The sequence below is a fragment of the Nocardiopsis ansamitocini genome (genome assembly GCF_030268225.1).
Lineage (GTDB): Bacteria > Actinomycetota > Actinomycetes > Streptosporangiales > Streptosporangiaceae > Nocardiopsis_D > Nocardiopsis_D ansamitocini.
Window position 1 is genome coordinate 158991 of record NZ_BSQG01000003.1, and the last position, 57671, is coordinate 216661.

Genomic DNA, 57671 nt, shown 5'->3' on the forward strand with positions numbered 1-57671 from the left:
GTCGCGCCGTCGGGGGCCGCGTGGTCGCTGAGGTCCGCGGTGGGTTCGTCGTCCAGGTCGGTGGTTGCGGGGCCGGTGCCCAGGTTGACGGTCGCGCCGTCGGGGGCCGCGTGGTCGCTGAGGTCCGCGGTGGGTTCGTCGTCCAGGTCGGTGGTTGCGGGGCCGGTGCCCAGGTTGACGGTCGCGCCGTCGGGGGCCGCGTGGTCGCTGAGGTCCGCAGTGGGTTCGTCGTCCAGGTCGGTGGTTGCGGGGCCGGTGCCCAGGTTGACGGTCGCGCCGTCGGGGGACTCCTCGGCCGGAACACGGCCGAGGAGCCCGCTCAGGTCGGTTGTGGCCTCGATGTCGGATTCGCCCTGGCGGTCCCCCGGTGCGGGGGAGCCGGGTTCGCCGCTGAGTTCGGCCAGCGAGCGGACGTGCTGCGTCCAGTCACCGCCGTCCCACCAGCGGAGCTGATCCTTCGCTCCCTCGGGGTCCGCATACCAGCCTGGTTCGATCGATCCACCCATGCGCGACAGACTAAACGGTTTTCGGTCCCAAAAGGACCTCGGGGCAGGATCGCCTCGACCGTGACGTCCGATCAGGACGGGCTGGTCGTCGCATGTGGACGCGTGCCGTTGTGGCTGCGCCAGACCGGTTGGGGCGAGGTGCTCGGGGCCTGTTCCGGGCGGGGCCGGGGGATCGCCGCACCGCGCATCCGCTCGATGTCGATGGCCCCCGGCCCGTCCGCCTTTGAGCCGGGAACCTGCGACTGGCCGAAATGCCCTCCCTGGGCCCACAGCCGCACGCTTCTCGGACGAGGGAGCGAAGCGGGCCGGGGGATCGGGGACCCGGCCGGCCAGTGGCGCGGGACGCCCCAGGAGTCGAGCCATTCGAGAATACGATCCAGGCCGATGAGCGGGCCGTTCGTGAAGGGGAAGGCAGAATGTCCCAGGACCAGCACCCGCACGCAGACGCGTCCTTCCTGGGCCCAGTCGGTTGCGGTGCCCTGAGGGCGCCTGGTCGCCGCGGCCGTCGCGGGAAGCAGTTGCACGATCTCACCGTTGACGGGATTCCAGACCAGGTGAGCGGCTCGCTCGTCGTCGCCCAACTCTCGGGCGATTGCTCTCGCGGACAGTTCTTTCGGGTCCGATTCGGTTGTGTGCCAGACGGCTCTCGGCGCGCCGCCGTGCAGGCGGCCTCCAGTGATCGTGCCGTCCGCCCGTTCGACACCAGGCATCCACGCGTTGGCCACAGCGGCCACCTCTCAGCGAGTTCCCAAGTTCCTGTTCCGCACCGCACCCTTTTGCGTACGCGAATAAGTCGGGTAAGTCCATAGGCGGCACTCGATGGGCAAGTATGATCTATCTGTCCGGTATGGCTGATTGCCTCTTCGCCCAGTACCCGCGGCCGGATCCGGCCATTCGTCGTCCCCCGGCGCGCAATGGGGTCAGGGCGTCTCCTCGCCTCCGATCCGCAGGGCGAAGGACTGGAGGAAGATGTCCCCGATTTCGGTGGGGTCGTTCGTGAAGTAGGCCGCGCCGTTGGTCGCCGCGGCGATCTTCTGGAGGGGTTTCGGGTCCAGGCCCGGCCCGAAGGAGATCGAGACGACGGCTACCGGACGGTCCTCCATGAACTCCGCTTCCAGGGTGCTCAGCAGCTCGTTCAGGGAGATGCTGTTGTCGTCGTCGTTGTTTCCGTCGCTCAGCACCAGGATCGTGTTCACCCGGTCGGGCTTGTAGGTACGCGACATCTCCCGGTGCGCGGCCAGGATCGAGTCGTAGAGTCCGGTGTCCCCATCGGGTTCGGGGGTGATCCGGTCCAACGCCTTGGCAAGGGCTTCCTTCTGGGTCTGCTCGCCGACTTCGGCCGAGAGCGGCCTGATCGGAACGGTTTCCCGGTAGTCCAGGTCGTTGTTGATCCGGACCGAGAACTCCCATACCCCGATTTCGGAATCCGGTTGGAACAGGCTGAGCCCTTGGGCCGCGGCCTTGGTGGTCACCTCCATACGGTTCAGCCCGGTGCCCGGGACGGGTTCGGCCATCGAACCGGACACGTCGACCAGCGTCAGCAGCCGGGTGCTGAGTTTGAGCTGGTTCCATGACGAGGTCAGCGACCCCAGGGCCGTGTCGCTGGGAGCGGGCAGGCTGTCGGGGGCCTCGGCTTGGAAGCCGGCATCGGGGTGGAGAGTCCCGGAGTCGGCGCCACCGTCGGGCGAGCGGAACCCTTCGGCGCGGATCGCCGCGTGTGCTTCGTCCGTCACGAGCGATTCGCGGAAGAGTTCGATGGCGCGCAGGGTGAGCGCGTCGCCGGAGCGGACCACATAGGGGTAGTCGAGGACGTAGGTCCCGCTCTCGGGGTAGTTGACCCGGACCGGGGCGTCGGCGTGTTCGACGTTGTAGCGCCAGGCCGCCTGTTCGCTCAGGACCAGCACCGGATCGGGGCCCTCTTCCTCGCTGTCGCTGAGCGTGTTGAAGGCGCTCTCCTCGTCGATGGAGACGGTCTGCTGGAGATTTTGCAGCGCGGCGATGAGTTTGGGCTTGCTGGCCTCGTCACTGCCGATCGCGTCGCTGATCAACGCGAGTGTGGCCAATCCGGACGCGCTGCGCCCGGGGTCCACCAGGCGCACCCGATAGGCGGGGGTCTTCCCGGAGCCGGGGGCTGCCGTCGGAACCAGGGTCTGCCACGAGAAGGCTTCTCCCGCCTCCTCCGCGTCGGCCGCGGCCTCGGCCGGCATCGTCAGCACCAGGGGCGAACGGGCGACCGATGTCCCGGTGTCGGTCAAGGTGGTGCTGCCTGCGTCGCGCTTGGCGATCCTGGGCCACAGGTTGGAGTCGGGGATCCACACATCGGAGTCGGTGTCGCCAATGGTCGGCCCGGCACCGGTGATCCCGTAGGCGACGTTGGCCGAGTCGATGCCGCGCACGTCGACGCGCACACAACGGCCGTCCACGACGCGCTTCTCCCCGTTGAAGGTCCCGGCGAGTTCGGTGAGGACAGGGGCGATCTCGGGGGAGGCCGCGACACCGACCGGTAGCTCCTGACCGCGGCACCCGTCCTGACCGCCGAAGACGAACCAGCCGGTCACCCCGAGGCCGAGGAGGATCGCGACGGCACCCGCGAGTGCGACGAACGCGCGACCCCTGCCGCGATTGCGTCGCTTCCTGCTCGAACGAGGGCGGGGATCGTAGGCGTCGTCGTCGCCGTTTTCGCGGTGGCGTCCCAAGATGTCCTCACTGGGGGAAGTTAGGTATCCATTGGTGTGGGATGGAACGGTACCCACGCCCGCATCCGCGTGGAAGGGCCGAAAGGCGGGTTCGGATCCCTTGGGGGGAAGACCCGGACGGGGCGCGGACGTGGGACGGGTGACGTGCCGATGGGGTCGGGGAGGAGGGTGAGCGCGGCGGGGAGAGCCCGACCCCCCCTCTTCTCGTGATTCGATTGTGATCTGCGGGTGGGGTCCGCCGCCGTCCTCCGGTCGGGCCGCGTCGTTTCGCGGACGTCGTCCTGGCTGCGACGGAGCGGGGGAGTGCGTCGGACGGCTCGGGTGTCGTCCCCGTCCGGCCGGCTTGATCTCAAGGTGCCGCTGTCGGGCAACGCCGCTAGAATGTCGCCGCTCGCGCCAGTTGTTTCTGGAACGCGCGTGCCGGATGTGTGGTCGTTGTCGACGTGCCGCGGGGGCGGCCGGACGACCCGTCGCACCGGGGCGTGCCGGGGGTCGCGGGATCGGAGAACGGACGGGGATCCCCGTCGACGTTCTCCGCGATCATCTGACTTCGTAGAGCGGCGGCCATGTCCAAGCTGAACCCCCGTCGAGGCTTCCTCGGCACGATCGGCACCGTGGTGCTCGGATCACTCTGCCTCGGAGGCGCGGTTGCCTACACCGCTGTTGTGGGGACCTCTCTGGTGGGTCTCCCCGAGACCATGCCCGAAGCACAGGAGCTGCACACCATCAGTGGTCTCACCGACCTTCCTCCCGCCCCGGTGGCCTTCCTCAGCGTAGAGGTGGTCGACGGTGAGGACAGCTACGAGCGGACGCTCAGCTGTTTCGGTGATCCCCTCAGCGACCCCGCCTCCTGCGGAGAGCTCGCCCAGGCCGCGGAACAGGAAGACCCGGCGGGGCCCTTCGAGGAGGTCTCCAGCGGTTCCATCTGCACCGACGTTGTTTACGGTGCCGAGCATGCCACCATCACCGGGACCTGGGAAGGCGTGGAGATCGCCACGGAGGTGACCCGTGAGGGCTCCTGCCACGAGGCCCGCTGGCAGCGGCTCACCGCGCTGACCGACCGCCCCGAGTAGCGCGGCGCTCCGCCGGAGTCGGCGAGAATGGGGCGGTGAACGTCATCGAGGTCCCAGACGCAGCCGACGAACGGCTTGCCGACTACGTCCGACTGCGCGACGTCAACCTTCGTAAGAGCCTGGAGTCCGAGCACGGCCTCTTCATGGCCGAGGGGGAGAAGGTCGTGCGTCGCGCCCTGCGCGCCGGATACCGCCCGCGCTCGTTCCTGCTGACTCCCCGTCGCCGTGCCGCTCTGGCCGACCTGGTCGAACAGATGACGGCTCCGGTCTACGTCGTCGCCGAGGAGGTCGCCGAGGCGCTGGTCGGTTTCGACCTTCACCGCGGCGCTCTCGCTTCCTTCGAGCGCAAACCCCTCCCGGGGATGGACCAGGTACTCGACGGTGCCCGTCGTGTGGTGGTGTTGGAGGACATCGTCGACCACACCAATGTCGGGGCGATCTTTCGCAGCGCTGCCGGACTGGGGATCGATGCCATCGTGCTCGCGCCCCGTTGCGCCGATCCCCTCTACCGGCGTTCGGTGAAGGTCTCCATGGGAGCCGTCTTCACCCTGCCCTACACGAGGCTGCACGATTGGTACGGCGGTCTTGCGGATCTGCGCGAACGCGGGTTCCAGCTGTTGGCGATGACGCCCGCCCCCGGCTCCGTCCTGCTCGCCGATGCACTGGCCGCCGCCGACGGCGACCGGCACGCCCTGCTGCTGGGAACCGAGGGCGACGGGCTTTCCTCCCGCTGGATGGAACAGGCCGACGTCCGTGTGCGCATTCCGATGGTCCAGCGTGACGTCGACTCCCTCAACGTCACCGCGGCCGCGGCCATCGCCTGTTACGAGATGGTGCGGGGGCACTCGGTGGATCGTGCGGACGCGGGGACGGTCTAGACAGAGGAACCGTGCGGTGCGCCGGAGGGGACGACGAACGTCCATGCGCCGGGCAGCACATGCCAACTGCGTGCGGTGACGTTCTCGAAGAGCTCACCGTCGTTGCTGGCCGTCACCGATTCGCAGACGAGTGTGACGCTGCGGGCCTGGCGCCGGTAGACGTCGATCTCCATGGGGTGGGTGCCCCGGTGGAGCCGCACCGCGTGTGCGGCCCGTCGCCAGAACCCGCGCGAGCGCGAGACCACCAGGTTGATCGTTCCGTTGTCGGCCCGCGCGTCGGGATCGAGCGTCCCCGAACCGCCGCCGATGAACCGGCCGTTGGCCAGCCCCGCCATGAGGACCTTGTGGCGCGGGCCGATCACCAACTCGTCGTCGGCTTCCACCATCATGCGGTAGCCCTGCGCCGCCCACCCCGCGATCAGCCCGCCCACCGGGAAACTGACCGGGCCGAGGACCTTTTTCCACTTCGCTGCTTCTTTGGTGGAGTCCGCGCCTATCCCCACGTGCACCGCGTTGACGGTCACCTCTCCGGTGTCGTCCACGAACAGGTCCAGGGGGGTCGGCGTCCCGGCGAGGAACGCCCGGGCCGCGCCCACCGGGTCGAGCGGGATTCCCAAGCCGCGCGCGAAATCGTTGCCGGTCCCCAGAGGCAACAGTCCAACGGTGCGTTCGCCCAGCTCGCCGCGGCGGTAGAGGGCGTTGGCCAGGGCGTGCAGACTGCCGTCGCCGCCCGCTACCAGAAGTGTCTCGTGCCCGCCGTCCAGCACCTCTTCGAGCTCCTTGGCGTCGCTCGAGTAGGCGACCTCCACCGCTTCTGCTCCGGCGATCGTGAGCTCGCCCACCGCGATGCGCAGTTGGGTGTCCTCGTTCGTTCCTGCCTTGGAGTTGCTGATTACGAGCATGAGGTCGTTCCTCGGGGTGCGAAAGTGAGCCGGCGGAGGCCGGTTGAGGGGAGACGGACACGCTTCGCGTGGGACGGCGTTCCCCTGGACTTCCTCATACTCCCCCGGAGCGGGCGGATCACACGCCCGAGCAGGAACGGACGCGTTCCCTGCTGGTAGTTTCGGTCCGATCGTGGTCCAAGCGTGGGTGAGTCGGAGAACGAGGTGGGTGCGGCGTGACCGGACGGGTGCTGGTTCCGTGGACGCAGAACCGGGACAACGCTCCCGACGGACTGCGGGTCGAGGTCTACGACGGAAGCGCCGAACCTCCCGTGGATCTCGACGACGTCGTCTTCTACGTGTTGCCCTACGGGGCCGAGCCGGTGGACCTGATGCGGCGGATGCCCCGGTTGCGTGCCGCGCAACTGCTCACCGCCGGCTACGAGCACGCGGTGAACGCGTTGCCCGAGGGGGCCTCCCTGTACAACGGTCGCGGCCTGCACGACGCCAGCACGGCCGAGCACGCACTCGGCCTGATCCTGGCGGCCCAGCGGGAGCTTCCGCTGTGGGCGGCCGAGCAGTCCCGGCACTCCTGGGACCCGCACTACACCCGCTCGCTCGCCGATTCCCGGGTGCTGATCGTTGGGTACGGCAGCATCGGGGAGGCGATCGAGGCCAGGCTGCTGCCCTTCGAGACCGATGTGGTCCGCCTTGCCCGCCGGCCCCGCCCCGACGCCGACGTGTACGGCATCGACGCGTTGCACGGGCTGTTGCCCGAGGCCGATGTCGTGGTGATCGTCGCGCCGCACACACCGGCCACCGAAGGACTCGTCGGAGCGGCCGAGCTCGCGTTGCTGCGCGATGACGCACTCGTGGTCAACGTCGGCCGCGGTCCGGTCCTGGACACCGCCGCGCTGCTGGCCGAGAACGGTCGGATCCGCGCCGCGCTGGACGTCACCGACCCCGAGCCGCTTCCCCCGGGCCACCCCCTGTGGGATGCCCCGGGCGTCTACCTCACCCCGCACGTGGCCGGCGGCTCCGCGACCTTCTATCCCCGGGCGAGGCGTTTCGTGGACGAGCAGTTGCGCCGGTGGTCCGTCGGCGAGCCACTGCTCAACCGGGTGGCCCTCGACCACGGGTGACGTCGCGTCGTCGAGGGGCGCTCTCCTCACCCGCGGTCCTGACCGTCGGGACGGGGGATCTGTGCTCAGGGGTGCAGCCGGGCCCGTTGCTTCTCGCTCTCCCGGACGAGCCAGGGCTCCGTCAGTCGCGCGTCCGCGCAAGGGCTGTTGCGCCGTAGCCCGTCGAGGTAACGGCGGTCCGCCGCCACCCGCTCGTGGAACGCCGTGGCGTCTCCCACCGATCCGTGGCCGCACACCACGTGGCGCACCGGCAGTGCGGCCAGCCGGTCCAGGCCGGCCGAGTAGTCGCCGAGCGGGTCGGCCCCGGTCAGGTCCAGCAAGGGGATCTCGATGTCGGAGCACATGTCCCCGCAGATCAGCACCCCCGTATCGGGGAGAAACAGTGCGGCGTGTCCGGCGGAGTGCCCGTCATGAGCCACGACGACCGCCTCCGTGCCCGGCCAGGGAAGGCGGTCGGCCCCTTCGGGCAGTGGGGTGAGCGCGCCCACCAGCCGCAGGTCATGGCCCGGCGCGTCCGCCGCCAGTTCGGCGAGCAGTTCCGCGCGGTTGGTGTGTGCGGCTTCCACGGCCCGCGCGGTCGCGTACCGTGGGACCTCTCCCAGGTCGGAGTGCCAGAGCACGTGGTCCCAGTGCGCGTGTGTGGAGAAGCCCGCGGTTACCGTCAGCCCGTGTCCGCGCACCGCAACGCCCAGTGCCACTATCTCGGCCACCGCGACCCCGGGGTCCACCACCAGGCACTCGTTCCCGGAGACGATCACTGTCGAATTCGTCCGGCACCACGGGGAGGTGCCCACCAGCACACCGGGTGCGATCTCGCTCAGCATGACGCCATCCTGGCATCCGCGCGTGTGGCGGCCTGCGATCCGACCGGGCGATTGTCACCGGCGCACAGCAGACTGGGGGCATGCGCATCGCGGTGGTCCCCGACTTCGAGGGTGGGGGCCGGTTGCAGGAGATCAGCTCCGACGGAGGCTCCGTCGGTCCGGTCCGAGAGGTCGCCGACCTCGTCGGTACCGTCGCCGACTACGAGCGCGCGTCCGGTCCAGCGCCCCGCTGGGTGTGGGCGGCGACCGACGAGGTCTATCCGCCGCTGGTCGAACGGGCGTCGCGGGTGGGGCGCTGCCACGACATCGGCCTCGTCGAGACACTGCTGTTGGGCTACCACGGCAGATTCGGCGAGGCCAGGTCGCTGGGCGCTGCCTGGGCCCGATTGCGCGGTCTGGAGGTTCCCCCCGATCCTCCCACCCGTTCGGGCACGGGGGCCGAACCCCCGCTGGCTCTTTTCTCGGTGGACCGGTCCACCCTGCCCTCCGGCACCGATCAGCTCGATGCGCTGGTCCAGGTGCACGCTGACCAGCAGCGCCGGATCGGTCGGCTGCCCGAGCCGGAGAAGTTCGCCCTCCTGGCCGCGGTGGAGTCCGCTGGTGCGCTCGCCGCTGTGGAGATGGCGCACGACGGTGTCCCGTGGCGCGCCGAGGTCCACGACGAGGTCCTCACCGCTCAGCTCGGCCCGCGTCCCGTAAGGGGAGTCCGCCCCCGGGTGCTCGCCGAACTCGCCCGTGCCGTCGGGGAGGCGTTCGGCCGCGAGGTGAACCCGGACTCGCCCGCCCAACTGCTCAAGGCGTTCGCTGCGATCGGCCACCCGGTGGCCTCGACCCGTTCCTGGGAGATCGGCCGGATCGATCATCCGGTCGTGCCGCTGTTGCTGCGCTACAAGGAACTGGCCAGGTTGTACTCGGCGAACGGCTGGACCTGGCTGGACGCCTGGGTGCGCCAGGGCCGCTTCCGCCCCGACTACGTGGCCGGCGGCGTGGTCTCCGGTCGATGGGCCACCCGCGGCGGAGGCGCGCTTCAGATCCCCAAGATCGTGCGCCGCGCGGTGTGCGCCGATCCGGGGTGGACACTCGTCACCGCCGACGCCGGGCAGCTGGAGCCCCGAATCCTCGCCGCGGTCTCCGGCGACCGCGCCCTGGCGGCCGCGGCCGGGAGCGAGGATCTCTATGCCCGGCTCGGTGCGGTCTTCGGCGCGCGCACCGTCGGCGACGAAGCGGGCCGTCAACGGGCCAAGATCGGCATGCTTTCCGCGATGTACGGCCAGACCGGCGGGGACGCCGCACCGTTGTTGCGCACGATGCGGCAGGCGTTTCCCCGGGCGCTGGACTACGTGGACGCAGCGGCACGGCAGGGGGAGCAGGGGCGGTTGGTCCGCTCCTGGTTGGGACGAACCTGCCCGCCGCCCTCACCCGCCTGGCGGCGCGCGGTCGCCGGGGACGGCGGGGAGGATGACGCGGCGACCCGGCGGAGCGTCCGGGATCGTGGCCGCTTCACCCGCAACTTCGTCGTCCAGGCGACCGCAGCGGAGTGGGCGCTGGTCTTCCTGGCCGGGGTCCGGCGTCGTCTCGCGGCAGCGGCCCGCAACGACGGTGAGGCGCAACTGGTGTTCTTCCAACACGACGAGTTGGTCCTGCACGCCCCGGTGTCGATGGCGGGTGAGTGCGTGGAGTTGCTCAAGGAAGCGGAGGCCGAGACCCGGTCGTTGCTCTTCGGGAAGACAGAGGTAAGATTTCCGCTGGATATCGCTGTGGTCGAGTGTTATGCCGATGCTTGAACGTGGGCTTTCAAGGGCAACTCGTCGATTCTTGTTTGCTTAGCACGCTTGAAACAAACGGACTTAAGCCCCATTGTTGTACACGACAAAACAGGCCACTGAAAGGTGAGACCGTGGCGGTTCGGCAGCGGCTGACGGTTTGCACGGGAACGACAGTGGCCTTCGTGGTGGCCTTCAGTGCTTTCGGTGCACCTGCCTGGGCCGACCCCCGGCCCAACGTGGCGGACCGGCCCCCGGTCAGCGTCTCCGTCCCTTCCGGTGGGGGAGTCGACCGCGACCAGACCCCCGCTCCGCGTTCCTCGCCCCCGGTCGCCGACGAGGACGCGCTCACGCGCGACATCCGCGTCGAGGACTTCGCGGAGGCGCGTTCGCGCGAATACTTCGTTGCCGCTCCCGATTCCCTGGACGACGCGATCGTCGCGAAAGTGCGCGCGCTGAAAGCAGTGGACGCGGTCGAGGTCGTCGACGCGGCCCGGGTCGAGGTCGACGGCAAGGCGACCTCGGTCCTGGGCGTCGACCCCTCCACGTTCCGCAACTACGCCCCCGAGCCGTCCGCCAAGTCCGATGAGATCTGGCAGGGCATCGCCGAGGGGCGGATCGCGCTGTCCGACGAGGTCGGAAAGCAGCGCAAGCTCGAACTGGGCAGCACCGTCACCATTGCCGGCGGCAAGGGGCGGGTGGACAAGGAGGTGTGGACGCACGCCACCTCCGGGGTTGCCGGTATCGACGCGCTGATCTCCAGGGATTCCGCTGAAGAGCTCGGCTTCCCCACCGGGAACGGACTGGTCGTCTCCGCGCCCGATGCCGACCTGTGGGACCTCAGGGACGAGCTGGAGAAGGTCCTCGGCGAGGACGCCGGGCTTCAACTGCTTGCCGAGGAGCCGGAGCCGCGTCCCTCTGACGCCGCCGGCAGCGCGGTGGGCGACGCGATCGTCGAGGACATGATCTCCGCCGCGCGGACCCAACTCGGTGTTCCCTATGTCTGGGGAGGGATGACCCCCGAGGGCGGGTTCGACTGTTCCGGCCTGGTGCAGTGGGCGTTCGGCCAAGCGGGGGTCGCGGTGCCGCGCGTCACCCACGACCAGTGGTGGGCCGGCGAGCACGTCGACTACGCCGATGCCAAGCGTGGGGACCTGATCTTCTGGCGCAGCGACCCCAGTGCCCCCGACTACATCTCGCACGTGGCGATTCTGCTGGGCGACGGCACGATGATCGAGGCGCCGCGCACCGGTGACGTCGTGAAGGTCACCGACGTCCGGCTGCGCAACCTCGCCGGTGTGGTCCGGGTCCACGTCGGCGACTAGCGCCGGGGCCGACCGGCCGCAACAGAGACGGGGCCGCACCGCGCCGGTGCGACCCCGTACTGTCTCCTGGCGTTGAGACCAGCCGGGAGGGGAGGGCTGGCTCGGCAGGAGGGGAAGGCAGGGAGTGGCTCGCTGAGGGAGGGGGTGTTCAGCGGGACGATCCCTGCGTAAGGCTCATTCGATTATCGGTCGATGCCTTCGTATATGGAACAGCTGTTTCCCATGCGCAAACATAAGCCGCGAGTGGTCTTTTTGGCAAGGCCGAGTCGGCATCACCACTATGGATCTTAAAATAGCCGAAAAAGCGGCAGCTCATGGCAAATCAAGCATGATCTCGCGGGCTGCGGCCCGGACCCGGAGCCCCAGTTCTGCGCGTTCCTCGGGGGTGAGCGCAGGTGCTTCCAGGTAAACCACCGACACGGCGGCCGGACCCGCCGTCGAGGTAATCGGAGCCGCTACCGACGACATGCCGGGTAGGACCTCGCTGCGGGAGTAGGCCCACCCCTGTTCGCGCGCGCGGGCCACCTCGGGGCGCTCGCCCTGGCGCGGCGGCCAGGCGGACAGCAACGCCATACCGGGGGCGCCCTGTTCCAGGGGGTGGCGCATACCCGGTGCGTAGGCGATGTGGGCAACGGACTGGCGGGGTTCCACCGACAGCAGTGTGATCGCCTCGCCACCACTGGGGACGACCAGGAAAGCCGTCTTGCCGGTTTCGTTGGCCAGGAGCGACATCGCCGGCAGTGCCGCCGACTGCAGACCGGGGGAGACGCCACGGGCCAGGACGGGGAGTCCGAGCCCCAGTTCGTAGGAGCCTTCGCCGGTCCTGCCGACGAGGCGGTGGTCCTCCAACGTGCGCAGGATCCGATAGATGATGGATCGGTGCACCTTGAGTTCGCCGGCCAGGCCGGCGATGGTCATCGGAGCCCCGGCCTCGTGCAGAATCTCCAGGACCCGGATTCCCCGGTCGAGCGTTTGGGACCGGGTTCCGGGGAAGTCCGGCCGCGGACCACGGTCGCCCCCTGGGGCGGGTTCCGTCATGCGCGTTCTCCTCAGCACTCTGGTCCGGTCCCCGTGGGGCGAACCTTGCTCGGTTAACGAGTCGTGCGATCAATAGTCGCACAGCGCAAGAACCTCGGAAGGTTTCATGGTGTCCTGAATCACATTTTCTGCTGTTGTCGGGCAGCCTATCGACCCACCGCGTACCCCTGCGAACCCCGCGGATTCGCCGCCGCGGAGAGCGCACCGGTATCGGGGTCGCGGCGCACGGCACTGAGCCGGCCCAGTGACCAGGGGCCCGACTCGACTACTCGGTGGCCGCGGCGGCGCAGCTCGGCGATCTCCTGGGTCCCCATCCTCGACTCCGCCACCATCTCGCCCGGCACGGTCTCGCGCGGGTGGAAGGAACTGGGGAAGGCGTTGGTGTGGAACATGGGAGCGTCGATCGCCTCCTGCAGGTCCATGCCCCCGTGCGCCAGACGCAGGAAGAACGTCAGTGACCATTGATCCTGCTGGTCGCCGCCCGGGGTTCCCAGTGCGAGCACACCCTCTCCCTCCCGGGTGACCAGGGTGGGCGTCAGCGTACTGCGCGGTCGTTTTCCCGGTGCCACCACGCTGGGCGAACGGGGGTCCAGCCAGAACATCTGCGCCCGGGTCCCCAGGGGAAAGCCCAGTTCCTCGATCACAGGGGAACTGGCCAGCCATCCGCCGCTCGGGGTGGCCGAGACGAGGTTGCCGTTTCGGTCGACCACGTCGACGTGGCAGGTGTCGCCGCGGTGCTCGCCGGTCGCCCCGAGCGTCGGCTCGCCGCCGGCGCGGTCGATCGCCGCGGTACTGCCGCTCAGGTAGCGCTCGGGCAGGTACGGCACCCGCCCATCGGGGGACCCCGGGCGCAGTTCCAGCGATGCGGTCTCGCCCACCAGGGTGGCCCGTTGCTCGGCGTACTCGGTGCTCAGCAGCGTTGCGAGCGGTACGTCGGTGAAAGCGGGGTCGCCGTACCACGCCTCCCGGTCGGCGAAGGCCAGCTTGGCGGCCTCGGTGACAAGGTGGGCGAACTCGGGCGAGAGTACGTCCGCCTTGCCGGTTTCCAGCGCCTCGGCCAGTGTGAGTTGTTGAAGGAACACCGGCCCCTGCCCCCACGGTCCGGTCTTGTGCACCGTCAGCCCGTTGTGCTGCACGCGGGTGGTCTCTTCGTAGCCGGCCCGCCATTGGGCCAGGTCGGCTCCGGTGAGCAGGGCGCGGCGCGGTATCCCCGAAGCGTCGGGTACGGGGGCGGAGAGAAAACCGGTGATCGCCTCTGCCACGAAGCCCTCGCGCCAGATCCGGCGGGCCGCGTCGATCTGCCCTTCCCGGGTCCGCGCCGCCGACCGCGCCTCGCTCGCGATCCTGCGATAGGTCGCGGCCAGTACGGGGTTGGTCTGCCAGGTCCCGGGGGCGGGGGCCCGGCCGTCCCGCAGGTACAGCCGGGCCGATCCGGGCCACCAGCGGGTGAACACCTCCGACAGCTCGTTGATCTTCGCCGAGATCTGCGCGAGAACGGGGAAGCCGTGTGCGGCGTAGCCGATCGCCGGTTCCAGGACGTCTTCCAGCCGCATCGTGCCGTAGTCGCGCAACAGGAGCATCCATGCGTCGAACGCGCCGGGCACGCACGCGGCCAGTACACCGCTGCCGGGGATGCGATCCAGCCCGTCGAAGGCGGCCGGGACGGCCGCTGCCGGAGCCGGTCCCTGGCCGCACAGCACCTGGGGAGACTCCCCGGCCTTGTGGAAGAGGACGGGCACTTCACCGCCCGGGCCGTTCAGGTGCGGTTCGACCACCTGCAGGGTGAAGCCGGCGGCCACTGCCGCGTCGAAGGCGTTTCCGCCCCGCTCCAATGCGGCCATTCCCACCGAACTCGCCAGCCAGTGTGTGCTGGCGACCATGCCGAACCTGCCGCGCAGCTCCGGTCGGGTGGTGAATCCGGGCATGGACGCCTCCAGGGGGTGCGGGGACGGGCGTTTCTCGTGGGCGAGCGGCCAGGTTACGCAACCGTGCCGCGGGCGCGGCAACCCCGCCGACACCCCCTTGTCGGTGTTCCATGTCACATCTATGATCGTTCTAAATAAGAATGATGTGTTCGATATCCGATCTAAGGGTGGCCGCACATGGGTAAGCCGTTCGCGAGTTCAGCCGATCTGGAAGACAAGCAGCAGACCCTGGAGGTCCTCGCCGAAGGCGTGTACACGCTCACCGCAGAGGGGGACCCCAACGTCGGAGCCGTCGAGGGGGAGGACTTCCTGGTCTGCTTCGAGGCACTGGCCACTCCTGCCGCAGCCCGGGACTGGCTGGCCAAACTGCGCGAGCACACCGACAAACCCATCCGCTACCTGGTGCTCTCCCACTACCACGCGGTCCGCGTCCTGGGGGCCAGTGCCTTCGACGCCGACGTCGTCATCGCCCACGACAACACCCGCCTGCTCATCGACGAGCGCGGCAAACAGGACTGGGACAGCGAGTACGGGCGCATGCCGCGGCTGTTCAAGGACCCCTCCTCCATTCCCGGCACGACCCACCCCGACGTCACCTTCGACGACCGCCTCACCATCGATCTGGGCGGCGATCGCGGCGACCTGGTCCTGCAGTACTGCGGCCGGGGCCACACCGAGGGGGACGTCGTCGCTTGGCTTCCCCGCCACCGCATCCTCTTCGCCGGTGATCTCGTCGAGGCCGAGGCCGCGCTCTACACCGGTGACGCCTTCCACCACGACTGGGCCGGGGCCACCCTCGACCGGGTCGCCGCCTTCGAGGCCGAGGCACTGATCGGGGGCCGCGGCCCGGTCGTCAGGGGGCGTGCGGCCGTGGACGCGGCCATCGCCCAGACCCGCGGTTTCCTGGACACCATGCGCGAGCAGGTCGGTGGCGTGCATCGGCGCGGGGGCACCCTCAAGGAGGCGTTCACCGCCGCTCACGCCGCGCTCGCTCCGCGTTTCGGCGGATGGCCCATCTTCGAGCACTGCCTTCCCTTCGACGTGGCCCGCTTGTGGGAGGAGTACGAGGGGCAGGAGCGGCCCACGATCTGGACCGCCGAACGCGACCGGGAGGTGTGGGAGCAGTTGCAGGGATGACGGTGACCGCCCGCTGTCCAGCGACCGAACGGGAGGAACCATGACCCCCGCCGTGCCCGCCCCCGCTTCTCACCGGTCCCGTCGTCCGCCCGTCCTCATCAGCGGTGCCGGCCCGGTCGGACTGGCCACTGCCTTGACCCTCGCCCGGTTCGGTGTGCCCAGCACCGTCTTCGAGGCCCGCGCCGAACCCGACGCCGAGCACGCCGTCCGCAGCGGTTCCAAGGCGATCTGCTTCCAACGCGACGTCCTCGACGTCCTCGCCCGCCTGGGGGTGGCAGAACCACTGCTCGCCGAGGGCACCACGTGGACGACCGCGCGCACCTACTACCGCGGGCGCGAGGTCCGCACGGTCGCCTTCCCCGGCGCGCCGGCGCGCGCCGGCCTTCCGGCCCCGCTGCCGCCGTGGATCAACATCTCCCAGGCCAGGGTCGAACAGGAACTGCTGCGCGCGGCAGCGGTGCAGCCACTGGTCACGGTCCACTACGACCACCGCGTCACCGCGGTCGACCAGGACACCCGCGGAGTGACCGTGCGCACCACCGGTGGCGGCGGCGCCCGGCTCGCCCACGGCACCCACCTGGTGGGAGCGGACGGGGCGGGCGGCGACGTGCGCAAGCTCCTGGGGGTCGGCTTTCCCGGTGGCTCCTTCGACGACCGATTCCTCATCTGCGATATCCGCGCCGGGCTGCCGTTTCCCAACGAACGCCGGTTCTATTTCGACCCCGAGTGGAACCCAGGACGCCAGGTCCTCGTGCACCAGTGCCCCGACTCGACATGGCGTATCGACTGGCAGGTGCCCGCGGACTACGATCTCGATGCCGAGCGCGACAGCGGAGCCCTCGACCAGCGGATCCGCACGATCGTGGGGGACCGGCCCTACGATCTCGTATGGTCCTCGGTCTACCGGTTCCACGAGCGCTGCGCCGAACGTATGCGTTCGGGACGGGTGCTGCTCGTCGGGGACGCCGCCCACCTCTACGCGCCGTTCGGGGCACGCGGCCTCAACTCCGGCATCCACGACGCCGAGAACGCCGGATGGAAGATCGCCGCAGCCCGTGGAGCACGCCCCGGCCCGGCCGATGCCCTGTTGGAGAGCTACCACATCGAGCGCTGGGCCGCCGCCCAGGAGAATCTGCGGGTCACCGGCGCCACCATGCGTTTCCTCGTACCGCAGGACGAGCAGCAGGCCCGGTTGCGGCGAACGACACTGGAACTGGCCGTGACCGATCCCGCTGCGCGCGATCGCATCGACTCCGGGCGACTGGCCGAGCCCTACTGGTACCCCCGATCGCCGCTGATCACCCCGCCTGCGGTGCCGTCCGCTCCGATGGCGACCGGCGGTCAGCACCCGCCCGTTCCAGGAGTGATATGCCCCGACGGTCCCTACTTCCCGTCGGGAGAGACCGAGCCGGTTCGGATGCGCAGCGTGCTCGGGCCGGGCCTCACCGTCATCGTGGCCCGTGCGGACCAAGCCCGCGCACTCGCCGACGTGGGAGTCGGACTGCCCGTTGCGGTGCGCATCTTCGTTCTGGACGACATCGACCCCACCGGCACCCTCGCCGCGGCGTTGCGCTGCGACGGCAGTACCGCCCACCTGGTCCGTCCCGACGCGCACCTGTGCGCGGTGCTGCCGGCCGGTGACGGCGCCGCGGTCCGTGCGGCTCTGCGGCGAGTGTGCGGGGACCCGCCCGAGGGCCCGCCGCGGCCCGGAACCGGAGAGCGTTCGGCAGGGCAGGCCCCTGCCCCCGTGGAGCACTGAGGTGCCGTTCGACGGCACTGACGAAAGGAGCGTCCGATGCCCTACTACCGCGCGGTCGGGGAGATCCCCCGCAAACGCCACATCGTCTTCCGCAAACCCGACGGTGGTGTCTACGCCGAAGAGCTGATGGGAGAAGAAGGCTTCTCCTCGGACTCCTCACTGCTCTATCATCGCCATCTCCCCACCGCCATCGTCGGCGCCGAACCGGTTGCCGAGGCCGGGGACGGGGCGGCACAGCCCAACCTGCCGCTGTCCCCGCGGCACTTTCGTACCGGGGACCTGCCTGCGGGAGGGGACCTGGTGACAGGGAGGCGCCTGCTCGCGGCCAACGCCGACGTGCGCATCTGTCTGGCCACCACCGGTCAACCGAGCGAGCTGTACCGTAACTCGATGGGCGACGAGACCGTGTACGTCCAGTCGGGGGCGGCCCGGTTCGAGTCGACCTATGGTGTGATCGATGCGGTCGAGGGCGACTACGTCGTCATCCCCACCGGAACCATTCACCGCTGGGTCCCCCGCGAAACGGTCACCGCGCTGGTCATCGAGGCGGCAGGGCACGTCCGGCCGCCCAAGCGCTACCTCTCCGCCAACGGTCAGCTCCTGGAGCACGCGCCTTACTGCGAGCGGGATCTACGCGGCCCGGTGGAACCGTTGGTGGTGGAGGGTGACGAGGCGGTGGCCCCCACCCCGGTACTGGTCCGGACCCGCGGCGGCCTCACCCGGCTGACGTTCGCCCACCATCCCTTCGACGTGGTCGGCTGGGACGGCTACCTCTATCCCTACGCCTTCAACATCAACGACTTCGAGCCCGTGGTGAAGAAGACGCACGCGCCGCCGACGGTCCACCAGACCTTCGAGGGGCCGGGGTTCGTGGTGTGCTCGTTCTGCCCACGCCCACTCGACTTCCACCCCGATGCGGTCCCCATCCCCTACAACCACCACAACGTGGACTCCGACGAGTTCATGTACTACGTCGGCGGGGACTACGCGGCCCGCAAGGGCTCGGGAATCGACGTCGGATCGGTGTCCCTGCACCCCGCCGGGTTCACCCACGGCCCGCAGCCGGGTGCGGTCGAAGCCGCGCTGGGCGCCGCCCGGACGACGGAGATGGCCGTGATGATCGATACCTTCCGGCCACTCGACCTCGGTCCGGCGGCGCTTGAGTGCGAGGACCCCGGTTACGCCTGGAGCTGGGCCCGCTGATGGCAGGAACCGCCGTCCTGTTGCGCGGCCTCGTCGACGACGCGGGCCTGTTCCCCCCCCACCGCACTGCCTATGGGGCAGGCGTTGGCACGCCACCGGGCGGACCGCATCGTGGCCGACCCCATGCTCACCGGGCGTTTTCTGTGCCCGGTGAGCCGGTGGGACGAGTTGTGCGCGGGACTCGGGCCCGGGGAACAGGTGGACGTCGGGCTGATCCTGGACACCGAGCAGGCGCTGCTCGGCGGGGTCGCCGTCGCCGATTCCCGGGTTCGGGTCACGCACTACGAGGTCAGGGCCCCCGGAGCCGGCATCGGCAAGGCGCTCCGTCCCCTCGTGCGTACCGGTGCCGACGGGCGGGGCACGCCAGGAGAGGGCCGGGTGCGGCTCCCGGTCTATTTCGAGTTCGACCGGGGACCGGAGGGCCGCGGCAACCTCGCGGGGCTGGCCGGCGCCGCCGGTCTGCGGGCCAAGGTCCGGTGCGGCGGAGCACGCGCCGACCTGTTCCCCGGCGCTACGGAGCTCGCCGCGTTCATCGGCGCGTGCGCCGAACACGGGGTGCCGTTCAAAGCCACCGCGGGGTTGCACCACGCTGTACGCCACACCGATCCCTCGACCGGGTTCGTGCACCACGGCTACCTCAACCTGCTGTCGGCCACTGCCGCGGTGCTGGTCGGGGAAGGCGAGGAGGGGGCCCGCCGGGAACTGCTCCGCGATGACCCCGCTGCTCTCGCCGAGCGGGTCCTGGCACTGGACGAGGACACTGCCGTCGAGGTCCGGGAACTGTTCATCGGGTACGGCTCGTGCAGTACGCGCGATCCGGTGACCGATGCCCGCGAACTCGGCCTCCTCGATCCGCCCCGGTGACCGGAAGCCGGCGGTCGCCGGTCCGCCGTCCAGCCGGCATGCCCGACCCAGCAGACTGGGCTGACCCGCGGTCGGCGAGCGCGGGCTCCCGGCGGCCCGCGGAGCGGCCGGCCGCAACGACTACCAAGGAGAATCGTGACGAACAGTTGGGTTCCCGGAGCCGACGCGTCGGGTTTCGGCGCCGACAACCTGCCCTACGGGGTGTTCTCCCGTGCGGGTGCCCCGCCCCGGGTGGGGGTGCGTATCGGTGACTACGTCCTCGACCTCGCCGGGGCGCTGGGCGATTCCGAGTTCTTCGCCGCATCCCTCAATCCGTTCATGGCCCGTGGTTCCACGGTGTGGCTGGCCACCCGGGCCAAGGTCGCGGGGATGCTCACCGCCGAACAGGGCCGGGCCGTGGCCGAACCGAATCTCGTTCCCCTCGGCGAAACCGTGCTGCGTCCGCCGTTCGAGGTCGCCGACTACGTCGACTTCTACTGTTCACTGGAGCACGCCTCCAACGTCGGGGCGATCTTTCGCCCCGGTGACGAGCCGCTGAAACCCAACTGGCGTCACCTTCCGGTCGCCTACCACGGCCGATCCGGCACCGTGGTCGCCTCCGGAACCGACATCGTCCGGCCTTCCGGCCAACGGCTGCCTCCCGGCGCAAAGGAACCGGTGTTCGGGCCCAGCACCCGCCTCGACATCGAGGCCGAACTCGGGTTCGTGGTGGGCACCAGGACCGCTTTGGGGCGGTCGGTCTCGGTCTCCGACTTCGCCGAGCACGTGTTCGGCGTCGTCCTCGTCAACGACTGGAGTGCCCGCGACATCCAGGCGTGGGAGTACGCCCCGCTGGGACCGTTCCTGGGCAAGTCCTTCGCCACGTCGGTCTCGCAGTGGGTGGTTCCCCTGGACGCTTTGGGGGCGGCCCGTTGCGCGGGTCGGGAACAGGATCCCGCGCCTCTGCCGCACTTGCGTCGGCTCGCGGACTGGGGGCTCGACATCACCATGGAGGTGCGGCTCAACGGGCAGGTGGTGTCGCGCCCGCCTTTCGGCGCGATGTACTGGACGGCCGATCAGATGCTGGCCCACCTCACCAGCAACGGCGCCGCGCTGCGCACCGGCGACCTCTACGCCTCGGGAACGGTCTCCGGTCCCCGGAAGGACCAGCGGGGTTCCCTCCTGGAGCTCACCTGGGGCGGCAGCGAGCCGATCACCCTGGGCGACGGGAGTACGCGCACCTTCCTGGAGGACGGTGACACCGTCACCGTCACCGCTCGCGCTGCGGGTATGGCCGGGGCGACCATCAGTCTGGGGGAGGTTACCGGGACCGTCCGGGCCGCACTCTGAACCCGCCCCGAGAACGAGGGCCCCGCCGGCTGTCGCGACGGGGCCCTGCTGATTTCTCGGGTCACCCGGTCACAGCCACGGCAGGAGGTCCCACAGTCCCCGGCCCTGCTGCGGTTCCGCGGCCGGTTTGCCGCTCGCCTCCGGCTTGTTCGCTTCCGGCTTGTCCTGCGGTGCGTTCGCCTCGGGCCTGCTGGCCTTGGTCGATGGGGAGGGGCTCGCCGCGGGCTCCTTCGTGTCCTCCCCGCTCAGGTTCAGCACCATCTCGTCGATCTGCCACTTCTGTACGTCGAAGGCCGCGGCGCACTCGGTCACCGCCGCGGTGCGCGCCGACTCGTCGGTCCGCAGCCACGTCTGTGTGTCCCACCCGGGGATGGTCGCCCCGCTGGAGGTCACCACGCTGGAGACACCACCCGGGTCGTCCGTCTCGTCCTCGGTGGTCTCCTCGGACGGGCTCACCCCACTGATCAGGCAGCTGGAGATCTCGGCGATCATCGCTTCCGAGAGTTCTTTCTCCCCGTCCTTCTGAGGCTGCGTGGAGGGTCCTCGCGACGGCTGGGCGCCCGGCCCGCTCGGAGCGGGAGCGGCCGGGGACGGCTTGGCCACCGGTGCCCCCGTATTGCCCGGCGGGACGACCGGAGGCTCCAAGGGCGGTTTGGCGACGGGTGCGGCCGGTGCCGCAGGAGCCTCGGCCGGGGGTTTCGGCGCAGTGGCCTCGACGGGTTCGGCCGGCGTGGCCGGCTCGGCAGGTTCCGCCGGCACAGCAGGCTCGGCGGGCTTCTGCTGGACGGGCTGCTGGGCACCCGGCGGTTGCGCGGGTTCGGCCGGCTTCTCGGACTGCCCGTCGCCCGGCCCCGCGGACGGCCGTGCCGAGGGCACCGCGGAGGGAAGAGTGGAAGGAGCCGCCGAAGGAGTCGGCTGGCCGAATTCGAACGGGAGCGTGAACGGAGGGATGAGGCCCGGGAAGATGTCGACGGGAGTGGCGGTGCTGCCGCTTTCCCGCGCGGTCACGCCCTCGGCCATCGCGGTCAGCTCGGCGCGCTTCCACCGCTCGGGCTGGAGGAAGAGTGTGACCGCGACCCCCTCGCGGTCCAGCCAGAATGCGTCCCCGGTGGCCTCTGAGACGTAGGCGTCCCGGCCGTTGACGGCGGTTTTCTCCAGGTGTTGGGGTGCCAGGTGCGAGTAGCGCGCGTCGCGCACCTTGTCGAGTTCGGTGAGCTTGTCGTCTCGGACCACGGTCACTTTGCCGTAGACGACGCCCGGCCCCTGGACCCAGGAGACGTGCGAGGTCCGGTTGCCCCGGCGGTCGGTCGAGCTCTCGGCACTGATGCCGTACCGGTCCAGTCCCGGGGGCAGGTAGTTCACGTCGAACCCGTCGAGCGAGTAGGACGATGCTTTCTGTTGGACGACTGGCCAGGGCAAGTGCGGCGGCTGGTCGCCGGCCGCCGCAGTATTGCCTGCGGCGCCGAACGCGGCCAGGGAAACAGTGGCCGCGCCCGCCAGCGCGGTCCACCTCTGGGGCTTGCGCATCTTCGACCTCTCCTGGGACTACTCTGGGTATTCAAGATGGGACCCTCTGTGGTTTTAGGTGCCACCTGACCCAAAAATCTCACACGAAGTGACCAATTGATGACAGTAGGTCGCCCGTGTCGCTTAAAGGAAGTGCGCGGATTGAGTTGGGTGGAGGTGTGGTTCTTCGTGTTTTCGACATCGGATGCTCTCCTCGTGGGGAAGTATTCGTAACCAACAGTCACGATCGTTGAGCCTGACGTGACGCCGGTCGTGACTATCGAGGAGCGCAATGTTCACGCGTTTGTGTGTGGCCGCCGCTGTTTTCGCTATCACCCTTGCTGGAACCGCCCCCGCTGAAGCAGCCGCACTCCGTCTCGGCGGGGAGGTGGTGGCCGTTGCCCACCGGGGGGCGTCCGCCTACGCCCCCGAGAACACCATCGCCGCCATCGACGAGGCCCGGGCCCGCGGAGCCCGAACGGTCGAGCTGGATGTCCAGCAGACCAAGGACGGTGCACTCGTGCTCGTCCACGACACGACGCTTGTGCGCACCACCGATGTCAAGAAGGTCTTTCCCGGCCGGTCCTCCTACCGGGTCTCCGACTTCACCCTCGCCCAGATCCGCCGCCTCGACGCCGGGGCCTGGTTCGATCCCGCCTACGCGGGTGAGCGCGTCCCCACCCTCAAACAGGGCCTGGAGCGGCTGCGTCGTCACCGGTTGAGCCTGCTCCTGGAACTCAAGTCCCCCGCCAGTTATCCGGGGATGACCGAGCAGGTCGCCAAGCTGCTGCGCAGTGAGCAGTGGTGGACGGGGCCCGGGGCCACGGCCCGCGGACGCCTCGTGGTGCAGAGCTTCGACCACGAGGCCACGTATCTTTCGCACACCCTGCTGCCGGGGGTCGCGCACGGTGTCCTGGGGAAGGTGCCTCGGGAGCAGATCGCGGACTACGCGACCTGGGTCGACCAGATCAACCCCAACCACACCTCCATCGACGCCGCGTACGTGCGGGCCGTGCACGACGAGGGGGTGGAGGTATTCGTCTACACCGTCAACGAGCCGGCGCAGATGCGGTCCGCGATCGCGAAAGGGGTCGACGGGATCATCAGCGACCGGCCCGACGTGCTGCTCAAAGTGATCGGGGAGAGCGGCTGACCGGGGCCGCTCCGAGCGGCCCCGGTCGTGGGAGGGCTAGTCCCGGCCGGGAATCCCGGGGCGCCGCTGCCAGGGCAGCGGGCCCTCCAAGGGCCGGTACTCCACGCCGATGGCGTCCAGTCGGTCCAGGTGCCCCTGCAAGCGGGGCAGGAACTCCGCGAAATCGCGTTTCTGCGCCGACCACACCGTCTCGGCGAACGCCGACAGTCGTGGGAAGACCATGAAGTCCACCGTGCGCGGGGAGTCCATGTGCTCGGTCCACACGTTCACCTGGGCGCCCAGGACGTGTTCCGCTTCGGTCGGGGAGAGCTCCACCGGGACCGGCTCGACGGCGTAGACATCGGCCAGCGTCAAGACGGTCCCCACCGGGATCGGCTCGTCGGGCGAGTCGGACTGGCGGTAGTCGAGGTAGGAGGTCCGGGTCGGGCACATCACCACGTCGTGTCCGGCCCGCGCGGCGGCGATACCGCCTTCGGTGCCCCGCCAGGAGAGCACCGTCGCCCCCGGGGCCAACCCGCCCTCAAGGATCTCGTCCCAGCCCAGCAGGCGTCGGCCCCGGCCGGTCAGGTATTCGTCGAAGTGCCGGATGAACCAGCTCTGCAACCCGTCCTCGTCCGAGAGTCCTTCCGCCGAGATCCGCTCCTGCGCCGACTCGCTGGCTTGCCACTGCCCCTTGGGGCACTCGTCGCCGCCCACACAGACGTAGCGGCTGGGGAACAGCTCCAGCAACTCGTCGAAGACGTTGCGGTAGAACTCCAGCGTCGTGTCGGAGACGTTCAGGACGTTCTCGATGACCCCCCACTCGCGTCCGACTTCGAGGCGTTCGCCTTCGCCGAGCTCGGGATAGGCGGCGATGGCGGCCTGGGAGTGGCCTGGGACGTCCACCTCCGGGACCACTGTGATGTGCCGGGCGGCGGCATAGGCGACGATCTCGCGGATGTCGTCCTGGGTGTAGAACCCGCCGTGCGGCCTTTTGTCGAACGCCTTGGGCCCGGCCGCCCCGACCTGGCTCTCCCGCCGCCAGGAGGCGACCTCGGTCAGTTTCGGGTAGCGCTTGATCTCCACGCGCCAGCCCTGGTCATCGGTCAGGTGCAGGTGCAACACGTTGAGCTTGTGCAGGGCGAACAGGTCGATGAGGCGCAGCACTTCCCGTTTGGGCAGGAAGTGCCGGGCCACGTCGATCATGCATCCGCGCCACCGGAAGCGCGGCTGGTCGGTGACGTGTACGGCGGGCAACGTCCAGCCGGTGTCCGTCGGGGAGCGCCGGTAGGCGGCCGGAGGAAGCAGCTGGCGCAGCGTCTGCGCGCCGTAGAACACTCCGGCCGCGTCGTTGCCGACCACCAGCGCGCGTTCGGCGTCCACGCTCAGCCGGTACCCCTCGGCGGCGAGCCCGGAGCGGGCGTCCACCCGCAACTCGATCCGGGGGCCCTCGGTTCCGGGGGCGAGGCCCAGCCCGGTCGCGGCCCCGAGTTCGGTGCGCAGCCAGGCCGCGGCGCCCGCCGAGGCGTCGTCGGCGGCGATGCGGGTGTCAGGGGTGAGGGCCAGCCCGGGCTCGTCGGTCACGACGAGTTCGGCGGGGCGCGGCACCAGTGAGTGCACAGGCACGGAAGGGGCTCCTAGCGGTCCAGGCCACGGTCGCGACAATGCTGTCACGGCCGACGATAAAAGGACACCTTCTTTACAGTTCGATCGTGGGGTCGCTCGACCTGCTGTGCCGGTGGTCCGGGCGCAACGGTCGCGATTCGGTCCGGTTGCCTATTGCTTTAGGGGAGTGACACAGGGTTGTGTGATGTAGATCTCAGTCACGCCTCTCGTGGCTCGCGAAGCTGGTGGACAGCGCGATTCGGGACTGACTTACCTCTTGGGGGCATTCTTCGGCACTGTTCTCCGCCCGTTGCAGGAGGTACTTTTCTGAAGTGTTGACCGTTGCTTGACCTGGCTCGATGGAGGTGGCTAGTGCCTGATCCCCGCGTGGTTATCACTGACACCGGTTCCTTCGACCCAGAGCCCGCGCTCAAGCTTCTCGGTGACGCCGGTTTTCAGACCCGGGTGCTGGGCACTCGCGACCCGAAGCGCATCGCCGCAGAGGCTTCGGACGCCATCGCGCTCATCGTGAACGAAACCCGGGTGGACGCCGAACTTCTGGACGCCCTGCCAGGGCTCCGCCTGGTCATGGCCATGCGCCCGGGCTCTTCCCGGATCGACATGGTCGAGGCGGAACGCCGTGGCCTGTGGGTGTCGGAGCTGCCCCGCCGAGAGAACGTCGAACAGGCTGCCAACCGCGCGCTCGCGCTGGCCCTGGTCCAGTTGCGGCGCATCGCCCACCACCGCGAGACCTCGTTCGCCCCGCCCCCGCGCGCCCGTGACCTCACCCTGGGCCTGGTTGGGATGGGACAGGTGGCCACCAGACTCGCCGACTGTGCAGCGCCCCTGTTCAAGCAGGTCATCGGCACGGGATCACGGCTGAGGCAATGGCCGCGTGGCGTGGGTCGCACCGGCTTCCGCGAGCTTCTGCGCACGGCCGACGTCATCTCGCTGCACGTCCCCCTCACCCCCGGGACCAAGAGCCTGATCGGTGCCCCGGCCCTGGCCGCGATGCGTCCGGGGACGGTGCTCATCAACCTCTCCAGCCCCGGACTGGTGGACCGCCGGGCGTTGCTCACGGCCTTGGACACCCACCACCTGGCCGGGTACTCCGCCGGCTACGCCCTTGAGGACGACCGCACCCACTTCACCACGCGCTGTGCGCTGCGCAACCACCCGGCGGTGCGCTTCGCCCCCGACAACGCCGACCAGTGCCAGGATCGCCTCGCAGTGCTGGCCCGCAATATCGTGACCTGGCGCGATCGCGGTTTCCCGGTGGCCACGGTGGCCAGGACCGGACCGTTCTTCCCGGACGCGGCGCGGTCGGACTAGCCTTCGGCCGGTCTGTCCAACGGAGCGGTCCGTCTGCGTTGCGCCCGGTCGATCCGCCGACGAAGTCGCCGCGCCAGGTGCAGTGCCCGGTCGCGATCCTCTCGGGCGTTCCACCATCGGGTGTACGCCTCGATGCGCGCCTGCCTGATGGTCTCAAGCTGCGCCTCTAGTTGCCGTACCTGCTGTTCGAGTTCGATGCGGTCGCGCTCGTAGCCGACCAGCACCTGACCACAGGCCTCCACCTGGTGTTCGACACGATCGGCCTCGGCGGCCAACCCGTCCAACACGAATGGCCTCCGGGGTCGATTTTCTCCGACGAACCACATGTCCCTCTGTTTATCCCGAATGGCGCCGGAGTCAGCAAAACGGAGGGCAAAAAGCATGGAAAGCGACTTAAAGTCGACGGTGCGGGCAGAATTAGGACCGATCTACCCGCACCAGTATTTTCTCGGCTCAGGCGGCTATTGCATTGCGTCGCCGCGTTTGGGCGGGACGCTGGATCGCTCGGCTCGACAGCGCCGGCGCCGGGTCGGGCCGCACCTGGTCGTAGATCTCCTCGAACCGGTCGAGCGAGCGCCGGTGGTCGTGGGTCTGGGCGATCTCCCGGCTGGCAGCGCCCATCGAAGCGGTGCGCTCGGGAGACTCCAGTACGGCCAGCAGCCGCTGGGTCAGGGTCGCCACGTCGCCCGGCGGGTACAGGTAGCCGTTGCGTCCGGAGCGCACCAGGTGGGGGAGCGCCAGCGCGTCGGCGGCCACCACCGGCAGCCCGGTGGACATCGCCTCCAACGTCGCGATGCTCTGCAGCTCCGCGACGCTGCCGATCGCGAACAGGTCGGCGGCGACGTAGACCAGCGGCAGCTCCTCGTCGGAGACGAACCCCAGGAATCGCACGCGCTCGGCCACTCCCAGGTCATCGGCGAGCTGCTGGAGCTCGGCGCGACGCTGCCCGGTCCCCACCAGCGCCAATTGGACATCACGGTGGTTGAGCAGCCGGGGAAGAGAACGGATCAGGTCGTCGATCCGCTTCTCCTCGTCCAGGCGCCCCACGAACACCATGGTCTCGCGGTTGGGGAGGCCCAGGTGCAGACGCGCCGCCGCGCGCTCCCGCGGGCGCGGCTGGAAACGCTCCAGGTCGATACCGCAGGACACCGACTCGATGGGGCGGTCGAACCCCTTTCCCGAGAGGAGCTGTGCCGCCCGGTCGGTGGGGGTGGTGACGTAGTCGGCCTCATAGGCCACCTGGATCATGTCGCGCCACGCCAGCGAGCCGGTGACGGTGTGCAGGGGCGCCGGGATGTGGGCGTGCGCGAACAGGTTGTCGGGCATGAAGTGGTTGGTCAGCACGACGGGCGTGCCCGATCGGCGCCCGCAGCGAATGGCCGCCCGGCTGATGGTGAAGTGGCTCTGGGCGTGGACCACGTGGGGGGCGAGCCGGTCGATCAGCCGGGCCACGTGCCCGGTCACCCCGAGCGGGACCGCGGTACGCATCGTCGGGTGGACCAGTACCGAGGCGGAGCGGAGCCGGTGCAGCGTCACCCCGTCCTGGTACTCGATGCGGGGGGCGCCGGAGGCCGAGGCACAGACCACGTGCACGTCGTTGCCGCGTTCGGCCAGTCCCGTGGCCAGCCGGTAGGTGAAGTACCCGGCCCCGTTCACATCCGGTGGGTAGGTGTCGGTCCCGATCAGGATGCGCCGGGGTTTGCTGGACGTGCGCACGCGATTGGTCGGCAGGCTCATTTGGCGTCTCCTGAAGAAGTCGTGTCGACGAGTTCGGGCCCGGGGCCGTTCCCGTGCCGGTTTCCCGCTTCGGGGTTGCGGTTCTTGGCCCGTGCCAGCACGGCCGTTCCGGCAATGGCCAGCGCGGCGGCGCCGGTGGCCAGGAGCTGGTCGGCCAAGGTCGTGGGCAGCCCTTCGCCCAACACCAGCGCGCCGATCCCCGCCCCTGTTATGGGGTCGACGACCAGCAACGTTGCGTAGGCAGCGGCGAAGTGGCCGGTGCGATAGGCGTTCTGCTGGAGGAGGCCGCCGAACAGGGCGACGGCCACCGCCAGTACGGTCAGCCAGCTGAGTACCGCGATCGGATTCGATGCCGCGGCGGCGGCGACCACCCGGGCCAGGGCCGAGGTGGTACCCAGCGCGATGCCCCCCATGGTGGCCAGCAGTACCGCCCGTGCGCCCACAGGGACCCAAGGGGCAGCGAAGTAGACGGCCAGCCCCACGACGGCCACCGTTCCGGTGAGCGCCAGTGCCGCGGGCAGCGGCAGTTCAGGGGCCGACGAGGTGTGGTGCGGGAAGAGGAACAGGACACCGGCCAGACCGACCATGACGGCCAGCCCCGCGAGGATCTGACTGGACCGCACCCGTGTGCGGTTGAACACCGCCGACAACACGATCGCGAACAACAGGCCGGTGACACCGATGGGTTGGATGATGGTCAGTGGAGCACCGCTGAGCGCCACCAGGTGCAGGCCGACCCCGGCTCCCACCGCCAGTGTGCCGAGCACCCACCGCGGGCTGCGTGCCAGATGCAGCAGGAAACCCAGCCTGGCGACACTGTGCCCGGGAGCGCGCACCGTGTCGCGTTCCTGGAGTGCCGACCCCAGTGCCATGCAGAACGCCCCGCACAACGCGATTCCGACGGACCAGAACATCATGAGGAGACCACTCCCCGGCCGTCCGCTCGCGGAGTGGTCGCCACGGTGCGTCTCCTCTTCCTCGGTGCGGCGTCCGAGACACGCCGCGCATACTGATGACGGTACGGATCGGCTGCTGCCCCGATCGATAAGGCCAACACCCGAACAGGGGTGGTGGCAGCTCTACCGGTAGCGGGATGGGTGGCCACATATCCGCACCGTGCGTGTGCCGGTAATGGCGTCGGACCTGCGCGCATTTCAGCCTCCTGTCGGCAGGTCCGCCGTTTTTGCGTGAATGCCGGTGGAATCGACGAGGTTTTCCTTCTCCGAACCGTAGATATCCCCAGTTGGTTTCGCGTCGCCCAAAATTCTGGGATTCCGTGGAGAAATCTTCGCCAAAAGTTGGCAATAGGCGTACTCTTCGCAGCCCTCGCCGTTCGGAGGGCACGGCAGGGCGACGGGACGGCGGGGGAGGCCGTTGAGCGGGCGCTGCCCGATCAGGTCAGGTAGGGGGTGAGGAGCTGGTCGACCGGTGCGTAGTCGTCGGTGAGGACCTGGCCCTGCGCCGACCAGCGGTCCAGGAGCGCGGGACCGGCGAGGGCGCCGGGCTGTTCGGCCCCGGCCAGCAGCGGTTCCAGCGACGCGGTGTCCAGCGGGGTGTTGGAGGCGATGACCACGTGGTTGCCGCCCACCGCCGAGTCGAGGCCGTCGCGGTCGGCCACCACGGCCACGTGCGCGAAGACCTCTTCCAGGGTCGCCACCTCGGCGGCGACGAAGGAGCGCGGGCCCCGATCGATGATGTTGGCCAGGTAGAGACCGTCCGGGCGCAGCACCCGGTCGATCTGCTCGGCGAATTCCAGGGTGCTCAGGTGCCAGGGCACACTCAACCCGCCGAACGCGTCACCGATGACGACGTCACGGCTTGCGGTGGGCGCCGCGGTCATGGCGGTGCGCGCGTCCCCCTCGACGACCTCCAGGTCCGGCCCGGTGCGCAGATCCAGTTCGTCACGGGCCATCCGGGTCACCGCCGGGTCCACCTCGAACACCAGGCTGGTCGAGCCCGGACGCGCGCTCGCCAGCCAGCGGGGCATCGTGTAGGCCCCGCCTCCGACGTGCAGGGCGGCCAGCGGTCCTTCGGGCGGCAATGCCTCCAGGGCCGCGCCGAACCACTGCGTGTAGCCGAACTCCAGGTGCAGTGGGTCGGACACGTCCACGTAACCGTGCCGTAGATCGTCCAGCAGGAGAACCCGGCCGCTCGCGCGCTCGGGGTCGGGGAGCACCCGCGCGCAGTAGTACGCGGTCTCGGCGTCGCAAGGGGACTGCACGCGTACCAGCATCGTGGCGCCCAGGGCGCAGACCAGCAGGGCGCACAGCGTCTGGCCTGGCGTGGTCACCAGCCGTCCGCCGCGCACCAGGAACGGTGCGCCCAACAGGACGAGGGCCCCGCCGGTCACCAGCAGTACCATCGACACCGGTAGGGCGGCGATCAGGACGTAGCCGGTCAGGAAGGTCCCGGCCAGCGCACCCAGCGTGCCCCACGCGCTGAAGCGTCCGATGATGCTGCCGCTGTGCTCCAGGTCCGCCAGCTGGGTTTTGACCACGACCGGGGTCACGGCGGACAGCAGTGCAACCGGTACCGCGATGCTCAACGCCACGAGGAAGAGGGCGGTGAAGGGGCCGGCCCCGCTCAGCGAGGGACCCAGCAGCAGCACCAGGGGACGGGCCAGCAGGGTCGTCCCGCCTCCGAAGACCAGCAGCACGCCCAGGACCGGTCCGGTGCTCCAGCGGTCGGCCGCGTCTCCGCCGGCTTTGGCCCCCAGGGCGATCGCGCCGAGTGCCACTCCGATGGCCGCGGTGTAGGTCTCCAGGGTGTCACCGGCGTAGGGGGCGACGAGCCGGGTCACCGCCACCTCCAGGACCAGTACGACCGCTGAGGAGAAGACGACGACCACCGTGGCGAGGATTCGGTTCACGCCAAGCGAGCGTAGTGGAGTTGCGCTCCCGGCGGGGTGCCGACCGGTCGAGGCGAGGGCGGGCCGCTCGAAGCGGAAGGGAGCGGCCCGCCCCGCCGTCAGGGTCAGCGTAACGCGGATCAGGGGTGCGAAGGGGAGACGGGGACGAGGCTGTCACTGGGGGCGGTTACCGCACGGTAGTGCCGGATCAGCAGTGCGTTGACCGATTCCCAGGTCCGCGCGCTCACGCTGGGCCGGGCGGCCGCGGCGAGCCTGGACCGCACGTCCGTGTTGTGCACCAGACGCCCCGCGGCCAACCGCAACCCGCGCACCGAGTCCGGTGCGTAGCGCAGTCCGTTGCAGCCGTCTTCCACCAGGTCCAGGGGGCCGCCCGCCGCCGGGGCCACCACCGGTACCCCCGAGCTCAGCGCTTCCTGGAGGGCCTGGCAGAAAGTCTCGTCGGCACCGGTGTGCACGAAGACGTCCATGCTGGCGTAGAGCCGGGACAGGTCGCTGCCCGTACGCTGCCCGGTGAAGACGGCCCCCGGGAGTCTGCGCCGCAACCGCGCGCGGTCGGGGCCGTCCCCCACGACGACCAGCCGGACACCGCGAAGTTTCGCCACCTCCGCGAGCAGTCCCACCCGCTTGTCCCGGGACAGCCGCCCCACGTATCCCACGATCACCTGCCCGTCAGGGGCGAGCCGGCGGCGCAGTGCCTCGTCCCGGTGGGCGGGGTGAAAGCGTTCGGTGTCCACTCCGCGCGGCCACAGACTCAGGCGTGGAAAGTCCCGCGCGGTCAGCAGCTCCAGCGTGGCGGTGGAGGGGACCAGGGTGCGGTCCACCGCCGAATGGAGCCGGCGCAGGTAGGGCCACAGCGTGCCGGCCCCCGGGATGTTGTAGCGGCCGGCGAAGCCGACCAGGTCGGTCTGGAAGACCGCGACGGTGGGAAGCGCCCACCGCCGGGACACCTCTACCGCGGTGTGTCCGAGCAGGGCGGGCGAGGCCAGGTGGACGACATCGGGGGAGAACCCGCGGAGCGCGGTGGTCATCAACCGGCGCGTGGGAAGTCCGGCGGAGAAGGACCGGTAGCCGGGCAGGGGGACGCCGGGGAGCCGGATCACGGGAAAGCCCGCGTAGTGGGCCGGTCCGTGGCCCGGAGCGATGATCACCGCCTCGTGGCCGTCTGCGGCGAGGTGGTCGGCGACCCGGCAGACCGAATTGGTCACGCCGTTGACCTGGGGCAGGAAGGATTCGGTGACGATGGCCACGCGCAATGGCGCGCCACCGTCGGCGGGAACGGGAGGCATTGGCTTCTCCCCACGGGAGCGAGGGTCCGGCCGGGCCGCGCCCGGCCTTGCGCTCCCGACGTTAAGCGGCTGTCGTGAACCCGGCCCGCGCGCGGGGTGAACACCGGATTGAGTCCGGTGAACGCCGGCATCGCTTTCCGCCGTGCCGCCTGTCCGATCGGTCGCCTTCCAAGGCAGTATTGTGCCCGCTACCTGCCCGTCGTCGTGAAAGGAGTCCGTACGGTGACACTCACCGAATGGGCGCGGATCGTCTGCGCCGAACTGGGGATGCCCGACGAGATGGACCGGTCCGATGTGGACCGCATCCTCGACCTCGCCCGGGACGCGGCGCATTCGGTGGCCCGCCCGGCGGCGCCGCTCACCACCTACCTGCTGGGTATCGCGGTGGGCCGGGGCGCCGACCCGGCGCAGGCCGCTGCCGTGCTGAGCAGGCTGGCACTCGAACAGGCATCCGATCCCGATGCGGATCGGTAACCGGCCCCGAGACCGTCGTGCTGACCGAACGTGACTCGACGGTGACGAATCGGTGGGACTCTGGACGCTTGCCCCAGTAGGCCACCGGCGACGTCCCCGACATCCGGTCCGACCCCCGCCCCCGGTCAGGGCCGCACACGAACCGGGTGCGGACGGTGTATCCGCGCCCGTAGAACAGGAATCCAGACCGTGCAAGAACTTCAGAAGATCCTCGATACGGCGGTCGACACGATTTGGGGGCCGCTCGTCCTCATCCCGTTGTTGCTGCTGACCGGACTGTTTCTGACGATCAGGCTCGGCGGCCTGCAGTTCCGGACGCTCTTCCACGCGTTGTGGCTGGCGCTGGTGCGCCGTGAGGAGAAGGGCTCCGCCGAGGGCGACGTCTCGCACTACAAGGCACTGGCCACCGCAATGGCCGCCACCATCGGTGTGGGCAACATCGCCGGTGTGGCCACCGCCATCGGCATCGGCGGCCCGGGCGCGCTGTTCTGGATGTGGATGACCGGCCTCGTGGGCATGGCCACCAAGTACAGCGAGGGCCTGCTCGGCGTGATGTACCGCCGCCCCGACGCGAAGGGCGAGATGAGCGGTGGCCCGATGTTCTACCTGAGCCGGGGGGTCGGCGGTAACTTCGGGAAGATCCTGGGCGCCGCGTTCGCCGTCTTCGGCGCCGTCGCCGCGTTCGGCATCGGCAACATGGTGCAGTCCAACACCGTGGCCGCCCAGTTGGAGTCCACCTGGCAGGTCGAGCCGTGGATGACCGGCGCGGCCCTGGTGGCGGCCACCGCCATCGTGGTCCTGGGCGGGATCAAGAGCATCAGCAACTTCGCCGCCGCGTTCGTGCCGTTCATGTGCGTCGCCTTCATGCTCAGCAACATCGTCGTCCTGCTGGTGTTCGTCGACCAGCTCCCCTCCGCGCTCGCCCTCGTCGTCACCGACGCGTTCACCGGCACCGCGGCGGTCGGCGGTTTCGCCGGCTCCGGTGTCCTGATCGCCATCCAGATGGGGGTGGCGCGCGGGATCTTCTCCAACGAGTCGGGTCTGGGCACCGGGGCGATCGCCGCGTCCGCCGCCAAGACCAGCCAGCCGGTGCGCCAGGGCATGGTCTCCATGACCCAGACCTTCATCGACACCCTGATCATGGTCACGCTCACCGCGCTGGCCATCATCGTCACCGGGGCGTGGAAGGTCGAGGGCCTGGCGGGAGCCCCGATGACCTCCTGGGCACTGGACCAGGCGCTCCCCGGGAGCTGGGGCAGCTACACCATCGCCGTGGGCGTCCTGGTCTTCGCCTTCACCACGATCCTGGGCTGGTGCTACTACGGCGAACGCTGCATGGACTTCCTCTTCGGCCGGGCCGCGGTCCTGCCCTACCGGCTGATCTTCGTGGGCGCGGTGTTCGTCGGCGCGGTCTGGGAGCTCGACGTGGTGTGGGCGTTCAGCGACATCGCCAACGGACTCATGGCGCTGCCCAACCTGGTGGGCCTGCTCCTGCTGTCGCCGGTCATCGTGGCCGAGACCAAGAAGTACTTCGCCAACCCCAATTGGCGCGACCCCGACAACCTGGTGGACGTGCGCTCCTAGCGCCGCTCGCTGTCGGATGGCAGGACGGCGGCGGCGCACCCCAATGGGGTGCGCCGCCGCCGTTGCGTTCGCCCCGCCGCGCGTTCGCCCCGCCGCGCGTTCGCCCCGCCGCGCGGACGGGGCGGGGAGCGTTCGGGACCGGTGCCGGACGAAGCGGTTAGGAGCCCGACGCCTTCTTCTCCTGCCACCACGCGTAGAAGTGGTGTACGGGGCCCTTGCCGTGACCCACGTCGAGTTCGTCGGCGTGCCGCAGGGCCTCGGTGAGGTAGGACTTGGCGTCGCGCACCGCCGAGGACCAGTCCGGACGCTGGGGGCGCAGCGCGGCGATCGCCGAGGACAGCGTGCACCCGGTCCCATGGGTGTTCGTGGTGTCGACCCGGGGTGCGGTCAGTGTCTCGGGGGGCGCGTCCGGGGCGAGCAGCAGATCGGTGCTGGTGGCACCGCGGAGGTGTCCGCCCTTGAGCAGCACTCGTGCGGGGCCCAGCTCCACCAAGCGGTGTGCCTGCTCGGCCATCTCCGCCAGGTCCACGGCCTCGGTGCAGCCGAGCAGGTCGGCGGACTCGGGAAGGTTCGGCGTGATCAGGTCCGCGCGCGGCAGCAGCTGCGAGCGCAGGGCACCGACGGCTTCCTCGGCCAGCAGCCGGTCGCCGCTCTTGGCGACCATCACCGGATCCAGGACGACGTTGGGCAGCCGGTAGGCGTCGATGGCGTCGGCCACCGCGCCGATCACCTCCGCGTTGGAGAGCATCCCGATCTTGACGGCGTCCACGCGCACGTCCCGCAGCAGCGTGTCCAACTGGCTGGTCACGAAGCGCGCGGGAACGTCGTGGACTTCCGTCACCCCGGTGGTCGTCTGCGCGACCAGGGCCGTCACCACGGTCATCCCGTAGCCGCCCAGCGCCGAGAACGCCTTGAGGTCGGCCTGGATGCCCGCGCCCCCACTGGGGTCGGTCCCTGCGATGGACAGGATGTTGAAGCTCAAGGGGACGTCCCTTCGCCAGGTGGTGCCGGCATCGACTGCGGTATCGGTGGAGCGGCCGCGCGGGCCGGCCGTCAGGAACTGCGGTGCTGACCGGAATCGACCGGTTCGGACTCCACCGCCGCCGGAGCGGGCTTCTTGACCAGGTGTTCGAGCACCATGATCCCCACCACGACCACGAATCCGACGGCCATCAGGCCGAAGGTGACCGCCGCTGCCTCGGTGGGGAGGGTCAGGCCGCGGGCATCGTCCTGCCAGGGCCACAACGCGCGCAGCGAACCGGCCATGACACCGGTCATGATGACCAGTGTCATGTGCCTGCGGTTGTCCAGCAGCCATTGCAGCAGTTTCACGAAGCAGGCCAGCCCGACGATGGCGCCCGCGGCGAAGGTGGCGATGTAGCCGAGGTCGCGCTCGTTCAGGGCGTTCATCGTCGGTCCGTACAGGCCGAAGGTCAGCAGGATGAACGACCCGGACATGCCCGGGATCACCAGGGCGCAGATCGCGACCGCCGCGGCCACCGCGACGACCAGCGGGACCGGCTCCACGTGCGCCGGCGGAACCCCGGTGAGGATGAACGCGATGACCGCGAAGAGTAGCGCGACGGCGTAGTCGTAGGAGCCCCAGCGCCGGCCGGACATGGAGTAGGGCACCCAAAGCGAGGCCAGTACCAGGCCGAAGAACAGACCGTAGGACTCGATGGCGTAGGTCTCCACCAGCGGTGCGACGAATCGGGCGGCCAGGACCACCGCCACGGCCATGCCGGCGAGGACGGTGAGGATCAGCGTCCAATCGGCCTGGCCGAACTCCGCCTTGGCCCGTCCCAGCCCCTGCTTGCGGGGCAGGTCCGCGACGGCCAACCGGATTCCGCTGATCGTGTGCCCCGCGGACTTGACCAGCCCCTCGTAGACCCCGACGATCAGCGCGACGGTGCCGCCGCTGATTCCCGGGACGACCTCGGCGGTGCCGATGAGAGCGCCGCGCACGGTGTTGAACAGATGGGTGACAGGGGAGTTCGCCATAGTCTGCGTTTCGTGTGGGGGTCGTGGAGCGTCGCGGTCGCACGCGGCGGGTGAGCCGGGGCCGGGTCCGCGTGGCCCGCGCGGTCCCCAAGTCTAGGGCCGATCGTCATGGGCCCAGTGGCCGCGCGCCCGCGGCCGGTGTGCCGGGCGGGTCAGCGCTGTTCGGAGACCGGCGACGGACCGCGCGCCACGCGCGCCGCCCAGCGGTAGTCCTGCTTTCCCACGGCCGTTCGCTTGACCTCGGAGACCACGTGGATGCGGCGCGGTACCTTGAACCCCGCCAGCCGGGTGCGGCAGTAGTCGCGCAGTTGGTCGTCGGTGGGCCGCTGCTCCGATACGAGCGAGACCACGGCGGTGACCCGTTGGCCCAGTCGCTCGTCGGGGGCGGAGACCACGATGGAGTCGCTGATGTCGGGATGCGATTTCAGCACCGACTCGACTTCCTCCGGGTAGACCTTCTCGCCGCCCGTGTTGATGACCGCGGATCCGCGGCCCAGCAGCTCGATGGATCCGTCGGTGGCGATCGTGCCGAAGTCGCCCGACATCGCCCAGCGCCGACCCTGCTCGTCGACCGGGAAGGTCGCGGCCGTCTTGACGGGGTCGTTGTAGTAGCCCATCGGGATGCGTCCGGTGCGCGCGATCCGGCCGACCTGTTCGGACCCCGGAGGCAGCGGGCGCAGCCGGTCGTCCAGCACGCAGACGCTCGCTCCCATCGCGAAGCGCCGGGCCCCGCTGGTCGACCCCTTCGCCGAGCCGGCGACCGAGGCGCCGCACACCCCTGTCTCGGACCCCCCGTAGCTGTCGTTGAGGGTGATCGAGGAGCGCCAGAGCCGCCACATCTCGCGCACCGCCGGCGTCAGGGGAGTGCCGCCCGAGTTGACCGCCGAGAGCCGCGGGCAGTGCTCGGGGTCGGACAGGAGCGCGTGGGCGAGGGGGCGGGCCATGGCGTCGCCGACGCACTGCACGATCTCCACGTCCTCACGGTCCGCCAGGTCCACCACCCGGCCGGGATGGAAGGTGCGGTCGGTGTTGAGCACCACGGTGGAACCCTTGAACAACATGCTCAGCGCGTTCCACTGGCCTGCGGCGTGCATCAGCGGACCCAGGACCAGCATGCGTCGCGCAGAGCACTCCGCCGCGCGTGCCCCCACCTCGGCGCTTCCGGTGGACCGGGGCCGGTCGGGGCTTCGCCGCTCCAGCGCGACCCGGAAGATGTCCTCGTGGCGCCACATCACGCCCTTGGGGTAGCCCGTGGTGCCGCCGGTGTAGAGCATGTAAAGATCGTCGCCGCAGGTGGGGGGAAGGGCCGCGGTCGATTCGGCTGCCGCCTCCACCGCCTGCTCGTAGTCCGCGCCGGGCAGTGCGGCCGGGCCCGAGCCGTCGTCGAGCAGGAGGACGTGGCGCAGCAGGGGGAGGCGTCCGCGTACCGCGGCCACCGGTGCGGTCAGGGAGTTCTCGGCGATCAGCGCCACCACGTCGGCGTCGTCGAGCACGTAGTGCAGTTCCGCGGCCACGTAGCGGTAGTTGACGTTGACCGGGACCGCGCCCGCACGCCAGACCCCGAAGACGGCTTCCAGCCACTCGGCCCGGTTGAAGGAGAGGATCGCGACATGCTCGCCAGGGGTGATGCCCGCGTCGACCAGGTGGCGGGCCACCCGCGTGGCGCGTGCGTCGAGGGAGGCGTAGGACAGTCGGTGCTCACCGGCGACGACGGCCAACCGGTCCGGCACGGCGGCGGCCACCGAGCTGAGCAGACCGGGCAGCGAGAAGTCCGCCCCCGTGGAGTCGGTGGCGGTGCTGTCAAGACATCGCGGTTCCGTCATGAAGCGCCCCTTGATCGCGGTCTTACCCTCGCGTGGGTATGAGGACCGATCCTGCAGGTATGGGCCACGTCACTCGCAGGCGGGGGTCGGTATCGCCAAAAGCCCTTCCCGGTGAACAAAAGCCCAGCTCAGAGAGTTTTAACCTGCCGGAAACATTGGGTGGCGGTCAAGGATCGGGAGTGGTGTCGGGCCGACATGTGTCCGAGCTCACCGAAAGGGCAAGGGGACGGTTGCCCTGCCCGTCCCCTTCGTGCCTGGTGCGACCCGTGGCCGGATCGGGCGGTGCGCTCGATCACCGTGGACCGAGAGCGGCACCACCGTGCCGATCTCCCGCACATCCGACCTTTCGGCGCAAGGGCGTGAACCGCCAACCCGCCCGGCCCCACTTGGGCACCGCGCCTCCCTTGTATCCCGGTCGGCCCGTCTGTTCCACTTCTTGAGGTCACCTGCTTTGTGCGTTATCCGAGCGGGTATCCAAAGATCGAACAACGGTCAATGGCGATCGGAGCAACTGGATGAGCAATACGCGCAGTCTGGGATCCGACACGGTGCACAGCGGCGATCCCGCGAAGCCCGTCGTCTCCACCACCCGTCACATCGAACTGGCCGGAACGCATTCGGCCCACAACTACAACCCCCTGCCGGTCGTCATCGCCGAAGGGGAGGGGGCCTGGGTGACCGACGTCGAGGGCCGTCGCCTCCTGGACTGCCTGGCCGGGTACTCGGCGATGAACTTCGGCCACCACAACCCCGAACTGCTGGCCGCGGCCCACCGCCAGCTCGACCGGGTCACGCTCACCAGCCGCGCCTTCTACAACGACCAGTTCGCGCCCTTCGTCACCGCTCTGTCCGGGCTGGTCGGCAAGGAGCAGGTCCTTCCGATGAACACCGGCGCCGAAGCGGTCGAGACCGGCATCAAGGTCGCGCGGAAATGGGGCTACCAGGTCAAGGGAATCCCCGCCGACCAGGCGACCATCGTGGTCGCCGGCGGCAACTTCCACGGCCGCACCACCACGGTCATCTCCTTCTCCGACGACCCCGAGGCCTACGGCGGCTTCGGCCCCTACACCCCCGGTTTCCGGGTCGTGCCCTACGGGGACGCGGACGCCGTCGCGGCCGCGATCGACGCCACCACCGCTGCGGTACTGATCGAACCGGTCCAGGGCGAAGCCGGGGTCATCGTGCCCCCGCAGAGCTACCTGCCGCGCGTGCGCGAGATCTGCGACCGCGAGAACGTCCTCTTCATCGCCGACGAGGTGCAGTCGGGGCTGGGGCGTACCGGAACCGTCCGGGCCTGTGAGCACACCGGCGTGGTGCCCGACCTCTACCTGTTCGGCAAGGCGCTGGGCGGCGGGATCCTCCCGGTCTCGGCGGTCGTGGCCGACGCCGATGTCCTCGACGTGATCGAGCCCGGGCAGCACGGCAGCACCTTCGGAGGAAACCCGTTGGCCTGTGCCATGGGGTCGACCGTTGTGGGCATGCTGCGGGAAGGCCCCTACCTGGACAACGTCCACAGGCTCGCCCCTGTGCTCGACAGCCGGCTCAAGGAGTTCGTCGGCAAGGGGGTGGTCGCCGCGCGCAGTATCGGCCTGTGGGCGGGCATCGACGTGGACGAGTCGTTGGCCACCGGCCGGGAGCTGTGCGAGCGTCTGTTGAAGAGGGGGGTCCTGGTCAAGGACACCCACGGTTCGACCATCCGGCTCTCTCCGCCGTTGGTGATCACCGAGGACGACCTGAACTGGGCGCTCGACCAGGTCGGCGAGGTCCTCGCCGATTTGCGGGCCGGTCGCTGATCCGGTTGCCGGGGTCCGCTGCTAGCGGGCCTCGGCGGCCAGGACGTCCTGGCTGGCGTTGCGCACGGTTTCGCGGGTCGCGTAGAAGGGGCGGTCGGGCCCCTGGGCCAACTGCGCCCCCACGAGTTCACCGACCGCGCCCTGCCCCTGGGCGTTGGGGTGGAAGGTACTGCGGTCGATGGCGACGCCCCTGCTCAGGTCGCGCAGCAGGACCCCGTTCACCCACGGCTTGTCCGCGCCGATCTCGTGGCCTTCGAGAGCGTCGTAGGCGTCCACGAACTCAACACTTCCCACCTGCCCGGAGTCGGCGATCTCGGCGTCGGCCTCGGCCACCGCCTCGCGCAGCTGCTTGTTGAACCCGAGAATGGTCTTGTTCAGCCAGCGCTGATCGCTGGGGGTCAGCGTGTAGTACATCCCGGTGGGTTCCTGGGGGAAGAGCCGCGGATACCCCACGACGACGATCCGGGCGTCGGGTGCGCGGTCGCGCACCTCCTGCACGACCCCGTCGAACGTCGCCTCGAACGTGCGCATCCGTTTGGCGACGGTGTCCTCCTGGCCGATGCACGCGCCGCTCTCCAGCAGCGGGACCCGCATCATGCAGGTTTTGAGCACCGAGGTGAAGCCCAGGTCGTTGCCGCCGATGCCGACCGTGACCAACGAGGTGTGCGGGGTGACCTCGTCCAACTGGGACTCCGCCGACTCCAGGGACTCCAGCAGCTTGTTGCCGCGTTGGCCGCTGCAGGCCAGAAAGTTGAGACTGCCCGCGAAATCGTAGGACTCGGCGAGTCGTTCGGGGTAGGCGTTGGCCGAGCGCCAGCACCCGCCCTGCACCCCGGTACCGGCGAGGTAGTCCCCCGCGCCGTCGCCCGAGGAGTAGGAGTCCCCCAACGCGTAGTAGTTGCCCCAGGTCGCGGCCTCGACCGGCCCCAGGTGCAGCCGCCAGCCGCCGCCGTCGGCGCGATCCTCGGGGTCGACCGGGACGTTGGCACACCACGTCCGGGTGACATTGCACCACACCTGTTGTACGGCGATCCGACTGGTCGGTACCGCCAGTGTCGCTCCGACGGCCACCACGAGCACCGCGGCGATCGTCCCCAACAGGAGTGTCCGTCTCTTGGCGGCTGGTCTGCGCACGGCCCCGCCAACTCCCCACCACGCTTGTCAACCTGCGATTACCGGCCAAAGAGTACCCGCAGCGCCGGCTCGGGCGCTGACGGGCGGTCCTCACCGCTTCCGAGGTTATCCGCCTCCCACCGGTGGTTGCCGGTGCGGTGCGGGCCCTGGTGGCGGCCCCGGCACGATGTGCCGCGTTGCGGCCATGACCGGATCCCACAAAGATCGGGACCGCTTCTCTGGGGGATCCGGCCTGTCCGCTTCCGGGCCAGGTCGGCAGCATTGGTCCCGTGCCCCTTCGGGAACGGACCGTTGGCCGGGGCCCACGGCGGCAGGAATACCGGCCGCGATGCGAGGACGGTGGGGAAGGTGCGCGAAGAAATGGTGTCGGGTGCTCCGATAGCGGTTTCCTCACCGGGCGGGACCGATGCGTTGACCGGCCGGCTGAAGGGATGGTCGGCCGGCCCCGGAGCCCTCTACCGCAAGCTCGCCGCCGCACTCGCCCGGTTGGTGGAGGAGGGTTCCCTTGCGAAGGGGGAGCGGCTTCCGTCCGAGCGGGTGTTGGCCACGGCGCTCGGGATCAGTCGCACCACCGTCGTCGCCGCCTACAACGAACTGCGTGCCGCCGGGGTCCTGGACGGACGCAAGGGAAGCGGGGCCCGGGTCGACCGCCACCGGTGAGCACCCGCCACCCGGCGTCGGGCAACCTCCCGACGGGGTCCCGTCCCGCGCTACGGCCGGTCAGGACCCCGTCCCGGTCAGTCGGAGTCGTCGGTACCGGCCTGCGCCGGGGCGAGGTAGCCGCCGATGAACCCGAACAGGCCGAACGTGGCCGCGGCCGCGATCGTGGGAACGAAGAACAGCGCCTCGCTGCCCTCGATCCAGGCCGGCCGGGCGGCCAGCACGCCGGCCAACTGCCCCAGGACCAGGAGCGTGCCCAGGATGAAGCAGACGATGAGACTGATCTTGAACAGCAGCCTGACGCCGAGATATGCGCGGTTCGTTGTCTCGTTCATTGTCAGACTCCGAAGATCGGGAGGACGCCCCAGCCGATGAGGCAGCCGATGAGGAAGATGGGGATCATGTAGTAGCCGATGAGCGGCATGAAGGTGCTTTCGGGGCGCGCCCCCGTGAGGCCGGCGGCGACGAAGATCGACCCCGACGCCGGAGGGGAGGCGCCTTCGGTGGAGGCGAACACCAGGATCGCGATGACGGCGAGGAGCGGGTCGACCCCGACCCCGACCAGCGCGAGGAACGAGATCTGGCCGACGGCGGTCAGTGTCGCGGTGGAGGAGAGTGGGCCGGCCACCAGGGTGACCACGAGGCCCACGACCACCACCATGAGGTAGCGGTTGACCGGCAGGCTCGCCAGGACGCCGTTGACGTCGTCGGCAAGGCCCAGGTCTCCCAGGATCTCGCTGGCGGCGATGGCGAAGAACAGCAGCGCGCCGATGGTGGCGAACCTGGGCATGGCCCCGTCCAGCAGCGCCGACCAGCCCCGCAGCGATCCCGGCAGTCGGCGCCGGCCCGCGATCAGCGAGAATCCGATGATCATGATCGGAATCCAGGTCAGCAGTGAGATCGATCCGAGCGCGTCGCCGATCGGGGTGGACTCGGTCAGGAAGTCCGCCAAGGGGCCGACCGTGACGAGGATCGGGATGAGCGCGCCGAGGAAGATGCACAGCGCGCCGCCGCCCTCCCTGAGCGACTGGCGCAGGGGGACGATCTCCTCGTCGGAGGCCTTCGCGATCTTGTCCTTGCGGGTGAAGTAGGTGACCAGCAGGACGCGCAGCACGACCTGGTAGGCGCCGGCGGCCAGCAGCCCCATGTAGACCCCGCCGGTCGAGACGAGACCCCCGGCGAAACCGATCATGATGACCATGGAGGCGCTCGGCGGCAGGGCCGCCCCCATCCCGCCGTTGCCGGCGAGGACGGTCGCCGCCCGGGTCGGGGTCCACCCGGTGCGCACCATCCACGGACCGGTGAAGGAGCCGCTCGACGCGGTGTTGGCGGAGTTGGACCCGGACAGGGAGCCGAAGACGGCCGATCCAGCGGTGTCGATGTAGGCGGGGCCGCCCCGGATACGCCCGAACATCGAGTTCAGGATCGCCAGGATCTTCTGGATCAGACCCGTGACGTCGATCAGGTAGGCCATGAAGACGAAGGCCAGGGCGGCGTAGAGGACGTCGTGGGTGAGGGCGTCGGTGAGTCCCCGGAGCAGGTACTGCGGTGCCTGGGCGCCGGCGAACAGGGAGGTGACGATCAGGCCGAGGAGCATCGCCTCGCCCATGTTGCGTTTGATCACCACGTTCCACACGATGATCACGGTGATGAACGCGAGTAGGGCTATCAGTCCGGTGGGCATTGGTCGGCCTTCACGTCAGGGGTCTCGATAATCGGGGAACGGGCCGTGGAAACGGTTCCGGAGCAGGTCATCGGCGTTCTGCCAGGATCGCGGTCTTGCGCTGCCGCTCGTCGGCGACGACCGCGCGGGCCGCCCGCAGGGTCTGCTCGGCCTGGAGGAGCGGGACGATGATGACGCCGTCGCCGTCGGCGACGACGATGTCCCCGGTGGCGCAGACGGTGTTGCCCACCGCGATGGGTGCGCCGATGCGGCCGGGGCCGGTCTTGTACGGGCCGGCGGGCGAGACGCCGGCGGCCCATACCGGGAAGCCGGCCGCGCGCAGCTCCTCCGCGTCGCGCACCGCGCCGTCGATCACCATCGCCGCGATGCCCTTGTTGATGGCGCGCTCGGCGATCAACTCGCCGATGAGGGCGCGTGAGGTGTCGCCGCCGCCGTTGACGACGATGACGTCGCCCTTGCCCGCGACCTTCAGCGCGTCGTGGATCGCCAGGTTGTCACCGGGACGGGTCAGGACGGTCAGGGCCCGCCCGGAGACGTGCGGCCCCGGCCACACGCTGCGCACCCGGCTGTCGACGAACCCCAGCCGATCGAGGCCGTCGCCGATGGCGGCGGTCGGGACGTCGGCGAACGCCTCGGCCAGGGACGCCCCGTCGCCCGCGGCCTTGCGGGCCAGCGCGAGGTGGCGTTCGGCGGCGGCGCTGCTGACCGGTGTCTCCACGCCGAGGCCGGTGAGGAGGTCGATGCTGGCCCGGAGTTCGTGCGCCCGGCGCAACGCGTGCAGGCGGGTCCCGTTGTCCAGCCGGTCCAGGGCGGCTTCGCCGTCGGTGATCGCCTCCGCGATCTGGGCGCGCATCCACTCCGTCTCGCCCGCCGCGGCGCCCGCGTCCATGCCCTCGGTGATCAGTGCGCCGAGGCCCTTCATGAAGACGCTGCGCAGTAGTTTGCGCCTGGAGGCGTCCCCGACCGCGCCGCCGATGGCCGTCGCGTCCGAGCCGACCGGGGCGAGGAGCGCGGCGGCCCGTTCGGAGCCCGGCCCCGACAGCAGCACGGTGACCGCCGCCCCGTACTTGACCACCGAGCCGATGATCGCGCCGTCCACGGTCTGGCCGGTGCCGCCCAGCTCCGCGGCGACCAGGGCCTTCAGTTCCGGGGAGCCGGCGTTGAGGTCGATGTAGACCGCTTCGGCGCTCAGGGCGGGGGCGGCGTCCCGGGCGGCGGACACGGCGTGGGCGGCCGTGGTCAGTGCGAGGACCAGGTCGGCCCCGTCGACGGCGTCCGCCGTCGAGGTGGTGCGCTCCACTCCTTCGGGGGTCGGTGCGCCCCCCGGGTCGAAGCCGGCGACCGTGCACCCGGCGCGGGCGAACGCCGCCGCGTAGGTGGCGCCGGCCTCGCCGAGTCCCAGTACCGCAACCTTCATCGCACATCCTCGCTATCATTGAGTGATAGTTAATCTTGCCAGTTGATAGCGAGTGTGACCTGCGTCGCTTGGGCTGTCAACCGGCCTTCAACGCCTTCGATACGTTGTTGACGTACTGGTGATGGCGGGAAGCCCACCGCGGCAGGCCCAGCCGACGCGGACGGCCTCCGCGCGGCGCCGAAAAAAACAGACGGGAGCGGGTTCTACGTGAGTACAGCGACCGGTGGGTCGAACCAGGGCCGCACGATCGAGCGCGCACTGGACGTCCTGGAGTCCCTGGAACGCGCCCGCGGCCCGCTCCGGCTCAGCGAGATCGCCAGGAGCGTCGACCTGCATCTGGCCACCACCCAGCGGACGGTCAACCTGCTGGTGCGCCGCGGATACATCCAGCAGGACCGCCACGGCTACTCCCTGGGACCGGTCGCCCTCTCCCTCGCCCACGCGTTCGTCCTCAACGACAGGCTGAGCACCGTCGCCACCCCCATCCTCGGCGAACTGTCGGCCACGACCGGACTCACCTCCTCGATCTTCGTCCGCTCCGGCGACGAGCGGATCCTCGTCGCCCGCGTCGACGGCGCCAACCCCCTGCGCTACCAGTTCCCCATCGGGCGCCGCGTCCCGCTGAACCTCGGCGGGGGCAAGGTCCTGCTCGCCGACCTCGACGCCGCCGACCTGGACGCCTTCAACGAACGCGTCGGTCCCGCACGACTGGCCTCCGGTGCGCTCCAGGACTCCGCCGACCTCGCGGCCCAACTCGCGACGGTGCGCCGCAACGGCTTCCACCTCGCCCAGTCCGAGCGCGAACTCGGCGCCTTGAGCCTCACCCGGGCCATCCACACCGAGAGCCGCGAGGCGATCGGCGCCGTCAACCTGGTCACCACCACCGAGCACACCACCCCCGACGCCCTCGTCGCGCTCCTGCCCGAACTCGCCCGCGCCTGCGCGGCCATCGCCGAACGCGTCTGAGGAGGGCCGCACCGCCCCGACCCGGCGCCCCGGTGCATGTCGCCCTTGCTGTTAGATGGCAGCATCCGTAGCCGGGGGCGCGCCGACCTCAGGTCGGCCCGGTAGCGCCCCGACACGACGTGGAAGGCGCGAGAATGTCCCAACGCCCGCAGCCCCCCGTGCTCTGGGAGCCCGACGCCGCCCAGATCGAGCGCGCCAACATCACCGCGTTCGCCCGTTGGGCCGCTCGCAACCGGGGGGTGGAGGCAGCCGACTACGACGCCCTGTGGCGCTGGTCGGTCACCGACCTGGACGGTTTCTGGTCGGGGATCTGGGACTACTTCGGTGTCCGCGGCGCCACCCCCTACGAACAGGTCCTGGCGGCCGAGACGATGCCGGGGGCGGTGTGGTTCCCCGGCGCCACCCTCAACTTCGCCCAGCACGTCTTCCGCGACCGCGACCCCGCGACCGTGGCCATCCGCCACTCCTCGGAACTGCGGGTCCTGGGGGAGTGGACCTGGGGCGAACTGCGACGGCGCACCGCCGCGATCGCCGCCGGCCTGCGCCGGCTCGGGGTGGGGCCCGGCGACCGCGTCGTCGCCTACCTGCCCAACATCGCCGAGGCGGTCGCGGCCTTCTACGCCTGCGCCGCGATCGGCGCCGTGTGGTCCTCCTGCTCCCCGGACTTCGGCGTGCGCAGCGTCACCGACCGCTTCGCCCAGATCGAACCCAAGGTGCTCCTCGCGGTGGACGGCTACCGCTACGGCGGCAAGGACTTCGACCGCAGGGACGTGCTGTCGGCGCTGCGCACCGGGCTGCCCACCCTGGAACACACCATCGTGCTGTCCTACCTCGACGACGACCCGGTCGAGGGCGCGCTGGACTGGGCGGAGTTCGAGGCCGCCGGGGAGGGCGCCGAACTGACCTTCGAGCAGCTGCCCTTCGACCACCCGCTCTGGGTGCTCTACTCCTCGGGCACCACCGGCCTGCCCAAGGCCATCGTGCACGGGCACGGCGGCACCCTGCTGGAGCAGCTCAAGAACCTCAACCTCCACCTGGACGCCCACGCCGACGACCGCGTCTTCTGGTTCACCACAACCGGCTGGATGATGTGGAACTTCCTGGTCAGCGTGCTGCTGACCGACGCCTCCATCGTCCTTTTCGACGGCAGCCCCGGCCACCCCGACCTGGGGGCACTGTGGGACCTCGCGGAGCGCACGGGGACCACCGTCTTCGGAACCAGCGCCGGCTACCTGGCCACCTGCATGAAGGAGGACGTCCACCCCGCCCGGGGACGCGACCTCTCCGCCCTGCGCGCCATCGGCTCGACCGGCTCCCCGCTGTCACCGGAGGGCTTCGCCTGGTGCTACCGCGAGTTCGGCGCCGGGCTGTGGCTGTTCTCCACCAGCGGTGGAACCGACGTGTGCAGCTGCCTGGTCGGCGGGGTGCCCACCCTGCCCGTCTTCGAGGGGGAGATCCAGGCCCGCTCCCTGGGGATGGCCGTGGCCGCGTGGGACCCCGACGGCAACGAGGTGCGCGGTGAAGTGGGGGAGCTCGTGGTCACCCGGCCGGCCCCCTCCATGCCGATCTACTTCTGGGGCGACCCCGACGGCGAGCGCCTGCGCGACAGCTACTTCTCGACCTACCCCGGTGTCTGGCGCCACGGCGACTGGATCGAGATCACCGAGCGCGGCACCGCCGTCATCTACGGGCGCTCCGACTCCACCATCAACCGCGGCGGCGTGCGCATGGGGACCAGCGAGATCTACCGCACGGTCCTGGCCATCGAGGAGATCACCGACGCCCTCGTCGTGGACGTGCCCCAGCACGACGGCGGGTCGCGCATCGAACTGTTCGTGGTGCTGCGCGCAGCCGCCTCCCTCGACGACGAACTGGTCAAACGGATCGCGCGCGGCATCCGCGCCGACTGCTCCCCGCGCCACGTCCCCGACGCCGTGCGGGTCATCGACGCGGTGCCGCGCACCCTCTCGGGCAAGGTCCTGGAGGTCCCGGTCAAGCGGATCCTCATGGGCGAGGCGCCCGAACGGGTCGCCAGCAGGGACTCCCTGGCCAACCCCGAGGCGCTGGACTACTTCGCCGGCCTCGCGAAGGACTAGCGGGCCCGCCCCGATCCGGGGGTTTTAGGGCGTACCGACACAACACGCCTTAACCTGGACGGCGTGTCGTACGCAACGCCCGGGACGGGCTTCCCACAGGCGGCCCCGCCGAGGGCCGATCGGATCACCGGGGTCGACCTGGCCAGGGCCCTGGCGGTGTTCGGCATGTTCACCGTGCACCTGGGGGTCGGGGCGATCGGCCTGCTCGGCGGCGAGGCCGCCGAGACCTTCCACGCCCTGACCCGGGGGCGCTCCTCGGCGCTGTTCGCGCTCCTGGCGGGGGTGTCGCTGGCGCTGCTGTCGGGCAGGACCGTCCCCCTGCCGACGCCTGAGCGCCGCCGCGCCGGCACCAAGATCCTGGTGCGGGTGGTCGCGCTGGCGCTGATCGGCGCGATCGTGGACCTGCTGGGCGCGCCGATCGCGATCATCCTGGTCTACTACGCCGGGTTCTTCCTGCTGGCGCTGCCGCTGCTGCGCCTGCGCGCGCCCGCGCTCGGGGTGATCGCGGCGGCCGTCGCGGTGCTCGGGCCCCTGCTGTCCTTCGTGCTGCGGACCCTGCTGGGCGACCCGGGGACCCCCACGGGCTCCATCGACGGATTCACCGCCTTCTTCCTGTCCGGGTACTACCCCGCGTTCAGTTTCATGGCCTTCGTCGTGGCCGGGATGGCGGTGGGCCGCCTCGACCTGCGCTCCGGCGCGGTGCGGGCCGGGCTCGCCGGGGGCGGCGCCTTCCTGGCGCTGCTGGGGTACGGGGGGTCGTGGCTGTTGTTGAACCCGCTGGGCGGGATCGACCGCATCACCGAGGCGACCGCCGCGCAGGTCTACGGCACTCCCGCCCAGGGCGCCCTCGACGCCGAGACCCTTTCCCTGCTGCGCGACTACACCGTCTCCCAGATCGACTCGTTGCACGGAAACGTGCCCACCGACACCCCCTACTGGCTGCTGGTGGCCTCCCCGCACAGCGGCACCGGGTTCGAGATCGCGGGCGCGGTGGGCACGGGGCTGATGGTGCTCGCGCTGTGCCTGGTGCTGGGGGACCTGCTGGGCCGGGCCCTCTTCCCGCTGGCGGCGGCGGGCTCGATGGCGCTGACCGTCTACGTGGGCCACATCGTGGTGATCGCCGGGCTCGGCGGTTCCGCGCAGGACCTCGCCCCCTTCCGCCTGGAGTCGTTCGTCCTCGGGGCCCTGCTGTTCGCGACGCTGTGGCGTCTGCTGCTGGGCCGGGGGCCGTTGGAACGCCTCCTGGGCTGGACGGCCGACGCCGTGGTCGCGCGCGCCCTTCCCCCGCAGCCCGTTCCCTCCCCGCCGCGCGTCGCCCCCTGCCCCGACCCCGCCCCCGAACAGGTCTGCACCCCAAGGGAGGGCCCGCCCGCCTGACGGGCCGGGCCGGAGCGCGGCGAAGAGACGAGGAGCGCACCCTGTCCGGTTTGCCGGTTTCTCGGGAAGTGAATGAAAAGGCGGTTACCCGCTGGTAGAGTCCCAGGTCAGTAAGTGTGCTCCCCGCGTACGCGGGGATGGTCCCGAAGGCGGCCGGGGGCCGATCTCCTAGGGTGGGTGCTCCCCGCGCACGCGGGGATGGACCGGCGTTATCGGTGAGCCAGGGGCCTTCCCCGGTCGTGAGCCCCACGCGCGGGGTCGACCGAGGGTGAGGCCGACGCCATCGCGGTGATGCGGGTGAGCCCCTCGCGGAGGGCAAAGCCTCCGTCGCTCCTGGATTGACAGGAGTCGGAGTGGCGGGGATCACACGAATAGTTCTTGCGGTGGCGGGTGGTTTGCGGCCTAACCTTGGTTTTCTCGGGACAACCGCAGGTTTTCCCGCTTTCGATTCGAGGCTGAGTCCACTCGCCCCGAACTGCTCGGGTCCGGATGTCGTCGGTGCGCAGGATAGGGGGCTTCGCGAAACCGTGAGTGCCTTCGCCCCCGCCAATAAGGCGATTCCCGCGCCGATCGGCCCGGCCCGCCCCGCTGCACGCGATGCGGTTGCCGCCGCCCACCGGCGCGCCTGGTTCACCGAACGGCACAAGCTGCCCGTCGGCAACCCCCGCCCGCACGGCACCAACGGCTACACCACCTCGTGGGGCACCAACGCCCACGGTGAGTTGAGCGCGTGCCCGCCGGGACCCGCCTGACCTCTTCACGCGTTTTCAGCTGACCGTGGTCTCCGCGCCGCCTTGATACGTCCTGCCCTCCGGCCGGTCGTGGTCGAGGCGTGCCGGTGGCGCCGCGTCGCTTCTTCCTGACCTCTTGCCGCCTCACGCCCGTGCCCTTCGAGCGCGGGTGGTCGAGGTGCTGCGCCGTGCGCCCCTGAGGCCACGGCCCATGTCGTGAAAGGACAGTGGCATGGTGCTGCCGCTGGTCATTGCCGTGCTCGCCGTGGCGGCGTCGAGCACGCCTTTGCTGGACCGGGTTCTCGGACGCGCTGCGGGATGGCCCCTGGCCGCGGTGTTCGCGGTCCTGTTCGGAGTGGTCGCCGCCCAGGCACCGCTCGTCCTGGCGGGTGGGGTGGTCGAGTTCTCCCGGCCCTGGATGCCTGCGATCGGCGTCGGCTTCCACCTGGTCCTGGACGCCACCGCCTGGCTGTTCTGCATGCTGGTGCTGGGGGTCGGCGCGCTGGTCATGGCCTACTCGGCCCGCTACTTCCCGTCCGGGAGCCGCACCGGTTTCTACCTGCTGATGACGGCGTTCGCCGCGGCGATGCTGGGGCTGGTGCTGGCCGACGACGTGGTGCTGCTCTTCGTGTTCTGGGAGCTGACCACCATCTGCTCCTTCTACCTGATCGGTCTCTCCGGGCCGGCCGCGCACCGGCCGGCCGTGCGCACGTTCCTGCTCACCGCCCTTGGCGGCCTGGCGCTGCTGACGGCTGCGGTCCTGCTGATGGTGCGCACCGGCACCAGCCGCGTGAGCACGATCCTCACCGACACCACCTGGACGACCGATCCCGTGTTCACCTCGGTGGTGGCGCTCCTGCTGGTCGTGGCGGTGTTCACCAAGTCGGCGCAGTTCCCCTTCCACTACTGGCTCCCCGACGCGATGGCCGCCAGCACCCCCGTCAGCGCCTACCTGCACGCCGCGGCCATGGTCAAGGCCGGGATCTACGTGCTGATGCGCTTCTCCCCGGCGTTCGGCTCCGTTCCGGTGTGGAACGCCATGCTCATCGGTTTCGGTCTCCTGACGGCGGTGATCGGGGCACTGTTCGCGTTGAGGCGCCACGACCTCAAGGAACTGCTGGCCTACTCCACCGTCAGCCAACTGGGATTCCTCGTCGCGGTCATCGGCGTGGGAACCCCGGCCGCGCTGGCCGCAGCCGCGGTGCACACCCTGGCCCACGCGCTGTTCAAGGCGGCGCTGTTCATGCTCGTGGGCGTCATCGACACCCACAACGGCACCCGTGACATCCGTGAACTGCGCGGTCTGCGCGGCCGTATGCCGGTCACCGCCGCCCTGACGGTCCTGGCCGCGGCGTCGATGGCGGGCATCCCGCCGCTCCTCGGGTTCGTCAGCAAGGAGAGCGTCTTCGCGGCCCTGTTGGATGCACCGGGCGCAGCCTGGACGGGTGTCGCGGCCGCGGCGGTCGCCGTCGCGGCGGCCGGACTCACCGTCGCCTACGCCGTTCGCATCGTGCTCGGCGCGTTCGGCGGCCCCACGGGGCAGGGGCCGCGCGAGGAGCCGTCGGCGGCGTTCTTGTCCGCCCCCGCTCTCGCGGCCCTGGGCGGTCTCGGGTTGGGGTTGGCGGCGCCGTTGCTCAGCCCTGTCGTCGACCGTGTCGCGGAGGACTCCACGCACCGGCGGGTCGCGAGCGACCTCGCGTTGTGGCACGGGTTCACCCCCGAACTGCTCATGTCCGCACTCGCCGTCTCCATCGGCGCATTCCTCGCCTGGCGCGGCGCCCACGTGCACCGCCTTCTCTCCCGTCGTCCGCTTCCAGTCGCAGGCATCACCGTCTTCGAGGCGCTGCACCGGGGAGTCATCGCGTCCGGGGTGCGGGTGGGGGCGATCACCCGCACCGATTCCCCGGGGGCCCACCTCGCGGTCCCGCTGGTGGTGGTCGGCGTGCTCGCCGCAGCCGTGCTCTCCTCGGCGCCGGTGCTCCCGCCGCTGCCCTCGGCGGCCACCCGCCCCCTGGACTGGCTGCTGGTCGCCCTCACGGTGGTCTCCGTCGCCGGGGCCGTGACCAGAGCCTCACGGCTGGCCGCGCTGGTACTGGTCGGGGCGGCCGGCTTCACCGTCGCCCTGTGGTTCTTCTTCCTCGGGGCCTTCGACGTCGCGCTGACCCAACTGCTCGTGGAAGTCCTCACGGTGGTCGTGGCCGTTCTCGTCCTGCGGCGCCTGCCCCGCCGCTTCCACCCGGTGAGCCGCGGCCGCAAGGGCATCGCCGCGCTGATCGCGCTGGTCGCGGGTGTCAGTGCCGCACTGGCCGCCTACGCCCTCACCGGGCGCCGCGACATCTCCACCGCGGCCCAGTACTTCCTGGACGAGGCCGAGAACGAGACCGGCGGCACCAACGTCGTCAACACGATCCTGGTCGACTTTCGAGCGCTGGACACACTCGGGGAGCTCACCGTCCTGGGGGTGGCCGGGCTCGTGATCATCTCTGTTCTGAACTCCAGCGGTCTCACCCCCGGACGCCTGCCGTCCACGGTCCGCTCCTTCACCGGTACCGCGGTCCACCCCGCCGGGGACAACTCGCTGCTCGTGCGCACCGTGGGCCGCCTGCTCATCCCGCTTCTCGTGATCTGGTCGGTCTACCTGCTGCTTCGGGGACACAACGAACCGGGCGGCGGGTTCATCTCCGCGCTGGTGGGCGGTTCCGGGTTCGCGCTGGCCTACCTGATGGCTCCCGACGCGGCGCGCGCCCCCGTCAGATGGCCCTATCCGCTGCTCATCGCTGTCGGAATCCTCATCGCCGTTGCCACCGGCTTCGCCGGCTACGCCGACGGATCGTTCCTGCGTCCCCTGCACGCCGACATCTGGCTGCCCGGCGGCGGCTTCCACTTCACCACCGCCCTGGTCTTCGACGTCGGCGTCTACCTCGCCGTGGTCGGTGTGCTGCTCACCGCGCTCAACCGCCTGGGGACCGAGGACGACATCGTTCCCGGTCCGCAAGCCGACCTCCTGCCGTCAGCCCCGTCTCAAGCCGCGTCCGAAACCGCGGCCCCCACCGACCCGGTAACCGGAGGAACCCGATGACACTCGCCATCTGCATTGGCGTACTCGTGGCCGGCGGCGTCTACCTCATGCTGCAACGCGGCATGGTGCGCATCGTCCTGGGCTTCGTGCTCCTCGGGCACGCCGTGAACCTGCTGCTGATGGCGGCCGGCGGCACGGCCCGCCGCGACCAGCCCCTCATGGACCTGGTCAGCCCCCGGACCGCCGCCGATCCACTGCCCCAGGCGTTCGTGCTCACCGCGATCGTCATCGCCTTCGCCATCACCGTCTACATGCTCACCCTCGCCGCCACCGGTGGCGGCGACGACACCGAGGACGCGTCATGACCGCCGCGCTACTGCCCCTGATCGCGGCCGGGCCCCTGCTGGTGGCCGCACTCCTGGTCCTGGTGCGCCCACCGATCGTGCGCCGTGTCCTGCTGTTGGCCACCAGCGCCGCCGCCCTCACCGCAGGAATCCTGCTCATCCGGACCACCCGGGACGGCTCGATCCTGTCCCACAACGTGGGGGCGTGGCCCAACGGCATCGCCATCCCTTTCGTGGCGGACACCCTCAGCGCGCTGATGATCACCACCACGGCGCTGTTGACCCTGGTGTGCTCGGCCTACGCAGCGGCGACGGCCGAGGACGAGGCACGCTACTTCGCTCCGCTGGTCCTCGTGCTCTCCGCGGGTGTCTACGGCGCGCTGCTCACCGGAGACCTGTTCAACCTGTTCGTGTTCATCGAGGTCATGCTTCTGCCCTCCTACGGACTGCTGGCCATGGCCGGAGCCCTCACCCGTCTGCGCGCAGGCCGCCTCTACGTCACCGTCAACCTCCTCACCTCGACGATCTTCCTGGCCGGCGTCGCGTTGGTCTACGGAGTCACGGGCACGGTCAACCTCGGGGAACTCGCCGGCGCGGCCAAGGACTCCCCGCTGGTCGCCGCGGCGGTCGGCACGGTCCTGGTCGCACTGTCGGTCAAAGCCGCTGTGGTCCCGGTGCACGGGTGGCTGACCCGCACCTATCCCTCTGCCTCCCCGGCGGTGACCGCGCTGTTCTCCGGTCTGCACACCAAGGTCGCCATCTACGCGATCTACCGCCTCTACGCCCTGCTCTTCGACGGCGACGCCACCTACCTGTGGATCGGTGTGGCCGTGGTCTCGGCCACCATGCTCATCGGCGTGCTCGGAGCGGTGGGGGAGGACACCACGCGCTCGATCCTGGTCTTCCACATGATCAGCCAGATCGGCTACATCCTGCTCGGCGCAGCCCTGTTCACCACGCTCGGCCTCACCGCCGGCATCTTCTACCTGATCCACCACATGATCGTCAAAGCATCGCTGTTCCTGTCCACCGGCGCCATCGAACACACCTACGGCTCCAACCGCCTCGACCGCCTCGGAGACATCGCCCGTCGAGAACCCCTGCTGGCACTGGTGTTCATGGGAGCGGCCCTGTCCCTGGCCGGCCTTCCCCCGTTCTCCGGGTTCGTCGCCAAACTCACCCTGGTCACCGCCGCCGTCGACGACGGCCAGTGGATCGCCGTCGCCGTTGCCGTGGCCGTCAGCCTCATCACCCTGATGTCGATGCTCAAGATCTGGGGCGGCGCGTTCTGGGGACCACCGCCCGAAGAACCTCCCGAGAAACATGGCGATTCGCCGGTGACCATCGCCACCGGTGTCCGCGTGCGTCCGGTGGTGCTGGCGCCCGCCCTGGTGCTGACCGCAACCACTCTGGGGCTGGGCCTGGGGGCCCAGGTCCTCCTGGAACTCAGCGCTCAGGCAGCCGCCGGACTCCTCGACACCACCGGCTACGTCCAGGCGGTGATCGGCCGATGACCCCCCACCTGCGCTGGGCGGCACGCCTGCTGTTCTTCCCCTGCTACTACGCCCTCGAAGTACTCAAGTCCAGTGCCACGGTCGCCTTCGACATCCTCACCCCCGGAAGCCGGATGGCCGCCGGATTCGTCGAACTGCCGCTGCGCTGCACCACCGACCTGGAGATCACCCTGATCGCCAACCTCATCTCCCTGACCCCTGGGACCGTCACCGTGGCCGTGCGCGCCGAACCCGCCACCCTGTGGGTGCACGGCATGTACGCCCCCGACCCCGACACCTTGCGCGCCGAACTGCGAGCGATGGAGACCCGACTGCTCAGCGCCATACGGCCCAGCGGCGAAGCGGGCTCCGTCCCGGCGGACGGCCACGGCGAAAGCGGGGCCCGGCCATGATCCTCATCAACATCGCCCTGGCCGCGGTGGTCCTGGCGATGGTCGCCGCCCTCTACCGCATCGCCAAGGGCCCCTCCGATGCCGACCGCGGAGCAGGCGCGGACCTGGTGTTCTTCGGGTTCGTGGCCGTGGTGGCCCTGATCGGCGTGCGCCTGGACACCGACCTCGTCATCGACATCGCACTCGCCTGCGCCCTGGTCGGGTTCCTCGCCGCGTTGTCCACCGCCCGCCTGATCACCGGAGGCAAACGATGACCGTGCTCTTCGCCCACCTGGGGACCGGACTCATCACGATCGGCGCCGCCGCGTTCGTCATCGGCGGTCTGGGATTGTTGCGACTTCCCGACTTCTACGCGCGCCTGAGTGCGGTGACCATCGCCGGGGGGACCGGCACCTGCCTGGTACTCGTCGGCCTCCTGCTGCACTACCCGGGCCCCGCCAACGCGCTGAAGATCACCCTGGCGGTCCTCATCCAGCTCGCCACCGCGGCTGTCGGCGGAAACGCGATGGCCAGAGCCGGATACCTCACCAGGACACCGCAGAGCACCGCCACCAAATTCGACGAATTGGCCGCCGGTACGACACGACAGACCCCGCCCCGCCACGATCCCGCCTGCGAGCCGCGCGACCCACTGCCCCCCGCGGCCGACCCCCGCAGCACTCCCGGCTGACACTTCCCCGAAAAACCGGACCTCCCCCGTCATGGAGAACCGCTTCGCGCCCGAACAGCCGCCGATTTCTATCCGCGGTCTTTTCCGCCCGACCGCACCCCCGCTGTTCCCACATCCCAGAAGCCAAGGAGAGGGCGATGGACGACCTCTTGGTGCCAGCACAGGTCCTCACACTGCTCGCCGCGGTGCTGAGCCTGTTTCCCCTGAACCGGGCCATCAAGGCCAGGCGGTTGAGGACCGACCTGCTCCAGACCCCCCACCTGCCCATCGGGTCGCTCGCGACAGCCTGTTCGCGAGAAGGAACGATTCCGGTGGTGGTCGACGGAAACGCCGAACCGGGGCCCCAAGGCATCCTCCACGCACCCCAAAGCGGTCGGGCCTGCGTGTGGTACCGGGTGGAAGTCTGGTCCCACCGGCCCAAAAACGGCCACCCGGGCAATCGCATACACGTCACCCGGACCACCGTCCGCCAGAGCAGCCGCTCCTTCGCCCTTCGCGACCGCACCGGCGAGGTCGCCTGTAGACCAGGTAGAGCGGAGCCTAGACTGACCGGCTCCATCCACCAGGAATTCGTTCCTGACCCCGGCCGTGTCCCCGACGCCCCCCGCCACCTCGGCCCACGCGACCCCGAAAGAACGGAAACGTCCCTCGAACCGGGGAAGTCCTACCGGGAACGGGCCGTCAGCCCTGGTGCGCGCCTGCTCGTCAGAGGCCATGCCCGCATCGACGGTGAAACCGTCGTCCTGGAGGGCACCGACGAAGAACCGCTGTTCTTCTCCACCCTCAGCGAGCCCCATCTGCTGGAGGCGAACCAGCGCCGCGAAATAGTGGGCTTCACCCTGTTGCCCGCCACCCTGGTGGTCCTCGCTGCCCTTGCCGTTGGCGGGCAGGAGTGACCTCCTCCGCAAACACGGCACCGGGCCTTTGCTCCGGAAGGGTGGGACGCGGGCCGGTCCCGGTCCAGGGGGCCGCCCGCACCGCTTCCGCGCGAGAACATCGGGGCACGGCGGTCCTGTCATCGGTGGAACCTGCCTGCGGTGCGGCACGGTGACCGCGCAGGTCCGGCCGCTTGACGAACCCCTTGGTGTTTTTTGGTGGTTTGCAGGGTTTCGCGAGGGGCAGCGAACAGCACATGAGTGCTGCGAGCGGTGCCAGAGAAGCGGGTGACAAGGCGCAGAAAGCCGGGCGCCAGGCGGGGCGGGCCGGACGTCAGGCCGCCAACAACAAATGGCTGTTACGCCTGGCCAGACTCGGTCTGGCGGCAAAGGGCCTGCTTTACCTGATCATCGGCTACCTGGCGGTGCAGATTGCCTTCGGCAGCTCCGACGAGCAGGCCGACAACTCCGGCGCGCTCCAGATGATCGCCGACAACACCGGCGGCCAGATCGTGCTGTGGGCGGCGGCGCTCGGCATGTTCGGGCTGGCGCTGTGGCAGTTCACCGTGGCGGCCTTCGGCAGCCGGCTCGGCCTGGACAAGGCGAGCAAGCGCGCCCTCGCGGCCGGGCGGGCCCTCACCTATGGCTCGCTGTGCGCCACCATCGTCACCTTCCTCCTCGGCTACAGCCAGCCCAGCTCGCAGGACAGCCAGTCCAAGGAGATGACCGCGACGCTGATGGAGCTGCCCGCCGGGCAGTTCGTGGTCGGCGCCGTCGGCCTCGGTTTCATCGTCGCCGGTGTGGTGATCGCCTGGGGCGGCGCGACCCGAAAGTTCGAGAAGGACCTCGCCGTCGGCGCCATCCCGGCCACCGCGCGCAAGGCCGTCATCGGCCTGGGCGTGGCGGGAACCGTCACCAAGGGCATCATCATCAGCGCGGCCGGCGTCCTCATCGGCTGGGCCGCGGTGACCTTCGACCCCGACAAGGCGCAGGGCCTCGACGGTACGCTGCGCGCGTTGGCCGACACCCCCGCCGGACCGTGGCTGCTGGCCCTGGTCGCCTTCGGCGTCCTGCTCTACGCCCTCTTCTGCTTCTGCCAGTCGCGCTGGGCCCGCGTCTGAGCGTCCGGGCCGGTGCGGGTGCCGCTGTGCCACTGACCGAGGAAGGACGCCACGAAGCCGTCGGCGTGCTCGATCAACTCGCTCGTGGACCGGGCGCCCGGATCGGCCAGTCGGCGCCGCGCCATTCCGGCCAGTGAATCGGCCGTCTCGTTGAGCAGGTGACCGGAGTGGCCTTTCACGGCCGTC

At 70.0% G+C, this 57671-nt stretch carries 50 protein-coding genes (1 of these 50 only partly in view); 28 read left to right on the forward strand and 22 right to left on the reverse strand.

What is annotated here, in order from left to right; translation table 11 throughout:
- The 3 genes from QSJ59_RS10445 to QSJ59_RS10455 all read right to left on the reverse strand — a co-directional run.
- A partial coding sequence (locus QSJ59_RS10445) for a DUF2510 domain-containing protein (RefSeq protein WP_285759023.1) occupies positions 1–506 on the reverse strand: 506 nt, incomplete at its 3' end.
- Between the two features lie 71 nt (positions 507–577).
- Positions 578–1231 carry a hypothetical protein gene (locus QSJ59_RS10450; protein WP_285759025.1) on the reverse strand — a complete coding sequence of 218 codons (654 nt, stop codon included), beginning with the start codon at positions 1229–1231 and terminating at the stop codon, positions 578–580.
- 195 nt (positions 1232–1426) lie between these two features.
- Positions 1427–3202: a substrate-binding and VWA domain-containing protein gene (locus tag QSJ59_RS10455; RefSeq protein WP_285759026.1), complete on the reverse strand. Its 1776-nt coding sequence runs from the start codon at positions 3200–3202 to the stop codon at positions 1427–1429.
- A 566-nt stretch (positions 3203–3768) separates the two neighbouring features.
- Here QSJ59_RS10455 and QSJ59_RS10460 point away from each other — a divergent pair.
- Positions 3769–4275, forward strand: a complete 507-nt coding sequence (locus QSJ59_RS10460; protein ID WP_285759028.1) for a hypothetical protein — start codon at positions 3769–3771, stop codon at positions 4273–4275.
- 35 nt (positions 4276–4310) lie between these two features.
- Positions 4311–5153: a TrmH family RNA methyltransferase gene (locus QSJ59_RS10465; protein ID WP_285759030.1), complete on the forward strand. Its 843-nt coding sequence runs from the start codon at positions 4311–4313 to the stop codon at positions 5151–5153.
- Here QSJ59_RS10465 and QSJ59_RS10470 read toward each other — a convergent pair.
- Positions 5150–6055, reverse strand: a complete 906-nt coding sequence (locus tag QSJ59_RS10470; RefSeq protein WP_285759032.1) for a diacylglycerol/lipid kinase family protein — start codon at positions 6053–6055, stop codon at positions 5150–5152. The genes QSJ59_RS10465 and QSJ59_RS10470 overlap by 4 nt on opposite strands.
- Positions 6056–6270: 215 nt before the next feature.
- Here QSJ59_RS10470 and QSJ59_RS10475 point away from each other — a divergent pair, with 215 nt between their 5' ends.
- Positions 6271–7176, forward strand: a complete 906-nt coding sequence (locus tag QSJ59_RS10475) for a 2-hydroxyacid dehydrogenase (RefSeq protein WP_285759034.1) — start codon at positions 6271–6273, stop codon at positions 7174–7176.
- 65 nt (positions 7177–7241) lie between these two features.
- On the opposite strand, the gene QSJ59_RS10480 is transcribed toward QSJ59_RS10475, so the two are convergent.
- Positions 7242–8000 (reverse strand): MBL fold metallo-hydrolase, encoded by a 759-nt coding sequence (locus QSJ59_RS10480; RefSeq protein ID WP_285759036.1) that lies wholly within the window; start codon positions 7998–8000, stop codon positions 7242–7244.
- Positions 8001–8080: 80 nt separating this feature from the next.
- Between QSJ59_RS10480 and QSJ59_RS10485 the strand changes: the two genes are divergently transcribed.
- Together QSJ59_RS10485 and QSJ59_RS10490 are read left to right on the forward strand one after the other, a co-directional pair.
- Complete coding sequence (locus QSJ59_RS10485) at positions 8081–9784, forward strand: bifunctional 3'-5' exonuclease/DNA polymerase (RefSeq protein WP_285759037.1); 1704 nt, start codon at positions 8081–8083, stop codon at positions 9782–9784.
- A 113-nt stretch (positions 9785–9897) separates the two neighbouring features.
- Positions 9898–11088: a C40 family peptidase gene (locus tag QSJ59_RS10490; RefSeq protein WP_285759038.1), complete on the forward strand. Its 1191-nt coding sequence runs from the start codon at positions 9898–9900 to the stop codon at positions 11086–11088.
- A gap of 312 nt (positions 11089–11400) precedes the next feature.
- Here the strand turns inward: QSJ59_RS10490 and QSJ59_RS10495 are convergent, their stop codons facing one another.
- On the reverse strand, positions 11401–12126 hold the full coding sequence (locus QSJ59_RS10495) for an IclR family transcriptional regulator (protein ID WP_285759039.1): 726 nt from the start codon (positions 12124–12126) through the stop codon (positions 11401–11403).
- A gap of 146 nt (positions 12127–12272) precedes the next feature.
- Positions 12273–14051 (reverse strand): gamma-glutamyltransferase family protein, encoded by a 1779-nt coding sequence (locus QSJ59_RS10500; RefSeq protein ID WP_285759554.1) that lies wholly within the window; start codon positions 14049–14051, stop codon positions 12273–12275.
- Positions 14052–14228: 177 nt separating this feature from the next.
- Between QSJ59_RS10500 and QSJ59_RS10505 the strand changes: the two genes are divergently transcribed.
- The 5 genes from QSJ59_RS10505 to fahA all read left to right on the forward strand — a co-directional run bounded on the left by QSJ59_RS10505 (position 14229) and on the right by fahA (position 20343).
- On the forward strand, positions 14229–15188 hold the full coding sequence (locus QSJ59_RS10505; RefSeq protein WP_285759041.1) for an MBL fold metallo-hydrolase: 960 nt from the start codon (positions 14229–14231) through the stop codon (positions 15186–15188).
- 40 nt (positions 15189–15228) lie between these two features.
- Positions 15229–16947, forward strand: a complete 1719-nt coding sequence (locus QSJ59_RS10510) for an FAD-dependent monooxygenase (RefSeq protein ID WP_285759043.1) — start codon at positions 15229–15231, stop codon at positions 16945–16947.
- A gap of 36 nt (positions 16948–16983) precedes the next feature.
- The gene (locus QSJ59_RS10515) at positions 16984–18150 is read left to right on the forward strand and encodes a homogentisate 1,2-dioxygenase (RefSeq protein WP_285759045.1); all 1167 of its coding nucleotides are present in this window, start codon (positions 16984–16986) and stop codon (positions 18148–18150) included.
- A 72-nt stretch (positions 18151–18222) separates the two neighbouring features.
- The gene (locus tag QSJ59_RS10520) at positions 18223–19014 is read left to right on the forward strand and encodes a hypothetical protein (protein ID WP_285759047.1); all 792 of its coding nucleotides are present in this window, start codon (positions 18223–18225) and stop codon (positions 19012–19014) included.
- A gap of 135 nt (positions 19015–19149) precedes the next feature.
- Positions 19150–20343, forward strand: a complete 1194-nt coding sequence (fahA, locus tag QSJ59_RS10525) for a fumarylacetoacetase (RefSeq protein WP_285759048.1) — start codon at positions 19150–19152, stop codon at positions 20341–20343.
- Between the two features lie 69 nt (positions 20344–20412).
- Here the strand turns inward: fahA and QSJ59_RS10530 are convergent, their stop codons facing one another.
- On the reverse strand, positions 20413–21870 hold the full coding sequence (locus QSJ59_RS10530; protein ID WP_285759050.1) for a hypothetical protein: 1458 nt from the start codon (positions 21868–21870) through the stop codon (positions 20413–20415).
- 271 nt (positions 21871–22141) lie between these two features.
- Between QSJ59_RS10530 and QSJ59_RS10535 the strand changes: the two genes are divergently transcribed.
- Positions 22142–23002, forward strand: a complete 861-nt coding sequence (locus QSJ59_RS10535) for a glycerophosphodiester phosphodiesterase (RefSeq protein ID WP_285759052.1) — start codon at positions 22142–22144, stop codon at positions 23000–23002.
- Between the two features lie 36 nt (positions 23003–23038).
- Here the strand turns inward: QSJ59_RS10535 and QSJ59_RS10540 are convergent, their stop codons facing one another.
- Entirely contained in the window at positions 23039–24607 is a 1569-nt protein-coding gene (locus QSJ59_RS10540; RefSeq protein WP_285759054.1) for a beta-N-acetylhexosaminidase, read from the reverse strand.
- A 351-nt stretch (positions 24608–24958) separates the two neighbouring features.
- On the opposite strand from QSJ59_RS10540, the gene QSJ59_RS10545 reads away from it, so the two are divergent.
- Positions 24959–25918 carry an NAD(P)-dependent oxidoreductase gene (locus QSJ59_RS10545; protein WP_285759055.1) on the forward strand — a complete coding sequence of 320 codons (960 nt, stop codon included), beginning with the start codon at positions 24959–24961 and terminating at the stop codon, positions 25916–25918.
- Here QSJ59_RS10545 and QSJ59_RS10550 read toward each other — a convergent pair.
- The 5 genes from QSJ59_RS10550 to QSJ59_RS10570 all read right to left on the reverse strand — a co-directional run bounded on the left by QSJ59_RS10550 (position 25915) and on the right by QSJ59_RS10570 (position 31810).
- The gene (locus QSJ59_RS10550) at positions 25915–26205 is read right to left on the reverse strand and encodes a hypothetical protein (RefSeq protein WP_432707463.1); all 291 of its coding nucleotides are present in this window, start codon (positions 26203–26205) and stop codon (positions 25915–25917) included. The genes QSJ59_RS10545 and QSJ59_RS10550 overlap by 4 nt on opposite strands.
- Positions 26206–26371: 166 nt before the next feature.
- Positions 26372–27655, reverse strand: coding sequence for a glycosyltransferase (locus QSJ59_RS10555; RefSeq protein WP_285759057.1), 1284 nt, complete (start codon positions 27653–27655; stop codon positions 26372–26374).
- Entirely contained in the window at positions 27652–28572 is a 921-nt protein-coding gene (locus QSJ59_RS10560) for a DMT family transporter (RefSeq protein WP_285759058.1), read from the reverse strand. The genes QSJ59_RS10555 and QSJ59_RS10560 overlap by 4 nt, the downstream gene beginning before the upstream one ends.
- Before the next feature lie 476 nt (positions 28573–29048).
- Positions 29049–30524: a fused MFS/spermidine synthase gene (locus QSJ59_RS10565; protein ID WP_285759059.1), complete on the reverse strand. Its 1476-nt coding sequence runs from the start codon at positions 30522–30524 to the stop codon at positions 29049–29051.
- 119 nt (positions 30525–30643) lie between these two features.
- Positions 30644–31810 (reverse strand): glycosyltransferase family 4 protein, encoded by a 1167-nt coding sequence (locus QSJ59_RS10570; protein WP_285759061.1) that lies wholly within the window; start codon positions 31808–31810, stop codon positions 30644–30646.
- A gap of 222 nt (positions 31811–32032) precedes the next feature.
- On the opposite strand from QSJ59_RS10570, the gene QSJ59_RS10575 reads away from it, so the two are divergent.
- Both QSJ59_RS10575 and QSJ59_RS10580 read left to right on the forward strand, forming a co-directional pair.
- Positions 32033–32284, forward strand: coding sequence for a DUF6457 domain-containing protein (locus tag QSJ59_RS10575; protein ID WP_285759063.1), 252 nt, complete (start codon positions 32033–32035; stop codon positions 32282–32284).
- A 189-nt stretch (positions 32285–32473) separates the two neighbouring features.
- Positions 32474–33868, forward strand: coding sequence for an alanine/glycine:cation symporter family protein (locus tag QSJ59_RS10580; protein ID WP_285759065.1), 1395 nt, complete (start codon positions 32474–32476; stop codon positions 33866–33868).
- Positions 33869–34025: 157 nt separating this feature from the next.
- Here the strand turns inward: QSJ59_RS10580 and thiD are convergent, their stop codons facing one another.
- The 3 genes from thiD to QSJ59_RS10595 form a co-directional block, all read right to left on the reverse strand.
- Positions 34026–34850, reverse strand: coding sequence for a bifunctional hydroxymethylpyrimidine kinase/phosphomethylpyrimidine kinase (gene thiD / locus QSJ59_RS10585; protein WP_285759066.1), 825 nt, complete (start codon positions 34848–34850; stop codon positions 34026–34028).
- A gap of 71 nt (positions 34851–34921) precedes the next feature.
- Positions 34922–35869, reverse strand: coding sequence for a DUF368 domain-containing protein (locus tag QSJ59_RS10590; protein WP_285759068.1), 948 nt, complete (start codon positions 35867–35869; stop codon positions 34922–34924).
- 152 nt (positions 35870–36021) lie between these two features.
- Positions 36022–37692: an acyl-CoA synthetase gene (locus QSJ59_RS10595; protein WP_285759069.1), complete on the reverse strand. Its 1671-nt coding sequence runs from the start codon at positions 37690–37692 to the stop codon at positions 36022–36024.
- Positions 37693–38207: 515 nt separating this feature from the next.
- On the opposite strand from QSJ59_RS10595, the gene rocD reads away from it, so the two are divergent.
- Positions 38208–39485, forward strand: a complete 1278-nt coding sequence (gene rocD, locus QSJ59_RS10600) for an ornithine--oxo-acid transaminase (protein WP_285759071.1) — start codon at positions 38208–38210, stop codon at positions 39483–39485.
- A 21-nt stretch (positions 39486–39506) separates the two neighbouring features.
- On the opposite strand, the gene QSJ59_RS10605 is transcribed toward rocD, so the two are convergent.
- A complete protein-coding gene (locus tag QSJ59_RS10605; protein WP_285759072.1) occupies positions 39507–40619 on the reverse strand; it encodes an SGNH/GDSL hydrolase family protein in 1113 nt (370 codons plus the stop codon).
- Positions 40620–40967: 348 nt separating this feature from the next.
- On the opposite strand from QSJ59_RS10605, the gene QSJ59_RS10610 reads away from it, so the two are divergent.
- Positions 40968–41279 carry a winged helix-turn-helix domain-containing protein gene (locus QSJ59_RS10610; RefSeq protein ID WP_285759073.1) on the forward strand — a complete coding sequence of 104 codons (312 nt, stop codon included), beginning with the start codon at positions 40968–40970 and terminating at the stop codon, positions 41277–41279.
- A gap of 77 nt (positions 41280–41356) precedes the next feature.
- Here QSJ59_RS10610 and QSJ59_RS10615 read toward each other — a convergent pair whose 3' ends face one another.
- The 3 genes from QSJ59_RS10615 to QSJ59_RS10625 all read right to left on the reverse strand — a co-directional run bounded on the left by QSJ59_RS10615 (position 41357) and on the right by QSJ59_RS10625 (position 44380).
- Positions 41357–41614: a hypothetical protein gene (locus tag QSJ59_RS10615; protein WP_285759075.1), complete on the reverse strand. Its 258-nt coding sequence runs from the start codon at positions 41612–41614 to the stop codon at positions 41357–41359.
- A 2-nt stretch (positions 41615–41616) separates the two neighbouring features.
- Positions 41617–42963, reverse strand: coding sequence for a TRAP transporter large permease subunit (locus tag QSJ59_RS10620; protein WP_285759077.1), 1347 nt, complete (start codon positions 42961–42963; stop codon positions 41617–41619).
- A 67-nt stretch (positions 42964–43030) separates the two neighbouring features.
- A complete protein-coding gene (locus tag QSJ59_RS10625; RefSeq protein WP_285759079.1) occupies positions 43031–44380 on the reverse strand; it encodes an RraA family protein in 1350 nt (449 codons plus the stop codon).
- A 207-nt stretch (positions 44381–44587) separates the two neighbouring features.
- On the opposite strand from QSJ59_RS10625, the gene QSJ59_RS10630 reads away from it, so the two are divergent.
- The 12 genes from QSJ59_RS10630 to QSJ59_RS10685 all read left to right on the forward strand — a co-directional run bounded on the left by QSJ59_RS10630 (position 44588) and on the right by QSJ59_RS10685 (position 57485).
- Positions 44588–45346, forward strand: coding sequence for an IclR family transcriptional regulator (locus tag QSJ59_RS10630; protein WP_285759081.1), 759 nt, complete (start codon positions 44588–44590; stop codon positions 45344–45346).
- Between the two features lie 134 nt (positions 45347–45480).
- Complete coding sequence (locus QSJ59_RS10635) at positions 45481–47442, forward strand: acetoacetate--CoA ligase (RefSeq protein WP_285759083.1); 1962 nt, start codon at positions 45481–45483, stop codon at positions 47440–47442.
- Between the two features lie 63 nt (positions 47443–47505).
- Positions 47506–48819, forward strand: coding sequence for a heparan-alpha-glucosaminide N-acetyltransferase domain-containing protein (locus tag QSJ59_RS10640; RefSeq protein WP_285759085.1), 1314 nt, complete (start codon positions 47506–47508; stop codon positions 48817–48819).
- 527 nt (positions 48820–49346) lie between these two features.
- On the forward strand, positions 49347–49571 hold the full coding sequence (locus tag QSJ59_RS10645) for a hypothetical protein (RefSeq protein ID WP_285759087.1): 225 nt from the start codon (positions 49347–49349) through the stop codon (positions 49569–49571).
- 211 nt (positions 49572–49782) lie between these two features.
- Positions 49783–52629 carry a DUF4040 family protein gene (locus QSJ59_RS10650; RefSeq protein WP_285759089.1) on the forward strand — a complete coding sequence of 949 codons (2847 nt, stop codon included), beginning with the start codon at positions 49783–49785 and terminating at the stop codon, positions 52627–52629.
- Positions 52626–52934: a sodium:proton antiporter gene (locus QSJ59_RS10655; protein ID WP_285759091.1), complete on the forward strand. Its 309-nt coding sequence runs from the start codon at positions 52626–52628 to the stop codon at positions 52932–52934. Before QSJ59_RS10650 ends, QSJ59_RS10655 begins: the two co-directional genes overlap by 4 nt.
- Positions 52931–54427, forward strand: a complete 1497-nt coding sequence (locus QSJ59_RS10660; protein ID WP_285759093.1) for a monovalent cation/H+ antiporter subunit D family protein — start codon at positions 52931–52933, stop codon at positions 54425–54427. Before QSJ59_RS10655 ends, QSJ59_RS10660 begins: the two co-directional genes overlap by 4 nt.
- Entirely contained in the window at positions 54424–54819 is a 396-nt protein-coding gene (locus QSJ59_RS10665; RefSeq protein WP_285759094.1) for a Na+/H+ antiporter subunit E, read from the forward strand. The genes QSJ59_RS10660 and QSJ59_RS10665 overlap by 4 nt, the downstream gene beginning before the upstream one ends.
- Complete coding sequence (locus QSJ59_RS10670) at positions 54816–55073, forward strand: MrpF/PhaF family protein (protein WP_285759095.1); 258 nt, start codon at positions 54816–54818, stop codon at positions 55071–55073. Before QSJ59_RS10665 ends, QSJ59_RS10670 begins: the two co-directional genes overlap by 4 nt.
- Entirely contained in the window at positions 55070–55489 is a 420-nt protein-coding gene (locus QSJ59_RS10675) for a cation:proton antiporter (protein WP_285759096.1), read from the forward strand. Before QSJ59_RS10670 ends, QSJ59_RS10675 begins: the two co-directional genes overlap by 4 nt.
- 137 nt (positions 55490–55626) lie before the next feature.
- Entirely contained in the window at positions 55627–56385 is a 759-nt protein-coding gene (locus tag QSJ59_RS10680; RefSeq protein ID WP_285759098.1) for a GIDE domain-containing protein, read from the forward strand.
- A gap of 236 nt (positions 56386–56621) precedes the next feature.
- Positions 56622–57485 carry a DUF1206 domain-containing protein gene (locus QSJ59_RS10685; RefSeq protein WP_285759099.1) on the forward strand — a complete coding sequence of 288 codons (864 nt, stop codon included), beginning with the start codon at positions 56622–56624 and terminating at the stop codon, positions 57483–57485.
- Here QSJ59_RS10685 and QSJ59_RS10690 read toward each other — a convergent pair.
- Positions 57440–57671, reverse strand: the final stretch of a protein-coding gene (locus QSJ59_RS10690) for an RNase H family protein (protein ID WP_285759100.1). It continues 650 nt past the right edge of the window; the window shows 232 of its 882 coding nt (coding positions 651–882); the start codon falls outside the window, past its right edge; it ends in the stop codon at positions 57440–57442. The genes QSJ59_RS10685 and QSJ59_RS10690 overlap by 46 nt on opposite strands.

Bases quoted from the DNA above. Each gene is read 5' to 3' on its own strand.
- QSJ59_RS10460 (WP_285759028.1), top strand. From the start codon at position 3,769: ATGTCCAAGCTGAACCCCCGTCGAGGCTTCCTCGGCACGATCGGCACC.
- QSJ59_RS10470 (WP_285759032.1), bottom strand. From the start codon at position 6,055: ATGCTCGTAATCAGCAACTCCAAGGCAGGAACGAACGAGGACACCCAA.
- QSJ59_RS10480 (WP_285759036.1), bottom strand. From the start codon at position 8,000: ATGCTGAGCGAGATCGCACCCGGTGTGCTGGTGGGCACCTCCCCGTGG.
- QSJ59_RS10485 (WP_285759037.1), top strand. From the start codon at position 8,081: ATGCGCATCGCGGTGGTCCCCGACTTCGAGGGTGGGGGCCGGTTGCAG.
- QSJ59_RS10495 (WP_285759039.1), bottom strand. From the start codon at position 12,126: ATGACGGAACCCGCCCCAGGGGGCGACCGTGGTCCGCGGCCGGACTTC.
- QSJ59_RS10500 (WP_285759554.1), bottom strand. From the start codon at position 14,051: ATGCCCGGATTCACCACCCGACCGGAGCTGCGCGGCAGGTTCGGCATG.
- QSJ59_RS10505 (WP_285759041.1), top strand. From the start codon at position 14,229: ATGGGTAAGCCGTTCGCGAGTTCAGCCGATCTGGAAGACAAGCAGCAG.
- QSJ59_RS10510 (WP_285759043.1), top strand. From the start codon at position 15,229: ATGACCCCCGCCGTGCCCGCCCCCGCTTCTCACCGGTCCCGTCGTCCG.
- QSJ59_RS10515 (WP_285759045.1), top strand. From the start codon at position 16,984: ATGCCCTACTACCGCGCGGTCGGGGAGATCCCCCGCAAACGCCACATC.
- QSJ59_RS10520 (WP_285759047.1), top strand. From the start codon at position 18,223: ATGGGGCAGGCGTTGGCACGCCACCGGGCGGACCGCATCGTGGCCGAC.
- QSJ59_RS10530 (WP_285759050.1), bottom strand. From the start codon at position 21,870: ATGCGCAAGCCCCAGAGGTGGACCGCGCTGGCGGGCGCGGCCACTGTT.
- QSJ59_RS10535 (WP_285759052.1), top strand. From the start codon at position 22,142: ATGTTCACGCGTTTGTGTGTGGCCGCCGCTGTTTTCGCTATCACCCTT.
- QSJ59_RS10555 (WP_285759057.1), bottom strand. From the start codon at position 27,655: ATGAGCCTGCCGACCAATCGCGTGCGCACGTCCAGCAAACCCCGGCGC.
- QSJ59_RS10560 (WP_285759058.1), bottom strand. From the start codon at position 28,572: ATGATGTTCTGGTCCGTCGGAATCGCGTTGTGCGGGGCGTTCTGCATG.
- QSJ59_RS10570 (WP_285759061.1), bottom strand. From the start codon at position 31,810: ATGCCTCCCGTTCCCGCCGACGGTGGCGCGCCATTGCGCGTGGCCATC.
- QSJ59_RS10590 (WP_285759068.1), bottom strand. From the start codon at position 35,869: ATGGCGAACTCCCCTGTCACCCATCTGTTCAACACCGTGCGCGGCGCT.
- QSJ59_RS10595 (WP_285759069.1), bottom strand. From the start codon at position 37,692: ATGACGGAACCGCGATGTCTTGACAGCACCGCCACCGACTCCACGGGG.
- rocD (WP_285759071.1), top strand. From the start codon at position 38,208: ATGAGCAATACGCGCAGTCTGGGATCCGACACGGTGCACAGCGGCGAT.
- QSJ59_RS10615 (WP_285759075.1), bottom strand. From the start codon at position 41,614: ATGAACGAGACAACGAACCGCGCATATCTCGGCGTCAGGCTGCTGTTC.
- QSJ59_RS10620 (WP_285759077.1), bottom strand. From the start codon at position 42,963: ATGCCCACCGGACTGATAGCCCTACTCGCGTTCATCACCGTGATCATC.
- QSJ59_RS10625 (WP_285759079.1), bottom strand. From the start codon at position 44,380: ATGAAGGTTGCGGTACTGGGACTCGGCGAGGCCGGCGCCACCTACGCG.
- QSJ59_RS10635 (WP_285759083.1), top strand. From the start codon at position 45,481: ATGTCCCAACGCCCGCAGCCCCCCGTGCTCTGGGAGCCCGACGCCGCC.
- QSJ59_RS10650 (WP_285759089.1), top strand. From the start codon at position 49,783: ATGGTGCTGCCGCTGGTCATTGCCGTGCTCGCCGTGGCGGCGTCGAGC.
- QSJ59_RS10655 (WP_285759091.1), top strand. From the start codon at position 52,626: ATGACACTCGCCATCTGCATTGGCGTACTCGTGGCCGGCGGCGTCTAC.
- QSJ59_RS10660 (WP_285759093.1), top strand. From the start codon at position 52,931: ATGACCGCCGCGCTACTGCCCCTGATCGCGGCCGGGCCCCTGCTGGTG.
- QSJ59_RS10665 (WP_285759094.1), top strand. From the start codon at position 54,424: ATGACCCCCCACCTGCGCTGGGCGGCACGCCTGCTGTTCTTCCCCTGC.
- QSJ59_RS10670 (WP_285759095.1), top strand. From the start codon at position 54,816: ATGATCCTCATCAACATCGCCCTGGCCGCGGTGGTCCTGGCGATGGTC.
- QSJ59_RS10675 (WP_285759096.1), top strand. From the start codon at position 55,070: ATGACCGTGCTCTTCGCCCACCTGGGGACCGGACTCATCACGATCGGC.
- QSJ59_RS10680 (WP_285759098.1), top strand. From the start codon at position 55,627: ATGGACGACCTCTTGGTGCCAGCACAGGTCCTCACACTGCTCGCCGCG.
- QSJ59_RS10685 (WP_285759099.1), top strand. From the start codon at position 56,622: ATGAGTGCTGCGAGCGGTGCCAGAGAAGCGGGTGACAAGGCGCAGAAA.